This is a genomic window from Mycobacterium sp. NGS11 (assembly GCF_059813315.1).
In genome coordinates, this window is record NZ_JCALEJ010000032.1 from 1 (window position 1) to 56185 (window position 56185).

The 56185-nt window shown below is 68.5% G+C and carries 57 protein-coding genes; 22 read left to right on the forward strand and 35 right to left on the reverse strand.

What is annotated here, in order from left to right:
- From AC5Y4T_RS23560 to AC5Y4T_RS23590, 7 genes are all read left to right on the forward strand, one after another.
- On the forward strand, positions 1-362 hold a 362-nt coding region (locus AC5Y4T_RS23560; RefSeq protein ID WP_499955714.1), incomplete at its 5' end, for a metal ABC transporter solute-binding protein, Zn/Mn family.
- On the forward strand, positions 359-1180 hold the full coding sequence (locus tag AC5Y4T_RS23565; RefSeq protein WP_499955715.1) for a metal ABC transporter ATP-binding protein: 822 nt from the start codon (positions 359-361) through the stop codon (positions 1178-1180). The genes AC5Y4T_RS23560 and AC5Y4T_RS23565, both read left to right, overlap by 4 nt.
- Entirely contained in the window at positions 1180-2040 is an 861-nt protein-coding gene (locus AC5Y4T_RS23570; protein ID WP_499955716.1) for a metal ABC transporter permease, read from the forward strand. Before AC5Y4T_RS23565 ends, AC5Y4T_RS23570 begins: the two co-directional genes overlap by 1 nt.
- Positions 2041-2070: 30 nt before the next feature.
- Positions 2071-2778 (forward strand): sensor domain-containing protein, encoded by a 708-nt coding sequence (locus AC5Y4T_RS23575; protein ID WP_499955717.1) that lies wholly within the window; start codon positions 2071-2073, stop codon positions 2776-2778.
- A gap of 59 nt (positions 2779-2837) precedes the next feature.
- Complete coding sequence (locus AC5Y4T_RS23580; protein WP_499955719.1) at positions 2838-3596, forward strand: LamB/YcsF family protein; 759 nt, start codon at positions 2838-2840, stop codon at positions 3594-3596.
- Positions 3596-4513: an MBL fold metallo-hydrolase gene (locus tag AC5Y4T_RS23585; protein ID WP_499955721.1), complete on the forward strand. Its 918-nt coding sequence runs from the start codon at positions 3596-3598 to the stop codon at positions 4511-4513. The genes AC5Y4T_RS23580 and AC5Y4T_RS23585 overlap by 1 nt, the downstream gene beginning before the upstream one ends.
- Positions 4514-4526: 13 nt before the next feature.
- Entirely contained in the window at positions 4527-5768 is a 1242-nt protein-coding gene (locus AC5Y4T_RS23590; RefSeq protein ID WP_499955723.1) for an SLC13 family permease, read from the forward strand.
- On the opposite strand, the gene AC5Y4T_RS23595 is transcribed toward AC5Y4T_RS23590, so the two are convergent.
- The gene (locus tag AC5Y4T_RS23595) at positions 5765-8407 is read right to left on the reverse strand and encodes a LuxR C-terminal-related transcriptional regulator (protein ID WP_499955725.1); all 2643 of its coding nucleotides are present in this window, start codon (positions 8405-8407) and stop codon (positions 5765-5767) included. The two genes, AC5Y4T_RS23590 and AC5Y4T_RS23595, sit on opposite strands and share 4 nt — an antisense overlap.
- A 170-nt stretch (positions 8408-8577) precedes the next feature.
- On the opposite strand from AC5Y4T_RS23595, the gene AC5Y4T_RS23600 reads away from it, so the two are divergent.
- Positions 8578-10005, forward strand: coding sequence for an FAD-dependent oxidoreductase (locus AC5Y4T_RS23600; protein ID WP_499955727.1), 1428 nt, complete (start codon positions 8578-8580; stop codon positions 10003-10005).
- Here AC5Y4T_RS23600 and AC5Y4T_RS23605 read toward each other — a convergent pair.
- Genes AC5Y4T_RS23605 through carD form a run of 6 tightly spaced genes read right to left on the reverse strand, consistent with a single transcriptional unit; the run spans position 9986 to position 15038 of the window.
- A complete protein-coding gene (locus AC5Y4T_RS23605) occupies positions 9986-10891 on the reverse strand; it encodes a glycerophosphodiester phosphodiesterase (RefSeq protein ID WP_499955761.1) in 906 nt (301 codons plus the stop codon). The genes AC5Y4T_RS23600 and AC5Y4T_RS23605 overlap by 20 nt on opposite strands.
- Before the next feature lie 33 nt (positions 10892-10924).
- Positions 10925-11857: a 23S rRNA (guanosine(2251)-2'-O)-methyltransferase RlmB gene (gene rlmB / locus AC5Y4T_RS23610; RefSeq protein ID WP_499947434.1), complete on the reverse strand. Its 933-nt coding sequence runs from the start codon at positions 11855-11857 to the stop codon at positions 10925-10927.
- Positions 11858-13276: a cysteine--tRNA ligase gene (gene cysS / locus AC5Y4T_RS23615; RefSeq protein ID WP_499947433.1), complete on the reverse strand. Its 1419-nt coding sequence runs from the start codon at positions 13274-13276 to the stop codon at positions 11858-11860. It abuts the gene before it with no gap.
- A gap of 49 nt (positions 13277-13325) precedes the next feature.
- On the reverse strand, positions 13326-13814 hold the full coding sequence (ispF, locus tag AC5Y4T_RS23620; RefSeq protein WP_499917021.1) for a 2-C-methyl-D-erythritol 2,4-cyclodiphosphate synthase: 489 nt from the start codon (positions 13812-13814) through the stop codon (positions 13326-13328).
- Entirely contained in the window at positions 13811-14515 is a 705-nt protein-coding gene (gene ispD, locus AC5Y4T_RS23625) for a 2-C-methyl-D-erythritol 4-phosphate cytidylyltransferase (protein ID WP_499947587.1), read from the reverse strand. The genes ispF and ispD overlap by 4 nt, the downstream gene beginning before the upstream one ends.
- A gap of 34 nt (positions 14516-14549) precedes the next feature.
- On the reverse strand, positions 14550-15038 hold the full coding sequence (carD, locus tag AC5Y4T_RS23630; protein ID WP_007166539.1) for an RNA polymerase-binding transcription factor CarD: 489 nt from the start codon (positions 15036-15038) through the stop codon (positions 14550-14552).
- A 289-nt stretch (positions 15039-15327) separates the two neighbouring features.
- Between carD and AC5Y4T_RS23635 the strand changes: the two genes are divergently transcribed.
- Genes AC5Y4T_RS23635 through disA form a run of 3 tightly spaced genes read left to right on the forward strand, consistent with a single transcriptional unit; the run spans position 15328 to position 18454 of the window.
- Entirely contained in the window at positions 15328-15888 is a 561-nt protein-coding gene (locus tag AC5Y4T_RS23635) for a copper chaperone PCu(A)C domain-containing protein (RefSeq protein ID WP_499947432.1), read from the forward strand.
- A 49-nt stretch (positions 15889-15937) separates the two neighbouring features.
- Positions 15938-17374, forward strand: a complete 1437-nt coding sequence (gene radA / locus AC5Y4T_RS23640) for a DNA repair protein RadA (protein WP_499947431.1) — start codon at positions 15938-15940, stop codon at positions 17372-17374.
- Between the two features lie 6 nt (positions 17375-17380).
- Positions 17381-18454, forward strand: coding sequence for a DNA integrity scanning diadenylate cyclase DisA (disA, locus tag AC5Y4T_RS23645; RefSeq protein WP_499955729.1), 1074 nt, complete (start codon positions 17381-17383; stop codon positions 18452-18454).
- 13 nt (positions 18455-18467) lie between these two features.
- Here the strand turns inward: disA and AC5Y4T_RS23650 are convergent, their stop codons facing one another.
- The gene (locus tag AC5Y4T_RS23650; RefSeq protein WP_499917028.1) at positions 18468-19277 is read right to left on the reverse strand and encodes a hypothetical protein; all 810 of its coding nucleotides are present in this window, start codon (positions 19275-19277) and stop codon (positions 18468-18470) included.
- A 116-nt stretch (positions 19278-19393) separates the two neighbouring features.
- Entirely contained in the window at positions 19394-20011 is a 618-nt protein-coding gene (locus AC5Y4T_RS23655; protein WP_499917030.1) for a carbonic anhydrase, read from the reverse strand.
- Between AC5Y4T_RS23655 and AC5Y4T_RS23660 the strand changes: the two genes are divergently transcribed.
- Entirely contained in the window at positions 20010-20930 is a 921-nt protein-coding gene (locus tag AC5Y4T_RS23660) for an iron-sulfur binding domain-containing protein (RefSeq protein ID WP_499917031.1), read from the forward strand. The genes AC5Y4T_RS23655 and AC5Y4T_RS23660 overlap by 2 nt on opposite strands.
- Here the strand turns inward: AC5Y4T_RS23660 and AC5Y4T_RS23665 are convergent.
- Entirely contained in the window at positions 20913-21668 is a 756-nt protein-coding gene (locus AC5Y4T_RS23665; RefSeq protein WP_499917032.1) for an alpha/beta fold hydrolase, read from the reverse strand. The two genes, AC5Y4T_RS23660 and AC5Y4T_RS23665, sit on opposite strands and share 18 nt — an antisense overlap.
- 64 nt (positions 21669-21732) lie before the next feature.
- On the opposite strand from AC5Y4T_RS23665, the gene mhuD reads away from it, so the two are divergent.
- Both mhuD and AC5Y4T_RS23675 read left to right on the forward strand, forming a co-directional pair.
- A complete protein-coding gene (gene mhuD / locus AC5Y4T_RS23670; RefSeq protein ID WP_007772332.1) occupies positions 21733-22053 on the forward strand; it encodes a mycobilin-forming heme oxygenase MhuD in 321 nt (106 codons plus the stop codon).
- Positions 22028-23392, forward strand: a complete 1365-nt coding sequence (locus tag AC5Y4T_RS23675) for a serine hydrolase (RefSeq protein WP_499917035.1) — start codon at positions 22028-22030, stop codon at positions 23390-23392. Before mhuD ends, AC5Y4T_RS23675 begins: the two co-directional genes overlap by 26 nt.
- A gap of 3 nt (positions 23393-23395) precedes the next feature.
- Here the strand turns inward: AC5Y4T_RS23675 and AC5Y4T_RS23680 are convergent, their stop codons facing one another.
- From AC5Y4T_RS23680 to AC5Y4T_RS23765, 18 genes are all read right to left on the reverse strand, one after another.
- Positions 23396-23938, reverse strand: coding sequence for a histidine phosphatase family protein (locus AC5Y4T_RS23680; protein WP_499955731.1), 543 nt, complete (start codon positions 23936-23938; stop codon positions 23396-23398).
- Positions 23935-24720, reverse strand: coding sequence for a CbtA family protein (locus tag AC5Y4T_RS23685; RefSeq protein WP_499955733.1), 786 nt, complete (start codon positions 24718-24720; stop codon positions 23935-23937). The genes AC5Y4T_RS23680 and AC5Y4T_RS23685 overlap by 4 nt, the downstream gene beginning before the upstream one ends.
- A gap of 9 nt (positions 24721-24729) precedes the next feature.
- Complete coding sequence (locus AC5Y4T_RS23690) at positions 24730-24945, reverse strand: CbtB domain-containing protein (RefSeq protein WP_499955735.1); 216 nt, start codon at positions 24943-24945, stop codon at positions 24730-24732.
- A 190-nt stretch (positions 24946-25135) separates the two neighbouring features.
- Positions 25136-27682, reverse strand: a complete 2547-nt coding sequence (gene clpC1, locus AC5Y4T_RS23695) for an ATP-dependent protease ATP-binding subunit ClpC (RefSeq protein ID WP_499917043.1) — start codon at positions 27680-27682, stop codon at positions 25136-25138.
- 347 nt (positions 27683-28029) lie between these two features.
- The gene (gene lsr2 / locus AC5Y4T_RS23700) at positions 28030-28368 is read right to left on the reverse strand and encodes a histone-like nucleoid-structuring protein Lsr2 (protein WP_066955505.1); all 339 of its coding nucleotides are present in this window, start codon (positions 28366-28368) and stop codon (positions 28030-28032) included.
- A gap of 127 nt (positions 28369-28495) precedes the next feature.
- Positions 28496-29992: a lysine--tRNA ligase gene (lysS, locus tag AC5Y4T_RS23705; RefSeq protein ID WP_499955737.1), complete on the reverse strand. Its 1497-nt coding sequence runs from the start codon at positions 29990-29992 to the stop codon at positions 28496-28498.
- A gap of 69 nt (positions 29993-30061) precedes the next feature.
- Positions 30062-30877, reverse strand: coding sequence for a type III pantothenate kinase (locus AC5Y4T_RS23710; RefSeq protein ID WP_499947422.1), 816 nt, complete (start codon positions 30875-30877; stop codon positions 30062-30064).
- 2 nt (positions 30878-30879) lie between these two features.
- On the reverse strand, positions 30880-31299 hold the full coding sequence (gene panD, locus AC5Y4T_RS23715) for an aspartate 1-decarboxylase (RefSeq protein ID WP_499955739.1): 420 nt from the start codon (positions 31297-31299) through the stop codon (positions 30880-30882).
- Positions 31299-32237, reverse strand: a complete 939-nt coding sequence (panC, locus tag AC5Y4T_RS23720) for a pantoate--beta-alanine ligase (protein WP_499955741.1) — start codon at positions 32235-32237, stop codon at positions 31299-31301. Before panC ends, panD begins: the two co-directional genes overlap by 1 nt.
- Positions 32234-33145, reverse strand: coding sequence for a Rossmann-like and DUF2520 domain-containing protein (locus AC5Y4T_RS23725; RefSeq protein WP_499955743.1), 912 nt, complete (start codon positions 33143-33145; stop codon positions 32234-32236). The genes panC and AC5Y4T_RS23725 overlap by 4 nt, the downstream gene beginning before the upstream one ends.
- 118 nt (positions 33146-33263) lie before the next feature.
- Positions 33264-34706 carry a DUF6779 domain-containing protein gene (locus tag AC5Y4T_RS23730; protein WP_499955745.1) on the reverse strand — a complete coding sequence of 481 codons (1443 nt, stop codon included), beginning with the start codon at positions 34704-34706 and terminating at the stop codon, positions 33264-33266.
- A 123-nt stretch (positions 34707-34829) separates the two neighbouring features.
- A complete protein-coding gene (locus AC5Y4T_RS23735) occupies positions 34830-35306 on the reverse strand; it encodes a DUF3180 domain-containing protein (protein WP_499917057.1) in 477 nt (158 codons plus the stop codon).
- Positions 35306-35854 (reverse strand): 2-amino-4-hydroxy-6-hydroxymethyldihydropteridine diphosphokinase, encoded by a 549-nt coding sequence (gene folK, locus AC5Y4T_RS23740; protein ID WP_499917058.1) that lies wholly within the window; start codon positions 35852-35854, stop codon positions 35306-35308. The genes AC5Y4T_RS23735 and folK overlap by 1 nt, the downstream gene beginning before the upstream one ends.
- The gene (gene folB / locus AC5Y4T_RS23745; RefSeq protein ID WP_499917059.1) at positions 35851-36252 is read right to left on the reverse strand and encodes a dihydroneopterin aldolase; all 402 of its coding nucleotides are present in this window, start codon (positions 36250-36252) and stop codon (positions 35851-35853) included. The genes folK and folB overlap by 4 nt, the downstream gene beginning before the upstream one ends.
- Entirely contained in the window at positions 36245-37096 is an 852-nt protein-coding gene (gene folP / locus AC5Y4T_RS23750) for a dihydropteroate synthase (RefSeq protein ID WP_499917060.1), read from the reverse strand. The genes folB and folP overlap by 8 nt, the downstream gene beginning before the upstream one ends.
- Positions 37093-37707, reverse strand: a complete 615-nt coding sequence (gene folE / locus AC5Y4T_RS23755; protein WP_499917061.1) for a GTP cyclohydrolase I FolE — start codon at positions 37705-37707, stop codon at positions 37093-37095. The genes folP and folE overlap by 4 nt, the downstream gene beginning before the upstream one ends.
- Positions 37708-37723: 16 nt before the next feature.
- On the reverse strand, positions 37724-40147 hold the full coding sequence (gene ftsH, locus AC5Y4T_RS23760; RefSeq protein ID WP_499955747.1) for an ATP-dependent zinc metalloprotease FtsH: 2424 nt from the start codon (positions 40145-40147) through the stop codon (positions 37724-37726).
- Between the two features lie 211 nt (positions 40148-40358).
- Positions 40359-40772, reverse strand: coding sequence for a VOC family protein (locus AC5Y4T_RS23765; protein ID WP_499917063.1), 414 nt, complete (start codon positions 40770-40772; stop codon positions 40359-40361).
- A 112-nt stretch (positions 40773-40884) separates the two neighbouring features.
- Between AC5Y4T_RS23765 and AC5Y4T_RS23770 the strand changes: the two genes are divergently transcribed.
- The 4 genes from AC5Y4T_RS23770 (at position 40885) to AC5Y4T_RS23785 (ending at position 45123) form a co-directional block, all read left to right on the forward strand.
- Positions 40885-41850: an alpha/beta fold hydrolase gene (locus AC5Y4T_RS23770; RefSeq protein WP_499955749.1), complete on the forward strand. Its 966-nt coding sequence runs from the start codon at positions 40885-40887 to the stop codon at positions 41848-41850.
- Positions 41847-43034 carry an LLM class flavin-dependent oxidoreductase gene (locus AC5Y4T_RS23775; protein WP_499917065.1) on the forward strand — a complete coding sequence of 396 codons (1188 nt, stop codon included), beginning with the start codon at positions 41847-41849 and terminating at the stop codon, positions 43032-43034. Before AC5Y4T_RS23770 ends, AC5Y4T_RS23775 begins: the two co-directional genes overlap by 4 nt.
- Positions 43034-44047, forward strand: a complete 1014-nt coding sequence (locus tag AC5Y4T_RS23780; RefSeq protein WP_499917066.1) for a zinc-binding dehydrogenase — start codon at positions 43034-43036, stop codon at positions 44045-44047. The genes AC5Y4T_RS23775 and AC5Y4T_RS23780 overlap by 1 nt, the downstream gene beginning before the upstream one ends.
- A 140-nt stretch (positions 44048-44187) precedes the next feature.
- Positions 44188-45123, forward strand: a complete 936-nt coding sequence (locus tag AC5Y4T_RS23785; RefSeq protein WP_499955751.1) for a hypothetical protein — start codon at positions 44188-44190, stop codon at positions 45121-45123.
- Between the two features lie 70 nt (positions 45124-45193).
- Here the strand turns inward: AC5Y4T_RS23785 and AC5Y4T_RS23790 are convergent, their stop codons facing one another.
- Positions 45194-46426 (reverse strand): PPE family protein, encoded by a 1233-nt coding sequence (locus AC5Y4T_RS23790; protein WP_499917068.1) that lies wholly within the window; start codon positions 46424-46426, stop codon positions 45194-45196.
- A gap of 11 nt (positions 46427-46437) precedes the next feature.
- The gene (locus AC5Y4T_RS23795; protein WP_499917069.1) at positions 46438-46737 is read right to left on the reverse strand and encodes a PE family protein; all 300 of its coding nucleotides are present in this window, start codon (positions 46735-46737) and stop codon (positions 46438-46440) included.
- A gap of 653 nt (positions 46738-47390) precedes the next feature.
- Between AC5Y4T_RS23795 and AC5Y4T_RS23800 the strand changes: the two genes are divergently transcribed.
- On the forward strand, positions 47391-48371 hold the full coding sequence (locus AC5Y4T_RS23800; protein ID WP_499917070.1) for a hypothetical protein: 981 nt from the start codon (positions 47391-47393) through the stop codon (positions 48369-48371).
- Positions 48372-48493: 122 nt separating this feature from the next.
- On the forward strand, positions 48494-49228 hold the full coding sequence (locus AC5Y4T_RS23805) for an SIMPL domain-containing protein (protein ID WP_499955753.1): 735 nt from the start codon (positions 48494-48496) through the stop codon (positions 49226-49228).
- Positions 49229-49248: 20 nt separating this feature from the next.
- On the opposite strand, the gene hpt is transcribed toward AC5Y4T_RS23805, so the two are convergent.
- Genes hpt through dacB form a run of 4 tightly spaced genes read right to left on the reverse strand, consistent with a single transcriptional unit; the run spans position 49249 to position 53307 of the window.
- Positions 49249-49860, reverse strand: coding sequence for a hypoxanthine phosphoribosyltransferase (hpt, locus tag AC5Y4T_RS23810; RefSeq protein WP_067133494.1), 612 nt, complete (start codon positions 49858-49860; stop codon positions 49249-49251).
- A 50-nt stretch (positions 49861-49910) separates the two neighbouring features.
- Entirely contained in the window at positions 49911-50885 is a 975-nt protein-coding gene (gene tilS / locus AC5Y4T_RS23815; RefSeq protein WP_499955755.1) for a tRNA lysidine(34) synthetase TilS, read from the reverse strand.
- Complete coding sequence (locus AC5Y4T_RS23820) at positions 50864-51925, reverse strand: zinc-dependent metalloprotease (RefSeq protein ID WP_499955763.1); 1062 nt, start codon at positions 51923-51925, stop codon at positions 50864-50866. Before AC5Y4T_RS23820 ends, tilS begins: the two co-directional genes overlap by 22 nt.
- Positions 51922-53307, reverse strand: coding sequence for a D-alanyl-D-alanine carboxypeptidase/D-alanyl-D-alanine endopeptidase (gene dacB / locus AC5Y4T_RS23825; protein ID WP_499947403.1), 1386 nt, complete (start codon positions 53305-53307; stop codon positions 51922-51924). The genes AC5Y4T_RS23820 and dacB overlap by 4 nt, the downstream gene beginning before the upstream one ends.
- Before the next feature lie 107 nt (positions 53308-53414).
- Here dacB and AC5Y4T_RS23830 point away from each other — a divergent pair, with 107 nt between their 5' ends.
- Positions 53415-53903 (forward strand): inorganic diphosphatase, encoded by a 489-nt coding sequence (locus AC5Y4T_RS23830; protein WP_499917075.1) that lies wholly within the window; start codon positions 53415-53417, stop codon positions 53901-53903.
- A 16-nt stretch (positions 53904-53919) separates the two neighbouring features.
- Here the strand turns inward: AC5Y4T_RS23830 and AC5Y4T_RS23835 are convergent, their stop codons facing one another.
- A complete protein-coding gene (locus AC5Y4T_RS23835) occupies positions 53920-54993 on the reverse strand; it encodes a DUF475 domain-containing protein (RefSeq protein WP_499955757.1) in 1074 nt (357 codons plus the stop codon).
- A gap of 127 nt (positions 54994-55120) precedes the next feature.
- Here AC5Y4T_RS23835 and AC5Y4T_RS23840 point away from each other — a divergent pair.
- Positions 55121-56185, forward strand: a 1065-nt coding sequence (locus AC5Y4T_RS23840; RefSeq protein WP_499955759.1) for a hypothetical protein, incomplete at its 3' end; no start/stop codon positions are given.

Below are 56185 nucleotides of genomic sequence, written 5' to 3' on the forward strand. Positions count from 1 at the left end.
CCAACACACCGGTGCTCGCGACCGAACCGGTCGCGTTCTACCTGCTGAAGGCTACGGGGTTGGTGAACCGGACACCGCCCGCGTTCGAGGCGGCCATCGAGAACGAGACCGATCCCGCGCCGGCCGACATGGCGGTGGTTCTCGACCTGGTCGGCCGGCGTCAGGTGTCGGCCGTGTTGATCAATCCGCAGACCTCCACGACGGCGATCAACGGCCTGCGCGATGCCGCCCGGCGGGCGGGCGTCCCGGTCACCGATGTGGCCGAAACGTTGAGCGAAGGCGCGGATTACCTCACCTGGCAACGCAATACGGTCAGCCAGTTACAATCCGCGCTGCAGTCGAGCCGACCCGTGCGGTCATGAGCCTCGAACCCTTCGCGGAAGTCGAAGACTCCGCCGAGACAGTGTCGCTGCGCGGGGCTCGGCTGGCGTTCGGCGACCGGGTGCTGTGGGACCACTTGGACCTGTCCGTGGGCCGCGGCGAGTTCATCGCGGTGCTCGGCCCGAACGGCAGCGGCAAGACGTCGCTGCTCAAGGTGCTGCTTGGGCAGCTGGCACTGAGCGCCGGTGCCGGGTGGGTGGACGGAAAGCCGATCACCTCGGGCAGCGGGCGCATCGGCTATGTGCCCCAACATCATCCGATGGACGCCGACGTAATGCTGCGCGGGCGCGACCTGGTTCAGCTGGGCATCGACGGGCCATGCTGGGGTGCCTTTCCGCTGCGGTCCGCCGATCGGGCCCGCCGGCGCGCGGCGGTGCGGCAGGCGCTGCGCCAGGTCAACGGCGAACACCTGGCGGACGTCCGGGTCGGAACGATGTCGGGTGGGGAGTTGCAGCGGGTGCGCATCGCCCAAGCGTTGGTCAGCGACCCGCTGCTGTTGCTGTGCGACGAGCCGCTGCTGACGCTGGACCCGGCCAACGCCAAGCTGGTGTCGGCGCTGATCGAGCGGCGCCGGCAGGACACCGCGACCACGGTCATCGTGGTCACCCATGAGATCAACCCGATCCTGCCGTACGTGGACCGGTTGCTGTATCTGGTCGACGGCCGGTTCGAGATCGGCACCGTCGAGCAGGTGATGACCAGCCAGACACTCTCGGCGCTGTACCAATCGGACATCCAGGTGGTGAAGGTCAAGGACGGCTACGTGGTGGCCGGCGCGCGGGACGACGGGTATCGCTGATGGGGCATCGGCTCGTCGGCTTGCTGGACAATCTGCTCTCCTTCGACATCACCGCGCACCTGCTCGGTCATGACTTCGTGCAGCAGGCGCTGGTGGCGGCCGCGCTGCTGGGCTTGGTGGCCGGACTGATCGGGCCGTTCATCGTCATGCGTCAGATGTCGTTCGCCGTGCACGGTTCCAGCGAATTGTCGCTGACCGGAGCCGCTTTCGCGCTCCTGGCCGGCTTTGGCGTGGGAGTCGGCGCGCTGATCGGCAGCGCCCTGGCAGCGGCGCTGTTCGGCGTGCTGGGGCGGCGCGATCGGGAGCGCGATTCGGTGATCGGCGTGGTGCTGGCCTTCGGGTTGGGCCTGGCGGTGTTGTTCATCCACCTGTACCCGGGCCGCACCTCGACCAGCTTCGCCCTGCTGACCGGCCAGATCGTCGGGGTCGGCTATACGGGGCTGACCATGCTGGCGCTGGTGTGCCTGCTCGTCATCGCGGTGCTCGCGACGTGTTACCGCCCGCTGCTGTTCGCCACCGTCGATCCCGACGTCGCCGCGGCGCGCGGCGTGCCGGTCTACCGGCTGGGTATCGTGTTCGCCGCGCTGGTCGGCGTGGTGGCGGCCCAGGCGGTGCAAATCGTCGGGGCGCTGTTGGTGATGTCGTTGTTGATCACTCCCGCCGCGGCGGCGGCCCGGGTGGTCTCCTCGCCCGCGGCAGCGATGGTGACCTCCGTGGTGTTCGCCGAGGTGTCCGCCGTGGGCGGCATAGTGCTGTCGCTGGCGCCCGGGGTGCCGGTGTCGGTCTTCGTCGCCGGCATCTCGTTCCTGATCTACCTGGTCTGCTGGTCGATCGGACGCCGACGATCCGCTGCCGCCTAAGCTGGGCGCATAGCTCGACCAACGAAGGCAATGGTGCGCCGGCGAATCGCATTGATGCAGGCGGCGATGTCCGCCCTGGCGACCGGCTGCACCACGATCGTCGGCGGGACCGCGTCGCCCGCGGACACCTCCGGTCCGCTGCCCCAGACCCCGGTGGCCGCCGCGTCCCTGGATGCGGTGCTGCTCGGCGTGGACCAGATCAACTCGTCGCTCAGGTCGGGCATGCGGCTGCGATACGGCGCGCAGACGATGTGGGACTGGAGCTCGACTTTCAGCGACAAGACCTGCCTGGCGATGGACGGCCCCGCCCAGGAGGCCGTCTACGCGGACACCGGCTGGACCGCGATGCGCGGCCAGCGGCTGGATGACAACTTCGACGACCCGGCGGTCCGCAACAACTCCGCCATCCAGGCCGTGATCGCCTATCCTTCCGCGCGGAAGGCCGATACGTTCTACGACGCCTCGGTGCGACGATGGTTCGGCTGCGCCAACCGCACGTTTGCCGAACATCCCACGGACAAGCCCGAAATCGTGTGGAAGGTGGGCGAGGCCCACAACGTGGGCGGCACGCTGAGCACGTCCGAAGTCCAGGAAGACAGCAACGGCTGGACGTGCCAGCGGGCGCTGACCGCGCGCAACAACGTCGTCATCGACGTCGCCACCTGCGGCTCCTTCCTGCCCGGCGGATCGGCGGTCGACCTCGCCGAGCAGATCGCCGCCAAGGTCGCCAGGCAGTAGCTTGGCGCCCGCACCGCGTCCTCGCCTACGCCGGCGCCCGGGCGCCATAAGCTGGGCGGGTGGCCGCAATCGACCTCAACGCCGACTTGGGCGAGGGCTTCGGCGTCTGGCGCCTGGGTGACGACGAGGCCATGCTCGGCATCGTCACGAGCGCCAACGTCGCGTGCGGTTTTCACGCGGGCGACCCTGCAGGCCTGTTGCGGGTATGCCGGTCGGCCGCCCAACGCGGGGTCCGGATCGGAGCGCAGGTGAGCTACCGCGACCTGGCCGGGTTCGGCAGGCGCTTCATCGACGTCGCCGCCGGGGACCTGATCGCCGACGTGGTCTATCAGATCGGCGCGTTGCGGGCGATAGCGCACGCGGCCGGTTCCGCGGTGTCCTACGTCAAACCGCATGGCGCGCTGTACAACACGATCGTGACCCATGCCGAACAGGCGGCCGCCGTGGCCGAGGCGGTGCGCCTGGTGGATGCCGGGCTGCCGGTGCTTGGCATGGCGGGCTCGGCGTTTTTCGACGAGGCCGCCCGCCGCGGATTGCACACGGTCGCAGAGGCTTTCGCCGACCGGGCGTACCGGCCGGATGGCCGGCTGGTGTCCCGTCGTGAGCACGGCGCGGTGCTGCACGACCCGGCGGCGGTCGCCGACCGGGTGGTGACCATGGTGGAGTCCGGGCAGGTCACCGCGATCGACGGCACCCAAGTCACGCTGAAGGTGGAATCTGTTTGCGTGCATGGTGATTCGCCGGGAGCGGTGCAGATCGCCACCGCCGTTCGCGAGAGCCTCGTGGCTGGCGGCACCGAGATCAGGGCCTTCTGCTGATGCGACTCAAACTCGGCCGCCCCGACATCGCCCGGTTCGCGGACCGGTTCGACGCCCCCGCCGCCGGACCCGACGCGCTCTCGGTGACCTGGATGGGGGTGGCGACGCTACTGATAGACGACGGGTCGTCGGCGTTGATGACCGACGGCTACTTCTCCCGGCCGAGCCTGGCGAAGGTCGCGGCCGGCAAGGTGGCACCCTCGCCCGCACGCGTCGACGGATGCCTCGCGCGGGCGAAGGTCTCGCGGCTGGCGGCGGTGATACCGGTGCACACCCACATCGACCACGTTCTGGATTCCGCGCTGGTCGCCGACCGCACCGGCGCGCAGCTGGTCGGCGGGCAGTCCGCCGCCAATGTCGGGCGCGGTTACGGGTTGCCCGGGAGCCGGATCGTCGTCGCCGTCGACGGCGAACCGATGCGGTTGGGCGCCTACGACGTCACCCTGATCGAATCGCACCACTGCCCGCCCGACCGGTTTCCCGGCGTCATCGACGAACCGCTGATCCCACCCGTGAAGGCGTCGGCGTATCGCTGCGGAGAGTCCTGGTCGACGCTGGTGCACCACCGTCCGACCGGCCGGCGGCTGCTGATCCAGGGCAGTGCCGGCTTCGTCAAGGGCGCCCTGGCCGGCCACCGCGCGGACGCCGTGTACCTGTCCGTGGGGCAGCTGGGGCCGCAGCCGCGGTCATACCTCGTCGACTACTGGACCGAGACAGTGCGCGAGGTGGGGGCTCGCCGGGTGATCCTCATTCATTGGGACGACTTCTTCCGCCCGCTGACAAAACCGTTGCGCGCCCTGCCCTATGCCGGCGACGACTTGGAAGTCTCCGTCGGCATCCTCGACGAGCTGGCGGCGCAGGACGGCGTCGCGATGCACCTGCCCACGGTGTGGCGGCGCGAAGACCCTTGGAAGTAAAGCGGTTTAAACGTTGGCCCTGACGCTTGCGCTGTTACTGCTTGCTGTGGTCCTGGCGTTCGCCGTCGCGCGCCCCGGGGGCTGGCCCGAGGCGCTGGCGGCGGTCCCGGCGGCCCTGATCCTGATCGCCGTCGGCGCGATCTCGACACATCAGGCGGCAAAACAGATCGCCGACCTGTCCGGGGTGGTGGCGTTCCTCGGGGCGGTGCTCGTGCTGGCCAAGCTGTGCGACGACGAGGGCCTGTTCGAAGCCGCGGGCGCGGCGATGACGCGGGGGCGGGTGGGATCGGCCGGCCTGCTGCGCCGCGTGTTCGTCATCGCCTCGGTGATCACCGCGGTGCTGAGCCTGGACGCGGCCGTGGTGTTGCTGACCCCGGTTGTGCTGGCCGCCGTTCGGCGAGAGCGCACCCGGGTGCGGCCGTACGCGTACGCCACCGCGCACCTGGCGAATGGCGCATCGCTCTTGCTTCCGGTGTCGAACCTGACCAACCTGCTGGCCTTCCACACCGCCCACATCTCGTTCACGAGATTCACGTTGGTGATGGCGGCGCCGTGGGTCGGCGCGGTGGCTGTCCTCTACGTGATCTTCCGGTGGTTCTTTGCCAAAGACCTGCGGGTGCAGCCGGACCCGGAGCAGATGGGCGCGCCACCGCGCCCACCGGTGTTCGTGTTGGTCGTCGTCGCTCTCACACTCGCCGGTTTCGCGGTCGCCCAGTCCGTGGGGATCGCCCCGGCCTGGGTGGCGCTGTGCGGGGCCGCGGCGCTGGCGGTGCGCAGCCTGCGGCACCGGCACACCTCGGTATCCGACATCGTGCGCTCGGCGAACGTGTCGTTTCTGGTCTTCGTGCTGGCGCTGGGCGTCGTGGTGCAGGCGGTCATGCTCAACGGGATGGACAGGGCGATGTCAGCGGTGCTGCCGTCGGGTTCGGGCCTGCCCGCATTGCTCGCCATCGCCGCTATCGCCGCCGTGCTGGCCAACGTCGTCAACAATCTGCCCGCCACGCTGGTGCTGCTGCCGTTGGTTGCGCCGAGTGGGCCGGTGGCAGTTTTGGCGGTGCTGATCGGGGTGAACATCGGGCCGAACCTGACTTACGTCGGTTCGCTGTCGAACCTGTTGTGGCGGCGCGTGTTACGCCAGCACGATGTCGACGCCGGGGTAGGCGAATACACCCGCCTGGGCGTGTGCACCGTGCCCGCCTCGCTGGCGGTGGCGGTGCTCGCGCTGTGGGCGTCGGCGCGCCTGCTGGGTCTCTAGGGCGCGGGCGGCCCGCAGGGGCCCGATCGGATTATCGATGCCAACTCCTCGCGCGACTGCGCCCCCACCCGCTGACAGGCCCGGTACACGTGGCCCTCCACGGTGCGCACCGACATCACCAGCGCCTCGGCGATCTCGCGGTTGGACAGGCCGGCCACGACGAGTTCGACGACATCGCGCTGTCGGCCGGATAACTTCAGGCCGATCGGAGTGTGCAGCGCCGGCGTGTGCAGGCCACCGCAATCGTCGGCCAATTCCCTGGCCAGTGCCGCGGCGTACAGGCCGCGGCGACGCTGTTGGTGTTCGTCGAACACCACCGAGGCCTGCGCCGCGGCATCGGCGGCCGCGACCCGATCGCCGATCCCCCGGTACGCCACCGAGGCCGCCAGCAGGCCCTCGCCGTCCTTGGCCGATAACGCCTCCACATGCGACGCGACGGCGGCGGCCAACGGCAGCGACAACACGTCGGCCAGCTCCCGTGCCCGGACCGCCTGCGAGGCGTCACCCCATTGCGCCGCCGCCTGGATGCAGGCCACCTCGTGCGTGGGCTGGCCGCGATCGCGGGCAAGCCGCGCAGCCTCCTTCACGCCCGCCACAGCCTCCGGCAGCCGGCCCCCCGCCGCCAGGGCCCACCCTTCGGCCAGCGACAGGCCGGTATGCATGAACAAGAAGTCGGCCGGCACGCAGGACCGTGCCGCGGTGACCGCCTCGTTCGCATCGTCGGCCTGCCCGAGTTTGGCGTGCGCCTCGGCCAGCGCGAAGTAGCTCGCCGGGCGCAAACCCGTTGTCACATAGTGTATTTGAACTCCGGCCACCGCCTCGTGCACGAGCCGGGCCGCCTCGGCGACCGCGCCACGGGCCAGCTCGGCGTTGCCCGACAGGAGGGCGAGGTTCGCATACGCCAGGCCCGGAATGTCACGGGACGAATCGGCCAGTTGCCGCGCCGTGCTGACGAATTCGTCGATTCGGCCGGTCAGCCGGCAGGCCCGCCCGTAGACGGCGCCGAACCAGAACCGCATATGCGAGGCCTGAAACGAGGTCGTCGCCCGCCGCAGCGTCTGCTCGGCCACGTCGGCAAGCTCATCGACCTGACCCAGCGCCCCCATGGCCATGATCAGCGCGAGCGACGCCATCATCGCGTGGAAGCCGGGCAGGTCGGGGAAAGCCAGGGCGGCGCGGGCATTTGCTGCCGCGGCCGCACAGCGTGCCGCCACCGCATCCAGGCACGCCTGCACCGCCAACCGCTCCGCCCGCTGGGCCGGCGTCTCGGAATCGAGCGCCGCGAGACCGTCGAGGATATCGGCCGCGTCCTTGGGCTTGAAGAGATGCCAGATCAGGTTGGCCGCGCGCACCGTCGCCCAGTGATGGCCGTCGGGCAGGTCACAGTTGGCCATCTCACGCAGCGCCGCCTCAGCCTGCTCACCGCGCCCGAGCAGCGCCAGGTTCATGGCTCGCACGCCCGCCGCCCCGGGCGCACCGGCTTCGGCGGCGGCGGTGGCGAACCGGTCGGCCAGATCGAGATCCAGCAGGGTCATGGCATGCCGTGCCGATTCCAGGTAGAGCGCGGGGTCGGGATCGAGGTCGGACTCGAGACGAAGCAGCGCGCGGCGCACGGTGGCCTGCATGTCCGCGTCGCCGTCTTTGCCCAGCCGCGCCGCCAACCTGCCACGGATCTCCGACAGGTACAGCTCCCCGGCGCCCGCGCGGCGCAGCTCACCGAACAGCGGATGGGCGAGCCTGGCCGTCAACCCCCCGCCGGTGCGTTCGATGTTCACCAGCCCCATCCGCTCGGCTGCGGCCAGGTCGCTGCGCCGGGCCAGATCGCACAGCACCTCCACGGCCAGCGGCTCACACTGCGACAACGTGTCGATCACCATCGCCATCTCCGGACTGAGGCGGCCCATCTGACGGCTCACTGTTTCGGACAGGCTCGACGAGACCGCGACATCGCCGTCCCACATCCACACCCCGGCCGTTTTACGCATCCGCCCGGCGGTCACCTGATCCGCCACCAGCTGCCGCAGGAACAACGCGTTGCCACCGGTCAACTTCTGGAACCGGTTTGCGCTGCGCGCATCGACCGGACCGTCCAGCTTGCTTTCGATGACTTCGCGCGTCTGGGCAGCCGAAAAAGGTTTGAGGTCAAGTCTTTCCAGCAGTCCGTCTTTCCACAGTGCTGTCACCGCATCGGGCTCGTCGCTGCCGCTGCGTACGGTGACCACCAGCCGGACCCCGCCGGACTGCGCCAGCTGGTGGACGACGAGCGCCGACAGTCCGTCCAGCAGGTGCGCGTCATCTATCCCCACCACCACGCGACGCTGACGCTGTTGCGCGACAAACGAATTGATCACCCGTCGCACATCGGTCAGCGGGTCCGACCGAGCCTCGTTCATCGCCTCGGTCATCACACCGATGAATGCCCCGAGGGGCAGCGCCTGCGCCGAGTCGGTGCCGACGATCCACCTGGTCCGCTCGCCGGACGCCTCGGCGCGCCGCAGCACTTCGTGGGCCAGCCAGGTCTTACCCACTCCGGCGGCGCCGACGATCACCACGCCCGCGTGGGCACCGCCCGGACCCAGGGCGCGGCGAATGATGCCCCATTCGCTGTCACGCCCGGTCAGCGGCTCGGCGCCGATCACTCGGCGACTATAACGGCGCGCAAGCGCCGAATGGGAGGCTTTGACGGTGTTTCGGGGACCTCACGTGTAGCCGCCCCGCAGCAATGACGTAGTCGACTACGCTGTCGGCCCCGTTTTCCGACCATGAGCATGGCTTTTGTCAGATAGGCGCTCAGCACAGGTGGTGGGGTATGGCAAAGGTCGGCAATCGCGCATTGGTACTGGGAGCGAGCATGGCGGGTCTGGTCGCCGCGCGGACGCTCAGCGAGTTCTTCCACACGGTCACGGTGGTGGAGCGCGATTCGCTGCCCGACATCCCTCCCGATACCGCCGCCGCTCGCCGGGGCGTGCCACAGGGTCGCCACCTTCATGGTTTGCTGCCCCGCGGCGCTCAGGTACTCGAGCAATTGTTCCCCGGCGTCCTCGATGAGATGGTCATGGACGGCGCACATCATCTGGACGGCCGGGACCTGTCCCGGCTCTACTACCACCTGGGCGGGCACCTCATGGTACGCACCGGCGGCGCCCCCTCGTTCGCCGCGTATCTCGCCACCCGCCCCTTCCTCGAGGAACACGTCCGCGCGCGGCTGCGCCGCATCGCCAACGTCACTCTGCTCGATGAGCACGACATAGTGGACTTGACCACGACGCCGGATCGTCGGCGCGTCACCGGCGCCCGAATCGTCAACCGCCGGACCCGCGAGGACGTCACGTTGAGCGCGGACCTGGTGCTCGATGCCACCGGGCGCGGCGCCCGCACCCCGGCATGGTTGACCGCCCTGGGCTACGAGCGTCCGCCCGAGGTCCACGTGCCCGTGCATCTGACCTATGCGAGCCAATGCCTGCGCATGGCACCGGACGCGCTGCACGAATTCGGTTTCATCGTTGGGCCGGTGCCGGGCCGGCCGCGTGGACTGGGCCTGCTGCGCGCGGAGAACGACACCTGGATGTTCACCGTTTTCGGCGTCGCGGGCAACGCGCCGTCGACAGACCTGATATCGATGTGCGAGTTCGTCTGGGACTGCGCACCGCCCCACCTGCTGGCCGCGGTCCTGGCCGCCGAACCCGTCGGGGAGCCCACCCGGCACGGTCAGCCGTCCAGTCAATGGCGGCGCTACGACAAGATGCGTCGATTCCCCGAAGGCCTGCTGGTCATGGGCGACGCGATCTGCAGCTTCAACCCGATTTACGGTCAGGGCATGACGGTCGCCGCGCTCGAGGCAGTGGCGCTGCGCGACTGCTTGTCCGGCGGCACGGAGCAGCTGGCGCGGCGATTCTTCCGGGCCGCCGCGGTGCCGATCCGCCAGGCGTGGGAGCTGTCGGCCAACCCGGACCTGTGCCTACCCGAAATCGAGGGCACGCCACCGCTGCTCACCCGACTGCTCAACGGGTACATCGATCGCATACTCACCGCGACCGAATACGACCCCGTCGCGGTCGATCGCTTCGTCAAGGTCACCGCGCTCATCGACCCCGCTACCCGGCTGTTGCGCCCGAATATGGTGTGGCGGGCCGCCCTGGCCAACCGCCGCAAACCGCGCCCGGGCGACGAGCGGCCGGCTCGTGCGGACGGCGACCTGGCCGGAAGCGCGGCCCCCGCTAGCCGCGCCGGTAGCTAGGGGGCAACGGCATCGCCAGTTCGGCCAGCACGCTGCGCAACACCGTCGGGTAGTCGGTGATGATGCCGTCGACGCCAAAGCCGATCTGCTGACGCATGGCGGCGGCGTCGTTCACGGTCCAGGGAATGACCTTGAGCCCCAACGCATGTGCGCGCTCGACGTACGGCTTGCCGGGGACCAGCTGGTAGTCCGGTGAGACGATGTCGGCGCCCACCGTCCGCGCGCCGATCAGGGGATCGCCGATGCCCGGCGCCCAGGTGTGATCGTCGTACAGGGCCACCAGCGGAATCGACGGCTCGGCCCGCCGCACCATGGGCAGGGTGCGCCAGTCGAAGCTCTGGATTTCCACGCGGTCGACCTTGCCCGCGGATCGGACCGCGGCCAGTATCACGTCGACGAACTCCTGCGGTTCGGCGGACGCGCTGGGCCGATCGGCCTCCACCTTGGTTTCGATGTTGTACCGGATCGCGTCGGCGCCGTAGGAGTCGGCGAGTGCGAACACCTGCGGCAGCGTCGCTATCCTGTTGCCCCGCACCACTTCGGCCCGAGGGTAGTCGCCGAGCAGGTGCCCACAGTCCAAGGTATCGACCTGCGCCAGGGTGAGGTCGTGCACGAGCTTGCCGACGTACGGATACTGCGGGTCATTCTGGTATGCGGGAGCGGTGTCGGCGCACTTCTCGGGCTGAATCATCGGGTCATGCCACACCAGCGGTTGCGCGTCCTTGGTGATGACGATGTCCAATTCCAATGTGCTGACGCCCAATTCGATCGCCTTGGCGAAGGCCCGTAGCGACTCCTCAGTCGTCTCGCCGCGCCCGCCACGATGGGCCTGCAGGTCGAATTCCGGGGGTTTCGCGGTGGCCGGCCCGGCGAGCAACACCGCCATCGCCAGCAGCGCGGCGGCGAGCCGGGCGATCACTCAATGCCTTCGCTGGCGTGTGATTTCGGCGAGCACCACCCCGGCGGCGACGGACGCGTTCAGCGACTCGGTGTTTCCGGCCATTGGGATGGACACGACCTCGTCGCAGTTCTGCCGAACCAGGCGCGACAGACCCTTGCCTTCCGAGCCTACGACGACCACCAGCGGATCGGTGCCGTCGATGTCGTCGAGTGTGGTGTCACCACCGGCATCCAGTCCGACCACCCGCAACCCGCGCGCGGCCCAATCCGTCAGTGTCCGAGTCAGATTCGTGGCCCGCGCCACCGGGATGCGGGCCGCGGCCCCTGCGCTGGTACGCCATGCCACCGCCGTCACCGAGGCCGACCGTCGCTGTGGGATCAGCACCCCGTGGCCGCCGAACGCCGCCACCGAACGCACGATGGCGCCTAGGTTGCGCGGGTCGGAGATGTTGTCCAGCGCGACCAGCAACGCCGGCGGCGAGGCGATCGCGGCGGCAACCAGATCGTCGGGGTGGGCGTAGTCGTAGGGCGGCACCTGCAACGCGATTCCCTGATGCAGGTGGTTGCTGGTCATGCGGTCCAGATCGGTGCGCGGCACCTCGAGGATGGAGATTCCCAAATCCGCTGCGCGGGTGACGGATTCGGTCAGCCGCTCGTCGGCTTCGGTGCCCAGCGCCACGTAGAGGGCGGTGGCCGGCACCCCGGCCCGCAAGCACTCCAGCACCGGGTTGCGGCCGAGCACCGTCTCGGATTCGTCGGTGCGGCCCCGCGCCGGCCGACGGGCCTGGGCCTTGGCGCGCTTGGCAGCCGGATGGTTGGGGCGCAGGTGCGCGGGAGGGGTGGGGCCGCGTCCCTCCAGGCCGCGGCGCCGCTGGCCCCCCGAACCCACGGTGGCGCCCTTCTTGGTGCCCTCCTTGCGGATCGCGCCACGGCGACGCGAGTTGCCGGCCATCTACTTGTCGCGTTTTTCTTCGTGGGCCAAAAGCTCCCACTGCGGGCCGTCGGCGGTGTCGGTGACCTCGATGCCGGCGTACTTGAGCCGGTCGCGGATCTCGTCGGCGAGCGCCCAGTTGCGTTCCTCGCGCGCCTTCTGCCGATTCTCCAGCTCCGCCTGGACCAGCACGTCGACGGCGGCCAGCGCCGCCGACGTCTCGTCGCGGGTCTCCCAGCGTTCGTCGAGCGGGTCGCAACCCAGGATGCCCATCATCGCGCGGATCGCGCCCGCATGTCGCAGCGCGCCTTCGTGATCGCCGGAGTCCAGGGCCCGGTTGCCCTCCGCGCGGGAAGCGTGCACTTCGGCCAGCGCGGCCGGCACGGCCAGGTCGTCGTTGAGCGCCTCGGCGAACTTTGGCGTCCACTGCCCGGGCTCGACGCCGCCCACCCGCACCCGAACGCGATGCAGGAAGTCCTCAACGCCCACATAGGCTTTCACCGCGTCCTGCAGGGCGACCTCGGAGAATTCCAGCATCGACCGGTAGTGGGCGCTGCCCAGGTAGTAGCGCAGTTCGGCGGCGCGCACGCGCTGCAGTAACGCCGGTATGGCCAGCACATTGCCCAGCGATTTGCTCATCTTCTCGCCGCCCATCGTCACCCAGCCGTTGTGCAGCCAGTAGCGCGCGAATCCGTCGCCGGCGGCGCGGCTCTGGGCGATCTCGTTCTCGTGATGCGGAAAGACCAAATCCATTCCACCGCAATGGATGTCGAATTCCGGCCCGAGATAGGTGCGGGCCATCGCGGAGCATTCCAGGTGCCAGCCCGGGCGCCCCCGCCCCCACGGCGACGGCCATGACGGCTCGCCGGGCTTTTCGCCCTTCCACAGCGTGAAGTCGCGCTGGTCACGCTTGCAGGTGGCGACCCCCTCGCCCTGATGGACGTCATCGATCTTGTGGCCGGACAGCTGCCCGTATTCGGGATAGCTGAGCACGTTGAAGTAGACGTCGCCCCCGGCGGCGTAGGCGTGATCGGTTTCGATCAGCCGTTCCATCAGTTCGACCATCTGGGTGATGTGCCCGGTGGCTCGCGGCTCGGCCGACGGCGGCAGCACGTCCAGCGCGTCGTAGGCGGCGCTGAAGGCGCGTTCGTAGGTGGCAGCCCACTCCCACCACGGCCGACCCGCGGCGGCCGCCTTGGCCAAGATCTTGTCCTCGATGTCGGTGACGTTGCGGATGAACGCGACGTCGCAGCCGCGGGCGATCAGCCATCGACGCAGGATGTCGAAGGCCACCCCGCTGCGGACATGGCCGATGTGCGGCAGGCCCTGGACGGTGGCGCCGCACAGGTAGATGGAGACGTGACCCTCGCGCAGCGGAACGAAGTCACGCACGGCACCGGCCGCCGTGTCGTGTAGCCGCAAGCGGGCGCGATCGGTCACGACGTGCCAGCTTACCGGGTGCTTCCCCGGCGCCCGGCGCTACGCGGGCTTACCCGGTGGCGATCACCAGCGCGGTGGCGATCGCGGCCAGGCCCTCGCCACGTCCGGTCAGCCCCAACCCGTCGGTCGTCGTCGCCGACACCGAGACCGGCGCGCCCAGCAATTCCGACAGCACCCGCTGCGCCTCGTCGCGGCGTGGACCGACCTTCGGCCGGTTCCCGACGACCTGCACCGCCGCGTTGCCGATCCGGAAACCGTGGTGCGCGGTCAGCTCCGCGACGTGGCGCAGCATGTCGGCGCCACTGACGCCCTGCCAGCGCGGATCGTCGACCCCGAACACCGCGCCCACGTCGCCCATCCCGGCCGCCGACAACACCGCGTCGCACAGCGCGTGCGCCGCGACGTCGCCGTCGGAATGTCCGGCACAGCCGTCGGCGTCGGCGAAAAGCAGACCCAGCAGCCAGCACGGGCGGCCGGATTCGATCGGGTGTACGTCGACGCCGAGCCCCACCCTGGGAAAGGGATCCGGCCCGTTCACCCGCGCACCACGGTCTCGGCCAGCAAGAGATCGAGCTGCGTGGTGATCTTGAATGCCAGCGGATCGCCCTCGACGACCTGGACCTGGCCGCCGACATGCTCGACCAGCGACGCGTCATCGGTGAAACCAGGCATCCCGGCCCCGGCGCGGTAGGCACGCGACAGCAGGTCGGCCGCAAAGCCCTGCGGAGTCTGCACGGCGCGCAGCCCGGCGCGCTCCGGCGTCCCCAGGACCACCCCGTTGGCGTCCACGGCCTTGATGGTGTCATGCAGACGCAACGCGGGCACCACGGCGTCGTGACCGGCCCGCAGCGCCGCCACCACGCGGGTGATCAGCGTCGGGGGCGTCAGCGCCCGCGCGGCGTCGTGCACCAGCACGAACTCAGACGCCGCGGGCAGGGCCGCCAGGGCCAGGCTGACGGATTCGGTGCGGTCGGGGCCGCCCGCGACGGCGGTGACCCGTCCAGCGCCGACGTGATCACCCAGGAGCCGCCTGGCCTCGTCGATCCGGTCGGCGGGGACGGCCACCACGACGTGATCGACGACGCCGGATTCCAGCAAGCCGGCGACGGCGCGCTGTAGCAGCGTGCGCCCGTCGACCAGACAGAATGCCTTGGGAATTCCGGCGGCCAGCCGTTCACCCGACCCTGCGGCGGGAACGACAGCGACTACTTTGCCCGAGGTGCCCGTCTCCGGGGCCAACCCCGTCTCCGGGACCAACGAAGTGTCAGGACCTTCAGGAAGCGGCGGCCAGAACCTCGTCGAGGATGGTCTCCGCCTTGGCGTCGTCGGTGCTCTCGGCCAGCGCCAATTCACCGACCAGAATCTGGCGGGCCTTGGCCAGCATCCGCTTCTCGCCGGCCGACAGACCACGCTCCTGGTCGCGACGCCACAGGTCGCGGACTACCTCGGCGACCTTGTTGACATCGCCGGAAGCAAGCTTTTCGAGGTTGGCCTTGTAGCGGCGTGACCAGTTCGTCGGCTCTTCGGTGTGCGGGGCGCGCAGCACCTGGAAGACCTTGTCGAGGCCCTCCTGTCCGACGACGTCGCGAACACCGACGTACTCGGCGTTGTCAGCGGGAACTCGAACGGTCAGGTCACCCTGCGCCACCTTCAAGACGAGATACTCTTTTTGCTCCCCTTTGATGGTGCGGGTTTCGATCGCCTCGACTAACGCAGCACCGTGATGCGGGTAAACAACGGTGTCGCCGACCTTGAAGATCATCTGATTCGAGCCCCTTTCGTTACTTCATCCTAACACGGCCACCTAACTACGCGCGAAGCAACGATGCAGGTCAGGGGCACAACACGCGAAGATTAGGGGTTGACATGGGGATCAAGTCGTGCAGTGCAGCACATTACCAACGCCCCCGGGGCAGCCCCGCGGCGGGCTTGAAATCAGCTCCTGCGGCGCTCCTGCGCAGGTCTGGCGCCCCGCGCTATCGCGCGCGAGACCTTGCTACTACTGTGCATAGTTGCATTAGTCGAACCGGCTCAGCAGGAGGCTTGAGAGAGTGAACCGCTTCAAGATCCGCCTCGGCCTCCCCGCGCTCGCCGTCGCCGGCGCGATGGCCGTTCTGGCCGCTCTGCTCAGCGGTTGCGGAGCCGGTCAGGTCTCGCAGATGGCGGTCCAGGAGCCGGCCATCAACGGCAACAAGGTCACATTCAACAACGTGGCGCTGCGCGACATCCGGATCCAGGCCAGCCAAACCGGCGACTACCTGCAGCCGGGCCGGACCGTGGACCTGGTGCTGGTGGCCGTCAACCAGTCGGCCACTACCGCCGACAGGCTGGTCGGCATCACCAGCGACATCGGCACGGTGACGGTCAGCGGCGACGCTCGACTGCCCGCCGGCGGGTCGCTGTTCATCGGCACGCCGGAGGGCGAGAAGGTGGCACCCGGTCCGATCGGTTCCAACACCGCGGCGGCCAAGGCGACGGTCAACCTGGCCAAGCCCATCTCCAACGGCCTCCTCTACAACTTCACCTTCAACTTCGAGAAGGCCGGGCAGGCCACCGTGGCCGTGCCGATTTCGGCCGGGCTGAAGCCGCCGCAGCAAAACCAAGCGGGGTAACCGCCTGTCGTGACGCGGGCTTGTCGTAGCGGCTCGATACCGTCATGGCGTGGCAACAGCGCGCTCCCAATACCGGTGTTCGGAATGCCGGCATGTCACCGCGAAGTGGGTCGGCCGCTGCCTGGAGTGCGGCACCTGGGGCACCGTTGACGAGGTTCCAATTCTCAGTGCGGTCGCCGGCCGGCGCAGCGGACTGGCGACGGCATCGCCGGCGGTGCCCATCACGTCGGTCGAGCCCAACGCCAGCCGGCACCGCAGCACGGGGGTAGGCGAACTCGACCGGGTGCTCGGCGGCGGCGTGGTGCCCGGCTCGGTCACCCTGCTGGCCGGCGATCCGGGCGTGGGTAAGTCGACGCTGCTCCTCGAGGTCGCCCATCGCTGGGCGCGATCCGGCCGCCGCGCGCTGTACATCTCGGGTGAGGAGTCCGCGGGCCAGATCCGGCTGCGCGCCGACCGCATCGGCTGTGGCAGCGACGAAATTTATCTGGCCGCCGAATCGAATCTGCACGCCGTGCTCGAGCACATCGCCACGGTCAAGCCCGCGCTGGTGATCGTCGACTCGGTGCAGACCATGTCGACCACCGAGGCCGACGGCGTCGCCGGGGGCGTCACGCAGGTGCGCGCGGTGACGTCAGCGCTGACCGCCGCGGCCAAATCCAATGGGGTCGCGCTGATCCTGGTCGGGCACGTCACCAAGGACGGGGCGATCGCCGGGCCCCGTTCGTTGGAGCATCTGGTCGATGTGGTGCTGCACTTCGAGGGCGACCGCAACGGCTCGCTGCGCATGGTCCGGGGGATCAAGAACAGGTTCGGGGCCGCCGACGAGGTCGGGTGTTTCCTGTTGCACGACAACGGAATCGAGGGCGTCGCCGACCCGTCGAACCTGTTCCTCGATCAGCGCCCGGCGCCGGTTCCCGGGACCGCGATCACGGTGACCCTCGACGGGAAGCGCCCGCTCATCGGTGAGGTGCAGGCGCTGCTCGCCACGCCGGCGGGCGGCTCGCCGCGCCGCGCCGTCAGCGGCATCGACCAATCGCGGGCCGCGATGATCACCGCGGTGCTGGAAAAGCACGCCAGGTTGCCCGTCGCCGCCAACGACATCTACCTGTCCACGGTCGGCGGCATGCGGCTGACCGACCCGTCGTCGGACCTGGCGGTCGCGGTCGCGCTGGCCTCGGCGCTGGCGGACCTGCCGCTGCCCACCACGGCGGTGATGATCGGCGAAGTGGGATTGGCCGGCGACCTGCGGCGGGTCAGCGGCATGGAGCGGCGCCTGTCCGAGGCCGCGCGCCAGGGGTTTTCCATCGCGCTCATCCCGGACGGGGACGATCCGCGGCGCGAGATCGTGCCGAACGGCATGCGGGCGCTCCGCGCGCCCACCATCGTGGCGGCGCTGGAGCACATGATCGACATCGCCGGCCACCGCGGTGGCCCGCCCGCAAACTTGCGATCGCTAGACGCATGGCGCTTTCGGCCTGAAGAATGACCTTTTGTGACCCGTCCGACGCTGCGTGAGACCGTCGCCCGCCTGGCTCCGGGCACCGGGCTGCGTGACGGCCTGGAACGCATCCTGCGTGGGCGTACCGGCGCCCTGATCGTGCTCGGCAACGACGAGGCCGTCGAGGCCATCTGCGACGGCGGGTTCGCCCTGGACGTCCGCTACGCCCCCACCCGGCTGCGCGAGCTGGCGAAGATGGACGGCGCCGTGGTGCTGTCCACCGACGGCAGCCGCATCGTGCGGGCCAACGTGCAGCTGGTTCCCGACCCGTCGATCGCGACCGACGAATCGGGAACCCGGCACCGCTCCGCGGAACGGGCCGCGATCCAGACCGGCTACCCGGTGATCTCGGTGAGCCACTCGATGAACATCGTGACCGTGTACGTGGGCGGCGAGCGCCACGTGGTCGCCGACTCGGCGACCATCCTGTCGCGGGCCGACCAGGCCATCGCCACCCTCGAGCGCTACAAGATCCGGCTCGACGAGGTCAGCAGGCAGCTGTCGCGCGCCGAGATCGAGGACTTCGTCACGTTGCGTGACGTCTTGACGGTGGTGCAGCGGCTCGAGCTGGTCCGCCGCATCGGTGAGGTGATCGACAACGACGCGGTGGAACTCGGCACCGACGGGCGCCAACTGCGGCTGCAGCTCGACGAGCTGCTGGGCGGCAACGAGGATGCCCGCGAACTGATCGTGCGCGACTATCACGCCAGCCCGGAGCCGCTGTCCGAGGCGCCGGTGACGGCCACGCTCGACGAACTGGACGCGCTGTCGGACACCGAGCTGCTCGACTTCACCATCCTGGCAAAGGTTTTCGGGTACCCGTCGACCACCGAGGCGCAGGATTCGGCGGTCAGCCCGCGCGGTTATCGCGCGCTCGCCGGCATTCCCCGGCTGCAGTTCGCCCATGCCGACCTACTGGTTCGCTCGTTCGGGACGCTGCAGAACGTGCTGGCGGCCAGCGCCAACGACCTGCAATCGGTCGACGGCATCGGCGCGATGTGGGCTCGGCACGTGCGGGAGGGACTGTCGCAGCTGGCGGAGTCGACGATCACCGACTCATTGAGTTAAAGCCTGTGCGGCCTCAGCCGGCCGGCGGCGGGGCCATCGGCGGCGCCTCCGGCTGGGGCACGGCGCCCGGCTGCCCCGGCCCGGGCACCGGGCCCGGTGGTGGCGGCGGCTGGTTCATGATGAACGGAACCGGCATCGAACGCAGATTGCCCAGCTGCACGACGAGGTTGTAGGTGCCCGGCCCGATCGCCGGTCGCGGCAGCGGGCAGTGCGGCGCCGAGCCCATGCCCGTCCAGGTCACCGCGGTGGTCACCTGCTCGCCCGGCGTGAAGGTTTTGATCAGCGTCTCGTTGGACGGGGCGCAGTCCAGGTTCGACCACAGCCGCTTGTTGTCCAGCGAGTAGACGTAGGCCGCCAGCACCGCCGCGCCGACGTCGCGCTTGCAGGCCACCAGGCCGATGTTGGTGACGACCATGGTGAACTTCGGCTGGTCACCGATGAAGTACTGGGGCGCGTTGGTCAGACCCTTGACCGCCAGCGTCGAATCGGGGCAGTCGTCGCCCTCCTTCAGCACCGGCGGCGGTTGGACCGCGGCGGTGGGTGTGGGGGTTTCGGGGTTCTGACCCTGCGCGGGCGGGGCCGCCGGAGCGGGGCCCTCGGGTCCCGGCGGTGGGGGCGCTTGGGGCGCAGGCGATCCCGGCTTGTTCTGAGCGGCACTGGCTTTGTCGGCATTGGCGGGCTTGGCTCCCGCGTTATGCCCCATGAATGCGATGACGACTGCGGCCACGATCCCGATCACGACGACCGCGATACCAATGGCCAGGCCTCTGCGCCGCCAATAGATCTCGGTGGGTAGCGGGCCACGCGGTTCCAGATCGAGCACGTTCGCAGCGTAGGCCCAGGTCACATCGATTCGGCTGACCCGGCTCGGCGTGTCGCCAGGTTTGCTGGCCAACCGCCGTGTAGTGGCGGCCGAGCGCGTGGCCTATTGGTCGCCTGTCAGGCGCCTATGTCGCCGACGTGGTCGCACAACGCCGCCCGGCCGTCGGCGAGGTGGTAGGTGACACCGGCCACGCCCACCGTGCCGTCGGCGATGCGCTCGGCGATCGCCGTGGACCGCGACACGAGCTGCGCAACGGTTTCGCGGACGTGTCGTTCCACGAACTCCTCGACGCGGCTCAGGCCGTCGCGGCGGCCCATCAGGATCGACGGCGCCACCCGCTCCACCACGTCGCGCACGAACCCGCCGGGGATGGATCCCTCGTCGATGGCGCCCAGGGCGGCCTTGATCGCGCCACAGCTGTCGTGACCCAGGACGACGATGAGGGGCACGTTGAGCACGCTCACCGCGAACTCGATGGAACCCAAGACCGCGGTGTCGATGGCCTGCCCGGCGGTGCGCACCACGAACATGTCGCCCAGGCCCTGATCGAAGATGAGCTCGGCGGCGACCCGGCTGTCCGAGCAGCCGAACACGACCGCGGTCGGGCTCTGACCGGCGGCCAGGCTGGCGCGATGCTCAACACTTTGGCTGGGATGCTGCGGCTTACCGGCGACGAATCGCTCGTTACCCTCCTTGAGTGACTTCCAAGCGGTTACCGGACTGGTGTTAGGCATGGCAGAGATTGTGCCGCAAGCAGAGGTGACGGGTCTGACGGGCCCGGAATTCATATCAGCCACCAATCTTGTCGCCTGGTACGACAGCTCGCGCCGCGACCTGCCCTGGCGCGAGCCCGGGGTCAGCGCCTGGCAGATCCTGGTCAGCGAGTTCATGCTGCAGCAGACCCCGGTGTCGCGGGTGCTGCCGATCTGGTCGGATTGGGTGCGGCGCTGGCCCACCGCGTCGGCCACCGCCGCGGCCAGCGCCGCCGACGTGTTGCGCGCCTGGGGCAAGCTGGGCTACCCGCGGCGGGCCAAGCGGTTACACGAGTGCGCCATCGCGGTCGCGCGCGAGCACGACGACGTCGTGCCCGACGACGTCGACACCCTGCTGACGCTGCCCGGTGTCGGCAGCTACACCGCCCGCGCCGTCGCCTGCTTCGCCTACGGACAGCCTGTTCCGGTGGTGGACACCAACGTGCGCCGGGTGGTGGCGCGGGTGGTGCACGGCCTGGCCGACGCGGGGGCGCCGTCGGCGACCCGCGACCACGCCGACGTGTCGGCGCTGCTGCCCGAGGACGGAACGGCACCGAAGTTCTCCGTCGCGCTGATGGAACTGGGCGCGACGGTGTGTACGGCGCGCGCGCCGCGCTGCGGGCTGTGCCCGCTGGGCCGGTGCGCGTGGCGGCACGCCGGTTATCCGCCCGCGCAGGGCCCGGCGCGCCGCGTTCAGGCCTACGCCGGGACCGACCGTCAGGTCCGCGGGCGGCTGATGGATGTGTTGCGCGCCAACGACTCTCCGGTGACCCGCGCCGACCTGGACGTAGCGTGGCTGACCGACACCGCACAGCGCGACCGGGCGCTGTATTCGCTGCTGGCCGACGGCTTGGTGACGCAGACGCGCGACGGCCGGTTCGCCCTAGCCGGCGAGGAATGACTCGACCGCTTGGCGGTACAGCCCGGGCGCCTCGTCGTGAATCAGATGACCGGCTTCCGGGACCTTCAAATACGTTGTAGCTAAGCCGGTTTCGGCCATCTCCCGCATCTGCCCGGGCGGGGTTACCGAATTGCCGGCCTCGATCAGCAGCGCGGGGCAACGCACCGCGCGCCACTGCGCCCAGTAGTCCCGGGTGCCCCACTCGGCGGCGATCTCGATCCACCGCGCGGTGTGACCGTGCAGCCGCCAACCGGTTTCGGTGCGGTCGAAGGCCTCCAGGAAGTATTGGCCGGCGACCGGTCCGAATTCGGCGAAAACCCGCTCGGCGGAGCCGAATTCGACCGGAAGGGCGTGCAGCCAGGGTTCCCAGGGGCCGGTGGTGCGGCCGCGGAAGTCCGGCGCCATGTCCTCGAGCACCAGCGCGGTAACCAGCTCGGGTCGCTCGGCGGCCAGGCACCATGCGTGCAGGGCGCCCATCGAATGCCCGACCACCCGGACGGGCGCCTCCAGCGTGCTCACCGCGTCGACCAAGTCGGCCACGAACCGTTCGGTGCTGATCGGGTGCGGATCTTCGACGTCGCGGCCCCGATGCCACGGCGCGTCGTAGGTGTAGACAGTGCCCAGCCGGGTCAGCCAGGGCAGCTGCCGCGGCCAGGTGGTTCCCCGTCCCATCAGGCCGTGCACCAGCACCAGCGGGTCGCCGTCTCCCCCGTGGCAAGTCAACAGCTGGCTGGGCATAGCACCATCTTGCGTGCACCGCCCACGACCCGGGCACGGGGATGGGCGAGGTAGCCTAGCGGGCATGTCGCCAGTGGTGAAGATCAACGCAATCGAAGTACCCGCCGACGCCGGCCCGGAACTGGAGAAGCGGTTCGCCCACCGGGCGCACGCCGTCGACAACCAGCCCGGCTTCCTCGGCTTTCAGCTGCTCCGCCCGATCAAGGGCGAGAACCGCTACTTCGTGGTGACCCAGTGGGAGTCCGAAGAGGCATTCCAGGCGTGGGCGCAGGGGCCCGCCATCGAGGCGCACTCCGGCGAGCGGGCGAAGCCGGTGGCGACCGGGGCCTCGCTGCTGGAATTCGAGGTTGTGATGGACGTTGCCGGCAACAAGCAGGCTGGCTAGCGGGCTGTCGGCCAGGCGCCGCGCGTGGGTGCTGAGCGCGGCCGCCGCGTTGGTGTTGACCTCGGCGCCCGGTTGCGCCCCTAACCCGTCCCCGCAGGCGAACGCGGCGAATCCGGGACGACAGATCGACACCCGCACCCCGCCCGGCATCCGGGCCCAGCAGACGTTGGACATGCTCAACTCGGACTGGCCGATCGGCCCGGTCGGGGTCGGCACCCTTGCCGCGCCCGACAAGGTCGAGTCGGTTCAAACCACCATGGAGGCGCTGTGGTGGGACCGGCCGTTCACGCTCAACGGCGTCGACCTTGGCGCGAGCGTGGCGACCCTGCACCTGACCTCGTCCTACGGCGCCCGGCAAGACATCCGGATTCACACCGACGACGCCGGTTCGGTGGACCATTTCGACCTCGAGACCCAGGCGCCCACCATCAGCTCGTGGCACGACATCGACGCGGTGCTGAGCAAGACCGGTGCGCGCTACTCCTATCAGGTCGCCAAGGTCGACGATGGGCGTTGCGATCCGGTGGCGGGCACCAACACACACGAATCCTTGCCGCTGGCATCGATTTTCAAGCTGTACGTGTTGCACGCGCTGGCGGGCGCGATCAAGGACGGGACGGTGGCCTGGGATGACCAGCTGACGGTCACCGACAAGAGCCGGGCGGTCGGCTCGTCGGGGCTGGCTTTGCCTGCCGGAGCGCATGTTTCGGTACGCACCGCCGCCGAGAAGATGATCGCCACCAGTGACAACATGGCTACCGACCTGCTGATCGAGAAGATGGGAACGCGCGCCATCTCCGAAGCGCTGGCCACGGCCGGCCATCACGACCCGGCCAGCATGACGCCGTTCCCCACCATGTACGAGTTGTTCTCCGTCGGATGGGGTCGGCCAGACCTGCGCAGCCAATGGGAGCACGGATCGCCGCAAGTCCGCGCGCAACTGCTGAAGCAGGCGAATTCCACGCCGTATGACCCGGATCCGATGCGGGCCCATTCGCCGGCATCCTCCTACGGTGCGGAGTGGTACGGCAACGCCGAGGACATCTGTCGGGTCCATGCGGCGCTGCAGGCCGACGCGGTCGGCAAGGCCGCGCCGGTGCGTGAGATCCTCTCCGCGGTCGCGGGCATCCAGCTGGACCACAATGTGTGGCCGTACATCGGCGCGAAAGCCGGTGGCCTGCCGGGTGATCTGACGTTCAGCTGGTATGCCGTCGACAAGACGCGGCAGCCGTGGGTGGTCAGCTTCCAGCTGAACTGGCCCCGCGATCACGGGCCGACGGTGACCGGCTGGATGCTGAAGATCGCCAAGCAGGCGTTCGCGCTGATCGCCCCGCGCTGAGACCTACAACCGCAGCGTCCAACGGCCGCCGCGGAAGTGCATGACGACGCGGCCGGCCGGCTCGACGTCGATCCGCCAGAACGACGCCGGGTCGATGTTCAGCGCCGCCACGATGGCCGCCCGGATCACCGCCGGGTGTGTCACCGCGACCGTGCGTAATGGGTTGGCGGTCAACGACTCCAGCCACCGCGCGGCCCTAGAGATCAGGTCGGCGATCGACTCACCGCCGTGCGGCGCGGCGCCCGGTTGGCTCAGCCAAGCCTCGACGTCGTCCGGCGGCAGGGCCGCAAGCGCCTCGCCGCGCCACCGCCCACAGTCGAGGTCGGCCAATAGCGGCTCCGTTTCGGCTTGCAGGCCAACCAGTTTCGCGGTCTGCCGGGTGCGCCGCTCTGGTCCGGACATCCGGCGCTGGGCGGCGACGTCCTCGGTCGCCTCGACCTGCCGGCGGCCGAGAGCGTTCAGCGGTTCGTCGGCCGGAAAACGCCCGCCCGCCATGGCGTCCGTCATGCCGTGCGAGAGCAGCGTCAGCCGGACGACGGCGGTCACGCCGCGATACTCGACGCCTGCCGCGTCCGCACCGAAAGCAGCCGCCCGCTGATCGCCGCGAACAACAGGCCGATGCCCGCCCACAGCACCAGCTGCGTGGCCAGCGACAGCAACCTGAACTCGTAAAGGACGTCGGCGGGAAATCCCGGATAGACGATCGTGCCCGCGGCGTCGCGCAGCGGTTCGGGTGTCTCGTTGACGGTCGGCAGCGGCACCGCCAGCACCACGATCGCCACCAGATACGCTGCGGCCGCCAGCAGTCCGGCGTTCCAGACGCCGAACCGGGCTGCGAGCCGCCGCGCCAGCCATACCGCGCCGATCGCCAGCACCACCGACAGCACCACCATCACCAGGTACCAGCCGGTGCGCGCTCCGATCGTGTCGGCCTGCCCGACGGCCGGCGGGTTCGGCGGGTATTTCACGAACGGCACCACGTACACCGCCCCGAATGCGCCTGCCGCCAACAGCAGCGAAAGCCGCTGCGGCTGAACAACTTGCGCCCGCGGATAGACGACGCTGAACAGCACGGCGAACAGCGCGCCCATGGCGAGGCCGAAGATCAGCACACCGAATCCCAGCCCGGGGCCCGATTGCACGCCGCGGGTGAACAGCTCCGCGCTGTGCTCGTGCACGCCGTGGGCGTTCTCGGCGTCGGTGCGGCCGTCTTCAAAGGCGATTGCGCGGGCGATGACGGGCTCGGCGCACACGCGGGCGAAGACGAACGCCAGCAACGCGCCAACGGCTCCCGCAAGCAGACCGCCGCCAATTAGACGTTTCTCCACGAGACGCGGTCAGTGGCAGGGGAAGCCGAGTAGGTGCCGCGCGTCGTGCACGAATTCGTGCACGTGCGAATCGCTGCCGAAGAGCGAGACGGCTCCCTGGTCGACGCCGACGAAGTACAGCGCCAGCAATGCGAGGAAGACGGTCGCCGCCAGCCAAAGCGCGGTGCGTGCGGCGGACAGATCGACCGAGCGGGTGCGGCTGCCGGCCAGCTGCGGGTGGGACACAATCGACTCCTTCTGGGGATAACGCGTCCCCGCTGGGTATGACGGGTCTCGGGTCTGACTGTGACAGTGGCGCGACCGTTCTGGGGTTTCACCAGATTCCGTTACACGTCGATGACAAAGGTCAGTGTAGGGGGCAGCGAAAACGGGCGGTAGTCCGCCTAAGACTTAACCGCCCGTGTTCTCTTCTTCGCTACTGGACGTCCGGTCCCGGGTCCGCGGCGCTGTGCGCCCCGGCTTTCGCCAGGTCCGGCTCCGCCGGCGGCTTGCGGGTACCGATGAAGGTGAATGTGGCGTCCTCGCCGGCGCTTTCGCCGTCCCAGTTGTCCACGTCGACCGTGACGACCTGGCCCGGACCGACCTCCTCGAACAGGATCTTCTCGGAGAGCTGGTCCTCGATCTCGCGCTGGATGGTGCGCCGCAGCGGGCGAGCGCCCAGCACCGGGTCGAAGCCACGCTTGGCCAGCAACGCCTTGGCCTTGTCGGTCAGCTCGAGGGCCATGTCCTTGCTCTTGAGCTGGGTGGCCACCCGGGTGATCATCAGGTCGACCATCCGGATGATCTCGTCCTTGGTCAGCTGGTGGAAGACGATGATGTCATCGATCCGGTTGAGGAACTCCGGGCGGAAGTGCTTCTTCAGCTCGTCGTTGACCTTCTGCTTCATCCGCTCGTAGTTGTTGTCGCCGCCGCTCTGGGTGAAGCCCAGGCCGACCGGCTTCGAGATGTCCGAGGTGCCCAGGTTCGAGGTGAAAATCAGCACGGTGTTCTTGAAGTCGACCGTGCGACCCTGGCCGTCGGTGAGCCGGCCGTCCTCGAGGACCTGCAACAGGCTGTTGTAGATCTCCTGGTGGGCCTTTTCGATCTCGTCGAACAGCACCACCGAGAACGGCTTGCGCCGCACCTTCTCGGTGAGCTGGCCGCCCTCCTCGTACCCGACGTATCCGGGGGGCGCGCCGAACAGCCGCGACGCGGTGAACCGGTCGTGGAACTCGCCCATGTCGATCTGGATGAGCGCGTCGTCGTCGCCGAACAGGAAGTTGGCCAGTGCCTTGGACAGCTCGGTCTTACCGACACCGGACGGGCCGGCGAAGATGAACGAACCCGACGGGCGCTTGGGGTCTTTCAGCCCGGCCCGGGTGCGGCGGATCGCCTTGGAGACGGCCTTGACGGCGTCCTCCTGGCCGATGATCCGCTTGTGCAGCTCGTCCTCCATGCGCAGCAACCGCGTCGTCTCGGCCTCGGTGAGCTTGAACACCGGGATACCGGTCCAGTTACCCAGCACCTCGGCGATCTCGTTGTCGTCCACCTCGGCGACCACATCGAGATCCCCTGAGCGCCACTGCTTTTCGCGCTCGGCGCGCTGACCGACCAGTTGCTTCTCGCGGTCGCGCAGGCTGGCCGCCTTCTCGAAGTCCTGGGCGTCGATCGCCGATTCCTTCTCCCGGCGCGCCTCGGCGATCTTCTCGTCGAACTCGCGCAGGTCTGGCGGCGCGGTCATCCGCCGAATTCGCATCCGGGCGCCCGCCTCGTCGATCAGGTCGATCGCCTTGTCGGGCAGGAACCGGTCGTTGATGTACCGGTCGGCCAGGGTGGCCGCGGCCACCATCGCGCCGTCGGTGATCGACACCCGGTGGTGCGCCTCGTAACGGTCGCGCAGACCCTTGAGGATCTCGATGGTGTGCTCCACGGTCGGCTCGCCGACCTGCACCGGCTGGAACCGGCGCTCCAGCGCCGCGTCCTTCTCGATGTATTTGCGGTACTCGTCGAGCGTGGTGGCACCGATGGTCTGCAGCTCGCCGCGGGCCAGCTTGGGCTTCAGGATGCTCGCGGCGTCGATCGCGCCCTCGGCGGCGCCGGCACCGACCAGGGTGTGCAGCTCGTCGATGAACAGGATGATGTCGCCGCGGGTGTTGATCTCCTTGAGCACCTTCTTCAGGCGTTCCTCGAAGTCACCGCGGTAGCGGCTGCCCGCCACCAAAGATCCCAGGTCCAGCGTGTAGAGCTGCTTGTCTTTCAGCGTCTCGGGGACCTGGCCGTGCACGATGGCCTGCGCCAGGCCCTCGACGACGGCGGTCTTGCCGACGCCGGGCTCGCCGATCAGCACCGGGTTGTTCTTGGTGCGCCGGCTCAGCACCTGCATCACCCGCTCGATTTCCTTCTCGCGGCCGATGACCGGGTCGAGCTTGCCTTCCATGGCGGCGGCCGTCAGGTTGCGGCCGAACTGGTCGAGCACCAGCGACGTCGACGGGCTGCCGGACTCGCCGCCGCGGCCACCGGTCCCGGCCTCCGCGGACTCCTTGCCCTGGTAGCCGCTGAGCAGCTGGATGACCTGCTGGCGCACGCGCGTCAACTCGGCGCCCAGCTTCACCAGCACCTGGGCGGCCACGCCCTCACCCTCGCGGATCAGGCCCAGCAGAATGTGCTCGGTGCCGATGTAGTTGTGACCGAGTTGCAGCGCCTCGCGCAGGCTCAGCTCGAGAACCTTCTTGGCGCGGGGCGTGAACGGAATGTGTCCCGACGGGGCCTGCTGGCCCTGGCCGATGATCTCCTCGACCTGGCTGCGAACGCCCTCGAGCGAGATGCCCAGCGACTCCAGCGACTTCGCCGCGACACCCTCGCCCTCGTGGATCAAACCCAGCAGGATGTGCTCTGTTCCGATGTAGTTGTGGTTGAGCATCCGGGCCTCTTCTTGCGCCAGGACGACGACCCGCCGTGCTCGGTCGGTAAATCTTTCAAACATCGGGTTACCTGCTCTCCCTCAACATCGGTACAAACTAGTTAACGGCCCTTCGAGCAATCCTGCCGGACCCCTGTGGCCGGAATCGCGTACCTGTCTCCACTGTAGTGGTCGGCTTGCCGGCGGGCCTAACCTTGCCGTGCGTTCTGCGCTGCGGACCCGCCCGGTCTTTCCTGGGCCGATCCAAGGCCGATCTCACCTGCGAGTGCCTGCGGCGTTGCCCGCCATAACTGAGGAAACGTTGCGGTGTTCGAATTCGTTTCCCCGGACCGCCCGGCGATTGTTTCGCGCCCAGCGAAACGACGAACCGGCGCCCGGGCCCACAAGCCCCGGCGCCGGTTTAAGAACTGCTAGGTCGCTGCGTGGAACGCGTCGATCACGTCGGCCGGGATGCGGCCCCGCGTCGACACGTTGTGCCCGTTCCGGCGGGCCCATTCGCGGATGGCCGCGCTCTGCTCACGGTCGATCGCGCCCCGGCCGCGTCCCGAGCCGGAACGGCCACGGCGACGGCCCCCGACGCGGCGACCGGCCTCCACCCATTGCTTCAGATCGCTGCGCAGTTTCGCGGCATTCTTGGACGAAAGATCAATCTCGTAGGTCACGCCGTCAAGTCCGAATTCCACCGTTTCGTCGGCTGCGCCGGCACCGTCGAAATCATCGACCAGGGTGACGGTCACTTTTTTGGCCATTGGCTTATCCTCGCATTTCGTCCTGAACAGTTACTAGCAGATCGGATCAAACCTCCCCGGGTCACCAATGTGCCATAACAGGGAAGCATACTCAATCTGTACGGAAGCCGCACATTGATAGTTTCAACTACGACTGGGGCCGAACAATCGGGAACAAAACTGTCTCTCGAATTGACAGACCAGTCAAAGTCATCAACAACCTGTCGACGCCCATTCCCGTTCCGGTACACGGCGGCATCGCATACTCGAGCGCGGCGAGAAAATCTTCGTCGAGCACCATGGCCTCATCGTCGCCCGCGGCGGCCGCGCGCGCCTGCGCGGCGAACCTTTCACGCTGCACGACGGGATCGTTCAATTCGGAATATCCGGTGGCCAATTCGACTCCACGCAGATAGAGATCCCACTTCTCGGTGACGCCCGCGATGCTGCGGTGCTGGCGCGTCAAAGGCGTTGTCTCGACCGGGAAATCCCGCACAAAGGTCGGAGCGACGAGTGCGTTGCCCACGGTGTGCTCCCACAGTTCCTCGACGATCTTTCCGTGTCCGTAGCCGCGGTCGGCGGGAATCTCGACGCCGAGCCGATCGGCGATTCCGAGCAACTGTTCGACCGGCGTCGCAGGCGTGATCTCCTCGCCGAGTGCCGCAGACAATGACGGGTACATTTGTATGGAAGCCCATTCTCCGTCTATGTCGTAGACGCTGCCGTCGGGAAGCGGGAGTTGTCGGGTTCCGATGGCCTCATCGGCGACCTCTTGAATAAGCTCGCGCGTCACTACTGCCGAATCGTCATAGGTTCCGTACGCCTGGTAGGTCTCCAGCATGGAGAATTCCGGAGAATGCGTGGAATCCGCACCTTCGTTTCGAAACACTCGATTTAGTTCGAAAACCCGGTCGAAACCACCGACGACGCAGCGCTTCAGGAACAGTTCGGGCGCGATCCTCAAGTAGAGATCGATGTCCAGTGCATTGGAATGCGTGATGAACGGCCGCGCCGCCGCCCCACCGGCCAGCGTCTGCAACATCGGGGTTTCGACTTCGAGAAACCCGCGGCGCTCCAAAGCGTTGCGTATCGCGCGGATGACGGCGATCCGCTGCCGCGCCACCGTGCGCGCCTGTGGGCGCACGATCAGGTCGACGTAGCGCTGCCGGACGCGCGCCTCCTCGCTCATGTCCTTGTGCGCGACCGGCAGCGGACGCAGCGACTTGGACGCCATCTGCCAGGAGTCGGCCAGCACCGACAGTTCGCCGCGCCGTGAGCTGATCACGTTGCCGTGCACGTAGACGATGTCACCGAGGTCGACGTCGGCCTTCCAGGCGTCGAGGGATTGCCGGCCGACCTTGTCGAGGCTGATCATCACCTGCAGGCTGGTGCCGTCGCCCTCTTGCAGCGTGGCGAAGCAGAGTTTGCCGGAGTTGCGGGCGAAGATCACCCGGCCGGCCACGCCCACGACGTCATCGGTCGCGGTGTCGACCGGCAGGTCGGGGTGGGCGGCGCGGACCTGAGCCAGCGTGTGGGTGCGTTCGACGGCGACCGGGTAGGGGTCGTGCCCCTCGGCGAGCAGCCGAGCGCGCTTATCGCGGCGAATTCGGTACTGCTCGGGAATGTCTAGGTCGTCGGCACTCACGACGTGCCAGCTTAAAGGACCGCGCTTTGCGGGTGCGCCGACGGCTTTGCGGGGCCCAGGGCGCGTGGGTCAGCGTGCCGTCTTCAGCCGGCCGCGCTGGGCGTCGCGGTTGCGCTCGAAGATCAGCCGCAGGCCGTGCAGGGTCAAGTGCTGGTCGTAGTGGGCGACGGTCTGCAATTCGGGCAGGAGCAGCGGCGCGGTGTGGCCGGTGGCGACGATCGCGACGTCGTCGCCGGCAAAGCCGTCCACGTCCTCGCGGATGCGCCCCACCAAGCCGTCGACCAGACCGGCGAAACCGAAGACGGCCCCCGCCTGCATGCACTCGACGGTGTTCTTGCCCACCACCGAGCGGGGTCGGGTCAACTCCACCCGGCGCAGGGCCGCCGAGCGGGCCGCGGCGGCGTCGGAGGACACCTGCAATCCCGGCGCGATCGCGCCGCCGAGGAATTCGCCTTTGGCCGACACGACGTCCACACAGATCGAGGATCCGAAGTCTATGACGATCGCGGGCGCGTTGAACCGGTGAAAAGCGGCCAGGCAGTTGACGATTCGGTCGGCGCCCACTTCCTTGGGATTGTCGACGAGCAGCGGGATGCCGGTGCGCACCCCGGGCTCGATGAGCACGTGCGGCACCGACGGCCAGTACTGGTCGAGCATCAGCCGCACCTCGTGCAGCACCGAGGGGACGGTCGAGAGCGCCGCGGCGCCGGTGAGCCGCTCGGAGTCGTCGCCGATGAGACCGTCGATGGTCAGCGCCAATTCGTCGGCGGTGATCTCCGCTTCGGTGCGGATCCGCCACTGCTGCACGACGTTTGCGTGCTCTTTGGAGCCCGAGATCAGCCCGACGACGGTGTGGGTGTTACGGACGTCGATCGCCAGCAGCACGGCTACCGCGCAACGATCCGGGGATTGAGTAGCTCGGCCGCGTCGTCGGGCACGAACGCCGGATCGCTGCCCAGGTCGATCTGCTTGTTGCCGGCGTCGACGAAGACGATGCGCGGCCGGTAGGAACGCGCCTCGGCGTCCTCCATCGTCCCGTAGGCGATCAGGATAACCAGGTCGCCCGGGTGGACGAGATGCGCTGCGGCACCATTGATTCCGATCACACCGGTGCCGCGCTCTCCGGTGATAGCGTAGGTGACCAGACGGGCGCCGTTGTCGATGTCGACGATGGTGACCTGTTCGCCCTCGAGCAGGTCCGCGGCGTCCATCAGATCGGCGTCGATGGTCACCGAGCCGACGTAGTGCAGGTCGGCCTGCGTGACGGTGGCCCGGTGGATCTTCGACTTGAGCATCGTCCGTAGCATCAGTTCCTCCAAGGTGATTGGGCGTATTCGTGGTGTCCGTCCGGCCCAGCGGTGCCGGCGGGTGTTTCGATCTGCATCTCGATGTTGTCCAACAGCCTGGTGGTGCCCAGCCGGGCCGCGACCAGCAGCCGGGCCGAACCGTGGGCGGGCGCCGGGCCCAGGCCGGCGTCGCGCAGTTCGAGGTAGTCCACGGTGAGGTCCGGTACGGCGTCCAGCACCGCGCGCGCCGCGGCCAGCGCGGCCGCCCCGCCGTCGTGCGCGGCGTGCGCACCGGCCGTCAGCGCGGCCGAAAGCGTCACGGCCAGTTCGCGTTGCGTGCGGTCCAGGTAGCGGTTGCGCGACGACATCGCCAGGCCGTCGGATTCCCGGACCGTCGGCACGCCGATCACTTGCGCGTCGATGTTGAGGTCGGCGACCATCTGACGGACCATCACCAGCTGCTGATAATCCTTCTCCCCGAAGAAGATTCGGTCCGGCCGCACGATCTGCAACAGCTTGCACACGACGGTGAGCATTCCCGCGAAATGGGTCGGCCGGACAGCGCCCTCCAGCTCGGCGGCCAGCGGCCCGGGCTGCACGGTGGTGCGCAGACCGTCGGGATACATCGCGGCGGCAGTCGGGGTGAACACGATTTCGACGCCCTCGGCCCGCAGCAGCGCGACGTCGTCGTCCAGGGTCCGCGGGTAGGCGTCGAGGTCCTCGCCGGCGCCGAATTGCAGCGGGTTGACGAAGATCGACACCACCACCACCGCGCCGGGCACCCGCTTGGCCGCGCGCACCAACGCCAGGTGTCCGTCGTGCAGCGCGCCCATGGTGGGCACCAACATCACCCGGCGGCCGGTGTGGCGCAGGGCGCGGCTGACGTCGGCGACATCGCGCGGCGCGGCATAGACGTTGAGTTCGCCCGCCGTGAAGGCCGGAGGCCTGCCGGGACTCATGGCGCCAGCACCTCCACGACGTCTTTGGGGGCGTCCGCGCGCTGGGCGGTCCGCAGGGCGTTCACCCGGTACGCCTGCGCGAGCTCGGGCCCGACCTCCCCCAGCACGGAAAGATGCGCCGCGACGGCGGCAGCGTCACCGCGAGCGACCGGACCGGTGAGGGCCGCCTGTCCGCGTCGCAGGGTGTTCTCCAGCGCCGCCCTGGCCAGCGGTCCGATGACGCGTTCGGCGAAGCCGCCCGGTTGATCGTCGACGGTCTGTTGGCCGAGCAGTTCGCTGCCGCGCAGTGCCGCGCGCAGCGCGTCGAGCGCGTCGGCGAGCACGGTCACGATGTGGTTGCCTGCGTGGGCGAGGGCCGCGTGGTACAGGACGCGGGCCTCGTCGGCGACGCAGAACGGTTCGCCGCCCATCTCCAGCACCAGCGATTGCCCGATCGCATATCCGATCTCGTCGGCCGCGGTGACGCCGAAGCAGGAATCGGCCAGCCGGCTGATGTCTTCATCCGAGCCGGTGAAGGTCATCGCCGGGTGGATCGCGAGCGGGATGCAGCCGTGCTGCGCAAGCGGCTCGAGAATGCCGATCCCGTTGGCGCCGGACGTGTGGACCACGATGGTTCCGGGCCGTACCGCCGACGTAGCGGCCAACCCCGATATCAGACCGGCGAGTTCGCTGTCCGGGACCGCGAGCAGCAACAGCTCGGCACCGGCGGCCACCTCGGGCGGTGGTGCCACCGGCGTATCGGGCAGCCGGCGTTGTGCGCGTTGCCGCGACGCATGGGAGATGGCGCTACACGCCACCACGACGTGGTCCGCGCGCTCCAGCGCGACACCGAGAGCGGTGCCCACGCGGCCGGCCGAGATGATTCCCACCTTGAGCCGAGCCGGGCGCAAACCGTCGAGCTGCACCATCGCAGACGACCTCACAGATATCTTGTTCGTTCCGGTCCCACCTGGTGGGTACCGTTCGGTCACTACGACTGTAGTCGATTACCAGGCATTACCCAATGTGAGGAAGCTCCCAGGTCGGCTAATCACGTCTGCGTCGCCGGCCGCCTTGGGAGGGCTGCACCTGCAGGCGGGCCAGCAGATCGGCCACCGATTGGCCCCCGGTGGGGCTGCCATCTCCCGCGCCGTTGGGGTCCTCTTGCTGCGGGTCACCGCCGTGCCTGGGCGCCTGCTCCGGTGCCGGCGGCGGCGCCAGCCGCGGCGGCGGTGGCGCGCCCGCGGATGGACCGGGGTGCATCGGGGGGGCCGGCGGCGGGGGTGGCGCCGCGGGGGGCGGCGCGGCGGAAGCTCCGGGCGACGGTTCGTTGTTCGGCGAGAAGTTGTTCACCCCGTAGTCGCGGTACTCCGCCGAGTGGCGAGACCGTGCGCGGCGGCCGGAGTCGCCGTACTGCGATGCCGGCACGGGCTCGACGGGCGGGCCATCCCAGGCTTCGTCGACGCCCGAATGCCGGGCGCGCCGCCGCCCACCGGACGATTCCGCGCGGGAATCCGCGCCGGCCCAATTGCTCCCCGGGGCGCCGGGAGGCAACCACTGGCCTTCCGCGGCGACCGGCTGCCAGCCCTGCCCCGGCCACTGCGCCTGGGGCTGTGGTTGCGGTTCCGGCGCTCGTTCTGGTTGGCGCTGCGGTTGGGGCTCCGGCGGCGGCTCCGGTGCGAACTGCGCCGCAGCCGCGGCTGGCGGCGGTTGGGGGCGCGGCTCGAATCGCGGCTCCGCCGGTCCCGCATAGGGGGTGCCTTCGGCGTAGGCCGGGTCCTGGGCGTACGCGGGATCCGGCGCCGGCTCGTACTGGTTTGGCACCCGCTCCCGGCGGTGCGGCGACGGCTGCTGCCGCGGGGGGACCAGCGGTTCCTCGGGGACGTCGATGATGGCGTCATCGGTGCGGCTGTCCTGCGGCACCGACGTCACGCGGTCGCTGGACACCCAATCGACCGGAGTGTCGCGGGGATTCTCGCCGTTGCGATCCCACTCGCTGTACGCGCGCTCCGGTTGCGGCTCCGCGTCCGGCGTGCCGCCGAGGGCCGGGCGGTGCGCCAGGTCGGTGTCGAACAGGATTTCCAGGCTGGTCCGCAGGGCGGAAAGCTCCGCGCGCAACTCGGCCAGATCGTCGGCGGCCTGAGCGCGCAGCTCGGAGGCCAGCTCGCGGCGCAGCTGCGACTCGACGGTCAGCTCGTATTCACGCCGGGCCGAGATCTCCCGGTCCAGCTGCAGGTCGTAAACCAGCTTGAGGTCGCGGACCCGAGACTGATCGGCGTCGCTTTGGCGGCGATAAAGCACGGAAACGAAGGCGCCGGCGACTGCGGCCCACAGCGCCAGGATTACAGCGAGCTTGAGAAGTTCCACCCGATTGGTGAAAACCAATGCGGAGCTGGCCCCCATCGCGAGGACCAGCAACGCCGTCAAGAGCACCCACCCCGGCCTGCGGCCGCCGCGCCGGACCCGGGCGCCGCGGGACAGAACGGTCATGGCCTGAGAGTACCTGTGCGAGGTCAATCCGCGTGTCGCGCGCCTTCGGCGATTCTCGCGCGGGTTATCCGCGGGGTCGCGGGGGTTAACCGCCCGCCCACCGCGGGCAATCCGTGGCGGGGCCTAGCTTTCCGCACCCTCGCCGTGTTCCGTCTGATCCGGCGGCGACTTGCAGCAGTGTTGCAGCCACAGCGCGGCGATCAGCAGCGCCAGCGCGCTGACGGCCGCCACCACGGTCCCCGAGGTGTCCTCGGCGGCGGCCCGCAACCAGGATTTGCGGGGCAGGAAGTACACCAGGATGCCGACCCACCAGCCCAGCATCAACGCGCCGACCCAAGCAGAGGCCTTGGCGACGATCAGGCTGCGCGCCACCGCAAGCGGGTGCAGCCAGCCCGGACCCGACCCGATTTCGCCCTCGCTGATCCTGGCCCGCACATAGCGCGCCCACAGCGCCTCGACGACGGCCACCGCCAGCAGCGACAGGCCGGTCCACACCGTGATCGGGGGGAACCACCGGTAGAGGCCGTTGACCAGCAAATACCCCACGACGGCGGCGGCGACCACCGCGGCGGTCAGGTCGCGCTTGCGGGTAGGGCCCATCAGCTCGCCGGCCCCCGGCCGGCCGGCGGGTTCCCGTTCGGCCGCAACGTCAGTCCGGTCGGCCGCACCCCATCCCGATCGGCGGCCTCCAGCTGGGCGAGCAGGCCGGCAACCGGCTGCGGCCCGTCGGCCAGCGTCAGCCGAGCGTCCGGGTCGACATCCAGCCATGGGATGAGCACGAACGCCCGCAGGTGGGCCAGCGGATGCGGCAGCGTCAGGTTGTTCTCCCGAGAGATCACCTCGGTTGGGCCGTAGCAGGCGATCAGGTCGACGTCGAGGGTGCGCGGGCCCCATCGCTCGCCGCGCACCCGGCCCGCCGCGCGCTCGAACTCCTGCCCCCGCCGCAGCCAGCCCTGCCCGTCGCAGTCCGGGTCGTCGGCGATCAGCACCGCGTTGAGGAACGGGGCCTGATCCACCCGCCCCCAGGGGTCGGTCTCGTACACCCGCGACACGGCAAGCACCGCATCGGCCAGCCCGTCGACCACCGATTGCAGCCGCGCCAGGCGGTCGCCCAGATTGGAGCCGATGGACAGCACAACGCGGGTCATGGCGCCCCGCCCGCCGGGATCACCGAACCGCGGCCACCGCGGCGCGACCGCCGCACCACCACCGAGACGTCGGCGAACTGCTGCGGGATCGGGGCCTGCGGCTTGTGCACCGCCACCTCGGCGGCGTGCACGCGTTCGTCGACCATCACCCGGTCGGCGATCTGGGCTGCGACGGTTTCGATCAGATTGCGCGCGGGGCCGGCGACCACGTCGGCGGCCAATTGGGCCAGCGCGGCGTAGTCGTAGGTGTCGGCCAGTTCGTCGCTGGCCGCGGCGTCGACGAGGTCGATCCACACCGTGATGTCGACGACGAAGTCCTGACCGTTGGCACGCTCGTGGTCGAAAACCCCGTGTTGTCCGCGAATCTGCAAGCCGCGCAACTCGATTCGATCAGCCATTGTCGCCAGCCGGTTCCGGGTGCGACCCGTCGGTCCAGGCCGCCACGACCTTGAGGGCATCGACCGTGGCGCGTACGTCGTGCACGCGCACCCCCCAAGCGCCATGCAGGGCGGCCAGCGCCGAAACCACCGCGGTGGCCGTCTCACGCCCATCGGGCGGTCGCGGCGAACCGTCGGACCCGGCCAGCAACGCACCGAGGAATCGTTTGCGCGATGCACCCAGGAGCACCGGGATGCCGGTGGCGACCAGTTGCGGCAGGGCATGCAGCAGCGCCCAATTGTGTTGTGCCGTCTTGGCAAAGCCCAGCCCTGGATCGATCATCAGCCGCCCGGGGTCGACACCGGCGGTCACCGCGGCGTCGACGCTGGCCAGCAGCTCGTCGCGCACCTCGGCGACCACGTCCCGGTAGTGCGGCACCGCGTGCGGCCGCTCGGCCGACACCGATCGCCAATGCATCAGCACCCAGGGCACTTTCGCCTCGGCCAGCAGCGGCGCCATGGCGGGATCGGCGCGGCCGCCGGACACGTCGTTGACGATCCGCGCTCCGGCGCACAGCGCCGCCCGCGCGACGTCGGCGTGCATGGTATCGATGCTGACCGTGATGCCTTGTGCCGCAAGATCTTTCACAACGGGCAAGACGCGGGACGTCTCGACGTGCGGATCGATCCGCGCGGCGCCGGGACGGGTCGACTCTCCCCCGACGTCGACGATGTGGGCGCCGTCGGCGATCAGGGCCAAGGCCTGCGAGACGGCCTTGTCGGGGTCGAGATAGCGGCCGCCGTCGGAGAACGAATCGTCAGTGACGTTCAGGACTCCCATTACCTGCACAGGCGCCAGACTCACTTACGCAGTATCAGGTCGAGCGCTTCGGCTCGAGAAGCGGCGTTGGTCTTGAACAGTCCGCGCACCGCCGAGGTGGTGGTGATCGCTCCGGGCTTGCGTACCCCGCGCATCGCCATGCACAGGTGCTCGGCCTCCACCACGACGATCACGCCGCGCGGATTGAGCTTTTTCACCAGCGCGTCGGCGATCTGGCTGGTGAGTCGCTCCTGCACCTGGGGCCGCTTGGAGTACAGATCGACCAGCCGGGCGATCTTCGACAGGCCGGTGACCCGGCCGTCGTTGCCCGGGATGTAGCCCACGTGAGCCACCCCGTGGAACGACACCAAATGGTGCTCACACGTTGAGTACAGCGGGATCTCCTTGACCAGCACCAGCTCGTCGTGATCCTCGTCGAACATCGTGTTCAACACGCTGTCCGGGTCGGTGTAGAGCCCGGCGAACATCTCGCGATAGGCGCGGGCGACCCGGGCCGGCGTTTCCCGCAAACCATCCCGGTCGGGGTCTTCACCTATCGCGTGCAGCAACTCGCGGACCGCGGCCTCGGCGCGCTCCTGATCGAACAGCCGTGTCGTGTGCATCGCGGTATCCGGCCCCAAACCACGTAAGGCCATCGAATCCTCCGTTTGCTCAGCCGTGAGCCGGCGGGTTGGACCGGCTTACGTCGTCATCCTGCCGGTCGGGCGAGCCGCCCCGCGGGGCGGGTTGGCCGGGCGGCGGATACGGCGGATAGGCGGGATGTGGCTGACCCGGGTGACCCGCGCCGCCCTGCTGACCGGGATAACTTTGCTGACCACCCGGGCCGCCCTGCTGTCCGGGATACCCCTGCGGTGCGGCGTAGCCGCGTGCCGGTTGCTGCCAGTGCGGCTGCTGGCCGGGTTGCGCGGGCGGATGCCAGTAATTGGGCGGTTGTTGCGGCGGCGGCCAGCCCGGCGCGCGCCAGCCGGCCGGGGCGCCGTAGTCGGGTTGCGTGGGCCCCTGCGGCTCGCCCTGGCGGTTACCGCCTGGAGCACCATGAGAACCATTGCCGCCGTTGGCGTTTCGCTCGGCCTCGGCCTGCGCGGCCGCGGCGGCCTCACTGGCCCGCGCGATGGCCGCCTTGAAGGCGGGCTCTTGAACCGGCGGGGGCCAAGGCTCGCCGCGCTCGATGGCCAGCTCGCCGGGCGTCTTGATCGGCGGTTTGTCCGACGGGATGCGGCCGCCGAAATCGTCGAACATGGTGAGCCGCGGGCGTTTTTCGACGCCGGAGAAGATGCCCTCCAGCTCGGCCCGGTGCAGGGTTTCCTTTTCCAGCAGCTGGCCGGCCAACGTGTCGAGGATGTCGCGATATTCGGTGAGGATCTCCCACGCCTCCGTGTGGGCGGCCTCGATCAGTTTGCGGATCTCGTCGTCGATGTCGCGGGCGACCTCGTGCGAGTAGTCGGCCTGGGTCCCCATGGTGCGACCCAGGAACGGGTCGCCGTGCTCCGAACCGTATTTGACCGCACCGAGTTTGGAGCTCATGCCGAATTCGGTGACCATCGCGCGCGCGATCTTGGTCGCCTGCTCGATGTCGGACACCGCGCCCGTCGTCGGCTCCCGGAAGACCAGCTCCTCGGCGGCGCGCCCACCCATGGCGAATACCAGCTGCGCGATCATCTCCGAGCGGGTCCGCAGGCCCTTGTCTTCCTCCGGCACCGCCACCGCGTGCCCGCCGGTGCGCCCCCGCGCCAAAATCGTGACCTTATAGATCGGCTCGATATCGGGCATCGCCCAGGCGGCCAGCGTGTGCCCGCCCTCGTGGTAGGCGGTGATCTTCTTTTCCTGCTCGCTGATGATCCGGCCTTTGCGCCGCGGCCCACCGATCACCCGGTCCACCGCTTCCTCCAGGGCGGCGCTGGTGATGACGGTGCCGTTCTCGCGTGCGGTGAGCAGCGCCGCCTCGTTGATGACGTTGGCCAGGTCGGCACCGGTCATGCCGACGGTGCGTTTGGCCAGCCCGGCGAGGTCGGCGTCGGGGCCGATCGGCTTGCCCTTGGAGTGCACTTCGAGCACCGCTTTGCGACCCGCCAGGTCAGGATTGGACACCGGGATCTGCCGGTCGAAGCGGCCGGGACGCAGCAGCGCGGGGTCCAGGATATCCGGTCGGTTGGTGGCCGCGATCAGGATGACGCCGGCCCGGGGGTCGAACCCGTCCATCTCGACCAGCAACTGGTTGAGTGTCTGCTCGCGCTCGTCGTGACCGCCACCGAGGCCCGCGCCGCGCTGGCGGCCCACCGCGTCGATCTCGTCGACGAAAATGATGCACGGGTTGTTCTGCTTGGCCTGATCGAACAGGTCGCGCACCCGGGACGCACCGACGCCGACGAACATCTCGACGAAGTCGGAGCCCGAGATCGTGAAGAACGGAACCCCGGCCTCCCCGGCGACCGCGCGGGCCAGCAGCGTCTTACCGGTTCCCGGCGGCCCGTACAAGAGCACGCCCTTGGGGATCTTGGCGCCCAGCGCCTGATAGCGGCCGGGGTTCTGCAGGAAGTCCTTGATCTCGTAGAGCTCCTCGACCGCCTCGTCGACGCCGGCGACGTCGGCGAACGTGGTCTTGGGCATGTCCTTGGAGAGCTGTTTGGCGCGCGACTTGCCGAAGCCGAAACCCATCCGGGCGCCGCCCTGCATGCGGGAGAACATCACGAACAGCCCGACCAGCAGCAGCAGCGGCAGGACGTAGACCAACAGTTCACCCAGGATGCTGCCCTGGTTGACGACGGTGCTGACCTTCGCGTTCTCGGCGGTCAGCGCGTTGAACAGGTCGACGGCGTAGCCGCTGGGGAATTTGGTGATGACCTTGTTCGAATTGTCGGTGTCACCGTTGCCCTTCTTCAGGGTCAATCGAAGTTGCTGTTCGCGGTCGTCGATCTGTGCGCTTTTGACGTTGTCGCCGTTGATCTGGGCCATCGCCACCGACGTGTCGACGGGCTTGTAGCCGCGGGTGTCGTCGCTGAAATAGAAGAACGACCAGCCGAGCAGCACCACGACAGCAATCGCCGTGATGGTGCGAATCACGTTTTTCCGGTTCATCAATCATCGGCCTTGCCGGCCAGGTCCTTCCCCGATGTGCACGCAGCTGGAAAAGTCCAGGCTACCGCTAGTGGCGATCGCCAGCTCCGGCAGAGCCGGGGCGCAGCGGGTCGACACCATACCGCCAGTGGCGATCGCCAGCTCCGGCAGAGCCGGGGCGCATGCGCCAGGCCGCCGCCGTCCTGCTCAGTTAACGACCGGCAGTTCCCGGCTACTCGTAATACCGCGCCTCGACCACGTTGCCGTCCGGATCGGGGAAGTAGTACCCCTGCGGCGCCCACCCCCGCGCGCCGAAGCTGCGGTTCAGCCGTGCGCTGGTGTCCACGCCTTCGGCCTGCAGCCGCCGGTCCAGCGCATCGTATTCGGCCTTCGACAGCGCCAGGCAGACGTGGTTGACCGGGTGGCCGGCGCTGCCCTCGATGCGGGTCAACGCTTCGGTCGCCGTAACGCCGTCGGCGGGCATCAAGTCGATGATGGAGTCCGCGCAGACCCGCACGCTCGGAAACGGCGCGTCTCCAGCTTCGAATTCGGCGAAGCGGACCGGTTCCAGCCCGACGACGCGGGTGTAGAAGTCCATCGACACCCGCGGATTTTCGGTCCACAGCACCACATGGTCCAGTCGCATCGAATCGAGTATTCCCGGCTGCCGCCTTTTTGATCGTCAACCGAGCGCCGTCCGGCGAGCCAACACCGTTCGGGGCCTTCTCAGCCAGCAACCGTTGTGCTTTGGTGAGACGGTGCCCCCAACCGAACGGTTAGTAGAGACCAATGGTGTGCGGCTGCGAGTGACCGAAGCGGGCGACAGAGGCGCACCCGTGGTGCTCCTGGCGCACGGCTTTCCCGAACTCGCCTACTCCTGGCGTCACCAGATACCCGTCCTCGCCGACGCCGGCTACCACGTGCTGGCACCCGATCAGCGCGGCTACGGCGGTTCGGATCGTCCGGATGCCGTCGACGCCTACGACATTCATCAGCTGACCGCCGACCTGGTCGGTCTGCTCGACGACGTCGGCGCACAGCGCGCCGTGTGGGTCGGGCACGACTGGGGTGCCGCCGTGGTGTGGAACGCCCCGCTGCTGCACCCGGACCGGGCCGCGGCCGTCGCCGCGATGAGCGTGCCGGTGACGCCGCGCCCGCGGGTGGCGCCGACGACGGCGTGGCGCAAGACGTTCGGCGAGAACTTCTTCTACATCCTGTACTTCCAGGAGCCCGGCGTCGCCGACGCCGAATTGAACGCCGATCCCGCTCGGGTGATGCGCCGCATGATGGGCAGCCTGGGGACATCCGGCGACAAGGCCGCGGCGTTACGGATGGTGGCCCCCGGGCCGGAAGGTTTCATCGAGCGGCTGCCCGAGCCCGACGCGTTGCCGGACTGGATAACCCAGGACGAGCTCGACCACTACATCGCCGAGTTCACCGGTACCGGTTTCACCGGCGGACTGAACTGGTATCGCAATTTCGACCGCAACTGGGAGACCACCGCCGAACTCGACGGTGCGAAGATCCCGGTCCCCTGTCTGTTCATCGGCGGGACGGCCGATCCCGTCCTGGCTTTCACCCGCACCGATCGCGCTGCGGATGCCATCTCGGGCCCGTACCGACAGGTGATGATCGAGGACGCCGGGCATTGGCTGCAGCAGGAGCGCCCCGACGAGGTGAATGCGGCCTTACTGGAATTCCTCAACGGATTGGAGCTGCAATGAGCGCGCCCCTGCGTTTCGGTGTCTTCATCACCCCGTTTCATCCCATCGGCCAATCCCCAACCGTGGCACTGGAATACGACATGGAACGCGTCGTCGCCCTGGACCGGCTGGGATTCGACGAGGCGTGGTTCGGCGAGCACCACTCCGGTGGCTACGAACTGATCGCCTGCCCGGAGGTGTTCATCGCGGCGGCGGCCGAGCGCACCAAACACATCCGGCTGGGCACCGGCGTCGTGTCGCTGCCCTACCACCATCCGCTCATGGTCGCCGACCGCTGGGTGCTGCTGGATCACCTGACCCGCGGGCGGGTGATGTTCGGCACCGGCCCCGGCGCGTTGCCCTCGGACGCTTACATGATGGGCATCGACCCGATCGAGCAGCGTCGAATGATGCAGGAGTCTCTCGAGGCGATCCTGGCGCTGTTCCGCGCCGCACCCACCGAACGCATAGACCGTCACTCCGATTGGTTCACCCTGCGAGACGCGCAGTTGCATATCCGGCCCTACACCTGGCCGTATCCCGAGATCTCCACGGCGGCAATGATTTCGCCGTCGGGCCCGCGGCTGGCGGGTGCACTGGGCACCTCGCTGCTGTCGTTGTCGATGTCGGTACCGGGCGGCTACGCGGCGCTGGAAACCACCTGGGACGTGGTCCGCGAACAGGCCGCGAAGGTGGGCCGGGAGGAGCCGGACCGGGCCGGCTGGCGCGTCCTGAGCATCATGCACATCGCCGACAGCCGTGAGCAAGCCATTGACGACTGCACCTACGGACTGCAGGATTTCGCGAATTACTTTGGCGCCGCCGGGTTTGTGCCGCTGGCCAACAGCGTGGAAGGCACCCAGACGCCGCACGAGTTCGTCGCCGACTACGCGGCGAAGGGAAACTGCTGCATCGGCACTCCGGAGGACGCCATCGCCCACATCGAGGATCTGCTCGACCGCTCCGGCGGCTTCGGCACCCTGCTGATGCTCGGCCACGACTGGGCGTCGCCGCAGGCGACGTACCACAGCTATGACCTGATGGCGCGCAAGGTGATTCCGCACTTCAAACGACAGCTCGAAGCGTCCCGCTCCTCGCACGACTGGGCGAAGGGCAAACGCGACCAATTGATCGGCCGGGCCGGCGAAGCGGTGGTGAAGGCCATCACCGAACACGTCGACGAGCAGAAAGACGCGGTGCACTGATGCGCGCGGCGGTGCTGCGGGACGGCCGCATGGTCTACCGGGACGACGTGCCCGACCCGATACCGGAGGCCGGTCAGGTGCTGGTGGGCGTGCGGGCGTGCGGAATCTGCGGCTCCGACTTGCATTTCGCCGCCCACGGCGCGCAGGTGCTGGAGATGAGCGACCGGGTGGCCGGCGGCACGGGCGGCATGCACGTCGACCTGAGGCACGACATCTTCATGGGTCACGAGTTCAGCGTCGAGATCCTCGAAGCCGGGCCGGACACCGAGACCCATCCGCCGGGCACTCTCGTGACGTCGTTACCGGTGCTGTTGTCCGCCAAGGGCGTCGAGCCGATCGTCTACAGCAACAGCACCATCGGCGGCTACGCCGAACGGATGCTGCTCTCGGCGCCGCTGCTGCTGCCGATCCCCAACGGCCTGGACCTCAAGCACGCCGCGCTCACCGAGCCGATGGCCGTGGGGCTGCATGCGGTCAACAAGTCCAGTATCGCGCCCGGCGAGACGGCCCTGGTGCTCGGCTGTGGCCCGATCGGGATCGCCATCATCGCCGCGCTGCGTGCGAAAGGCGTCGAAGCCATTGTGGCATCGGATTTTTCGCCCAAACGCCGTGAGCTGGCCACGGCGATGGGAGCCCACCAGACACTGGACGCGGCGCAGGGTTCGCCCTTCGACACCGTCAAGCCCGCGGTGGTGTTCGAGGCGGTCGGCGTGCCCGGCATCATCGATGACGTTCTCCTTCGGGCGCGGAGCGGCACGCGACTGGTGGTCGCAGGTGTGTGCATGCAACCCGATACGGTGCATCCGTTCTTTGCGATCGCCAAAGAAATCAACGTCCAATTCGTACTCGCCTACACGCCCGAGGAGTTCGGCGACTCGCTACGCGCCCTGGCCGAGGGCGACATCGACGTCAGCCCGCTGATCACCGGCGAAGTCGGCCTCGACGCGGTCGGTACGGCTTTCGACGATCTCGCCGACCCCGAGCGGCACTGCAAGATCCTCGTCACGCCCTAGGGATATCAAAAACCGCGTAGCTGCACATCGCTAGACCAATATCCCTAAAATCTGCAGCAGCCAAATCAACTTCGTCCACAAACAGGTCGCGATATGACTGAAGCGAACCAAAAGGGCGAAAGCGCCCGTCATCGAGAAGTGTGGGCCGCGTGAGCCAGCCAAGCGGCGCGGGCGGCCAAGGCCCGCTCCGCACTCCCATGACGCTTGCCATATACCGCGACTTACGCGTCGCCATGGTCGTACTCATGGTGATGGTCGTTGCGGGGGTGCTCATCGAAAAGAGGTCCGCGCCCTGCTGGCAATCGGCCCTCAGCACGTACTATTACACCTCGGCGCACAGCATCGTCATCGCCGCGCTCCTGGCGCTCGGCACGCTCTTCATCATCTATCGGGGCAGCACCGACACCGAGGATGTCTTGTTGACTCTGGCCGGTGTCAGTGCATTGACCGCGGCGATAGTGCCGCAGTCTCGACCCGACGACCTGTGCCCCGGGCCAGCAAATCTGCCGCTCGACTTCGACGACACTGCCAAAGCCTCCATCCTGCCCAATGTTTGGGCGGCGGCCATCGCATTGGGTCTGGGCTATCTGGTGATCTGGTCGGTGATGCTCTACCAATGGAAGCGCGGCCGCCCTCCGCGGAAACGAAGGCTGGGCGCAATAGTGGCGCTGTGCGTTTTCTGGCTGATCATGGCGCTCGGCCTCATCGCGCTGCTTTTCTTTCCGGGCACGTTCAAGAAGTGTGCACACGGCGCCGCCGCGATACTGATGCTCTCGGCCTTCATCGCCACCACGTTCTGCACCGCGTACGTCGTCGGGCGCGAGGACCCGTCGAAGTCCGCGCATCAGCGCGGCTATAAGCGGATCTACTGGGCAATAGCCTGGCTGATGTTGGCGACGTTGATTGCGGTTCTCTGGGTTAATTTCTCGAGAGGGTTGGGGGGCCATTGGGGCCTGCTGGCCGAGGTGGCGCTGATCCTCGAGTTCGCCGCGTACTGGGTGGTTCAAACGATCGACCTGTGGCGAACACCTGACCGGATTATGCGCTTCACCAAAGGTTCTCCGCCGTGTCTGTAGTGCGGGCCGGTCGCGGACGCGACGCCCGCCCCGCTGATTCGTCTGAGCGATTGCCGGTCCGGTCATCGGATCAGCCCCCCGCCGGGGGCTGGGCGATGACGGTGGGCTTGAAACCGTATCGAGGCGCCACAAAGGCGCCGGCGCCGCGCCCCGCCCCGCCGGCGGGCATCATCGGCAGCCCACCAACCGCATTCGTGGCACGGTCTGCCGCCCCCGCCGCGGCGGCGCCGTTGAGGGCCACGGCCACCGAAGGCGCGGTCGGCGCCGCGCCCGCCCAAGCCGCCGGCACCGACAATCCACCGACGGATGCCGCCTTGCCGACAGCTCCGCCAATCGCGCCGACGGAACCCAGGCCCGCACCCGAAACAGCCGTGGGCACAACCGCTTCCGCTGCCTTGGCCGCGCCCTCGGCCGCGGACTTCGCGGCGGGCATGAACCCCTGCGCAAGGCTCTGGATGTCTTTGAACGAGGTGGTGAAAAGCCGCGTCGGAGAAATCAACCGGATGAAGGCGTCGAAAGGCGTGCTGGCATCCAATGTTTGCGACCCGGTCAGGCCCTCCAACAAATCACCCAGCGGGCCACCCACCACCAGCCCATCGCCTTCGGGGTTCAGGCTGATTCCTCCCAGGAAGGGCGCGGGGTTGCCGGTCGAAGTGGGATTATTCGTCGATCCGGCCAGCGCGGACAGCGTTTGGGGCACCACGTCCTGCGCGCTCTCGCCTCCGCGGCCGGCCGCTTGAGCCACCGCGGCGGCCTGACGAGCCGCGCCGGCCGGGTCGGTAGCAGGCTCGGCCGGCTCGAATGGCGGCAGCATCGACGCCGCGGCCGACCCACCGGCATATCCGTACATCGCGCCGGCGTCTTGAGCCCACATCTCGCCGTATTGGGCCTCGGTAGCCGCAATGGTCGCGATGTTCTGGCCGAGAACGTTCGTCGCCAGCAATTCGGCCAGCAACGCCCGGTTCGCCGCAATCACCGGCGGTGGCACCGTTTCGGCGAACGCCAATTCGTAGGCAGTCGCCGCCGCCACCGCCTGGGCGGCGACGTGTTCGGCCTTGCCGCCCGTGCCGGACAACCAAGCCACCTGCGGGACAACCGCAGTGAGCATGGCGGAGGCGGCCGGCCCCTGCCATGGTCCGTCGGTAAGGCTCGAGATCACCGCCCCGTAGGCGGACGCCGCGGATCGCAAGTCGGTGGCCAGGCCGTCCCAGGCCGCGGCTGCGGCCAGCAGCGGGCCTGAGCCGGGTCCTGAATAGATCAGCGCGGAGTTGATCTCCGGCGGCAACTGCGCGAAGTCGAGCATGGTGTCCCCGCCTAACCGACCGCGGCAGTGTTGGCGATTTCCGTGGCGGCGTACGAACCGGCACTGGCGCCAAGCATTGTCGCCAAGTGCTCGCGGACCAGGGCGGCCTGTGCGCTGATCTCCTGGAAGAGCGCACCGTGCCGGGAGAATTGTTGCGCGGTCAAAATCGATACCGCGTCGGCCGCGGCGGGCACGACGCTGGTCGTCGGCATTGCCACCGCCGAAGTCCCCTCCCGCACGGACGCGTTGATCCCGTGCAACTCGCGGGAAGCGGCATCCAGCATTTCCGGCTGCGCCAGCAAGAACGACATGTCTTCTCAAAACCCTTTCAAATCAATAGCTCTCGACACCAATGGAAGTGCCTAGTCGGACGCCTGGACACGTTAGGCCAGTCGTGTCCAGAGATGACAGCCCGAGAGCGGCTAATTCATGACCAGGACGAAAACTGTTCATTTAGCTGATCTGAAATGCTGCATCATTTGGAGTTGATATGAAAAATGTTGAGAACAAATATTATTGGAGACATATATGAACCTATATGAGGCTACTGACGTGGCCACCGGGCTTTGCCGGCGCTGTATTGGACGCGGTTATCGGCCGGGCCGATCGCGGCTCTTCGTCGAAGGGCGTGCCCCGCCCGGGTGCCGGTTGAGCCCGGTGCGCGGGAAACGGACGCGATGATTCTGCGCAGTGGGCGGCTGAGCAACACAGTGGCAAAGCAACGCCGTGATGCCCGAGCTGGCCGACCTTTTCGGCCCGGCCGGCCTGAACTCGGTTGCCAGCGGTGATGAGGCATCGATCCCAAATGGACTGTCGCGTCTGATCTTATCGACTGCGCCGCGATCCGCCCAGCGATCGGCCGCGCATGCCGGGCCACTGCGCACAATTTGCAAATTCGCTGCGGCCAGCCATGTCACCGGCTATCGTCCCGGCATAGACACCGGACAGGTCCGAAGTAGGCAGCATGAGCAACCAGAAACCAACGCCCATCACACTTGCCATATACCGTGACCTACGCGTCGGCATGGTCATCGTAACGCTGATGGTATTCGTGGCCATCGTCATCCGGCAATTGTCGGCGACCTGCTGGCAATTCGCCCTCAGTGCTTACTATTACACCTCCGCGCACAGCATCCTGATCGCCGCGCTGCTGGCGCTCGGCACGCTTTTCATCATGTACAAGGGCAGCAACGACACCGAGGATGCGCTGTTGACTCTGGCGGGGGTCTCCGCATTGATGATCGCGATGGTGCCACAGGGTCCGCTTACGCCCGAGCAACGGTGTGGGCGATACGATCTTCCGCCCGAATTCGTGCCCGCAATTCAGCCCAACGTGTGGGCGGTCGTCGTCGCACTGATTGTGGGGTGGTCGGCGATGGCCTTGCTGCACTGGCGCAACCACACTCGGCATAAGAGAAGTCCGTTGGGCACGGTCGCACAGTGGGTTTTCTGGGTGATGATGGCGCTTGGCTTTTTCGCCCTTGTGTTCTTCCCGAACCAGTTCTACGCGCATATTCACGGCATCTCCGGTGTGTTGATGCTCTTGTCCTTCATCATCACCGTGTTCTGCGCCGCATACGTCGTGGGGCAGGAGGACACGAAGAAGTCACCGCACAAGGACCGCTATAAGTGGTTCTACCGGGTCATTGCCCTAGTGATGGTGGTGACGTTAATCGCAGTCATTGCAGTGCATCTCAGGCGCCCCGGGTGGGAGCCATGGGTCATCTGGCTGGAATCGGCGGTGATCCTCGAGTTCGCGGTGTACTGGGCGGTTCAGACCTGGGAACTGTGGAATTCGCCCGACCGCATTGGACGCCTCCCCGACGACGTCCAGAGGCGACTCGAGGATAAAAGGACGAAGGACGGCGGATTCCGTGGATTCAAGTCCGACCTGAGCGGGCCACCCGACGAGGGTCCGGGCGGAAGGATGCTGCCGCTTCTGTAGCGCGGGCCCATCGTGTCAGGTAAGTGCACCAATCATCCACTCGCGCAAGGCTAACCGTGATCGTCACTGCATTGTGATGCCCGCAACGCAGGCCGAAGCGCGGTAGCCGCTAGTGTCCACTCATGCCGAAACCCAGCACTGAAACCCTTGTCCGCCGATCGACGGCCGTGGTCACGGCCGGGTTGACGATCGCAGTGATCTCGGCGTGCGACAAGCACAACCCGCCGCCCGGCGCCAACCCTCGTCAGGTCACGGTTGTGGGCACCGGTCAGGTGCAAGGCGTCCCGGACACCCTGACCGCCGACGTCGGCATCGAATTCACCGCCCCCGACGTCACCACGGCGATGAACCAAACCAACGACCGTCAACAGGCCGTCATCAACGCACTGACCGGCGCCGGCATCGATCGCAAGGACATCAGCACCACCGAGGTGACGCTGTCGCCCGAATACAACAACCCCGGGCCCAGCGGTACCGCCGCCATCACCGCGTACCGCGCGACCAACGCCATCGCAGTCAAAATCCACCCGGCGGATGCCGCGTCGCGCTTGCTCGCGCTGATCGTCGGCACGGGCGGCGACGCCACCCGGATCAAGTCCGTCCGCTATTCCATCGCCGACGATTCGCAGCTGGTCAAGGACGCCCGCTCGCGGGCGTTCAACGACGCCAAGAGCCGCGCCGAGCAGTACTCCCAGCTGTCCGGCCTTCGGCTGGGCCGGGTGCTGTCCATTTCGGAGGCCACCGGCAACGCCCCGCCGCCGACCGGGGCGCCACGGGCCATGCCGTCGATGGTTCCGCTGGAACCCGGCCAGCAGACCGTGAACTTCTCGGTGACCGCCGTCTGGGAGTTGGAATAGCGGGCCAACCGGGGCGGGGCCTACTGCTGGTAGACCCTGGGATCCAGGGTTCCGATGTAGGACAGGTCACGGTAGCGCTCGTCGTAATCGAGGCCGTAGCCCACGACGAAGTCGTTGGGGATGTCGAAGCCCACGTAGGCGATGTCGACGTGGGCGCCCTGCGCGTCGGGCTTGCGCAGCAGGGTGCACACCCGCAGCGAACGTGGGTGGCGCGTTTTGAGGTTGCGTAGCAGCCACGACAGGGTGAGGCCCGAGTCGACGACGTCCTCGACGATCAGCACGTCGCGGCCCTCGATATCGCGGTCCAGATCCTTGAGGATCCTCACCACGCCCGACGAGGACGTCGAAGACCCGTAGGAGCTGACGGCCATGAACTCGAACTGCGTGGGCAGCGGGATCGCGCGGGCCAGGTCGGTGACAAAGATCACAGCTCCCTTGAGCACGGTGATCAGCAGCAGGTCCTGTCCGGTCTCGATCGCGGCGTCACGGTAGTTCTCGCCGATCTCGGTGCCGAGTTCGGCGATTCGGGCCTGAATTTGCGCCGACGTCAGCAGGACAGACTTGATATCCCCGGGGTACAGCTCCGCGGGTTGGGCGGGGGTGATCGCCGAGGAGATCTGGGCCACGCCCACAGAGTGCCACGAGGACGGGCGAATAACCAATGGCAGCCCCGATATTGCGGCTATCGGACCGGTTTGCCGACCGGCTCGCTCCACAGCCTCAGCACCCCGTCGCGGCGGCCCGCGAACAGTCGTTCCTCGGGCAGCGACGAGCCCACCGCCACCCCGCCCTGCCCATGCCAGCCGGTGACCAGGGCGTCCACCCCGCGAATCTGCTTGTCGGTCAGGTTCGTTGCGCGGCCGGTCAGCAGCCAGGTCCGGATCACCCGCCGCCGCACGGGGGCGTCCAGCCCCGCCAGCGCCTGCACCAGCAGGCCGGAGTCCGCCTTGGTCTCGGGCAGCGCGCGGGCGGCCAGGGTGTCGATCAAATCGGAATCCTCGCGCAGCGAGGTCGCGGTGCGGGCCAGCGCCTCGGCCACGCCACCGCCGAGGACGTCCTCCAGCAGGGGCAGCACCTCGGCGCGCAGCCGGGTGCGGGTGAAGCGGCGGTCGGTGTTGTGCGGATCCTGCCAGGGGGTCAGCCCAAGCTCTTCGCACGCGCCGTGCGTGACGGCTCGACGCACCTCCAGCAGCGGCCGGCACCACGGCGGATCGTACGGACGCATCCCGGCGATCGAACGCACCCCGGACCCGCGGCCCAGCCCCAGCAGCACCGTCTCGGCCTGGTCGTCCAGCGTGTGGCCCAGCAGCACCGGGCCGGTGTGGAATGCGCTCAACGCGGCGTAGCGGGCAGCGCGCGCCGCCGCCTCGGGACCGCCCCGGTTGCCCACCTGCACCCGAACCACTTGGGCCCCAACGCATCCCAATGAAATGGCCTGAGCGCGGGCGGTCTCGGCCACTGCCGCCGAGTCGGTTTGCAGGCCGTGGTCGACGACGACCGCGGTGGTGGGTCGTAGCTTGGCCGCGACCGCGGTGAGCGCCAGCGAATCCGGACCGCCGGACAGCGCCACGCACCACTGTTCGACGGTGGCGAGGTGGGCCTTGTTGAACGCCTCGACAGCAGCGCGCAGCTGGCCTACAGCACTCGGTCGATCCATCGCCGGGGCTCTTCGATCTCGGTGGGCAGCGGCAGCGTGTCGGGACCCGTCCAGATGGCGTTGAACCGCTCCATCCCCACCTGGCCGACCACGTGATCGACGAAGGCCTTGCCGCGGGTGTACTGGCTGAGCTTGGCGTCGAGACCCAGCAGTGCGCGCAACAACCGCTGCAACGGCGGCTGCTTGCGGTGGCGGCGCTCGTCGAACCGGCGCCGGATGGTGGCCACCGACGGGACCGCCATCGGCCCGACGGCATCCATGACGTGATCCGCGTGGCCCTCCAGCAGGGTGCCCAGCACCAGCAGCTGGTCCAGCGCCTGCCGCTGCGGTTCGGACTGCACCGCGCGCACCAGCCCGAGAATTCCCGAGGAGTTGGCGTCGGATTCCGACGCGTTGTCGGCGCGGCCGCGCGCGTAGTCGGCGAGCCGGCTGATCACCTGCCCGATGTCCTCGCCGGCGTCGCGGGTGAGCAGGCCCAGCGCCTGCGACATGTAGTCGGGCAGCCACGGGTTGGCGGTGAACTGCACTCGGTGGGTGACCTCGTGCAGGCACACCCATAGCCGGAAATCGGCCGGTTCGATTCGGAGTTGCCGCTCGACGGCGATGACGTTGGGATACACCAGCAGGAGGCAGCCCGTTTTGGTCCCGTCAGTAGTGGCGAACGGGTCGTATTGGCCGAGGATGCCCGAGGACACGTACGCCAGGACGGCGCCGGTCTGCGCGCCGGTGACGCGACCGGTCAGAAAGCCGCGCGGCTTCTCGGTGCCGTGCATCATCACCCGCATCGATTCGGTGGCCGCGGCGATCCAGTCGGAACGGTCGACGATGCGCGCGGCCGGCACCGCGCCGTTGGTGACCAGGCCGGTGACGTCACGCACCAACGGTTCGGCTTTGGTGGACGCGGTGGCGAGTTCGTCGATCACCTGGCGGCGGGTGTACTCGCTGGACGGCGGACCCGGGCGGGCCAGCCGCCGACCGACCGACGCCGCGAACTTCCAGTCGACCGCGGTGCCCAGCGTCAAGTCCGGCGCCGGTGTCATGAGCACCCGCAGGACCACAGCCGGGTCGCCAGCGCGTCCATCACGTTGCGGCCGTTCGGGCCGGCGTCGTTGGAGATGAACGCGAAGGTGAGCACCCGGCCGCTGCGGTCGGTGAGCACGCCGGCCAGCGCGTTGATGCCGGTCAGCGAGCCGGTTTTGGCCCGCAGCCAGCCCGCGGGGCCCTGCGCGGTGGAGGCGTCGGTGAAGCGATCGGCCAGCGTCCCGCTGCCGGCGGCGATCGGGAGCAGATCCAGCAGCGCCCGCAGCGACGGCTGGTCGGGCCCCGCCGCGGCCTGCAGCACGCCGTCGAGCGTCTTGGCCGTCAGCCGATCGTCGACCGAGAGTCCACTGGAATCCAGCAGCGTCGCGCCCGCGGTGTCGACGTGAGCGGTGGTCAGCCGGTTGGTCACCGCGTCGACGGCGCCGGCGAAGCTGCGCGGCCGGTTGATCGCGGCCGCCACCTCGCGAGCGATGCATTCGGCCAGCACGTTGTCCGAGTGATCCATCATCTCGGACAGCCGCTGGACCAGCGGCGCCGATTGCACGACCGCCAGCTGCCGCGCCCCCGACGGCGCGGCGGCGGTCGTGACCGCGTTCGGGTCCAGTCCCAGCGCCTTGGCCAGCTCCCGCCCGGCATCCAGCGCCGGGGTCCGGGACCGCCGCGAGTTGACCGTCGAAGGCTGGATGCGGCCGGCGTCGATCATCACCGACTCGATCGGCGCGATGTCGCCGTTGTCGACGTCAGCCAGGTCCCAACCCTGCGCCATCGTGGGACCGCTGAACGCCGAGGTGTCCACCTGTACGGCGGTCGGCGTCACGCCGCTGCGGCGGATCTGTTCCACAAGGTCGCTGATCCGGGCCGACCCCCGGTACCACGTCGCCACACCGGGCGGCGCGGCCGACAGCGCCGGATCGCCCGCACCCACCAGCACGACGGGTCCCTGGGCGTTTTGGCTGCCGGCCACCACCCGAGTGCTGATCCGGGCCTGATGGTCCAGCGTGAGCAAGGCCGCGGCCGCCGTGAGCACCTTGTTGGTCGACGCCGGCACCAACGGCATGTCGGCCGCCACCTGCCAGAGCTCCTTTCCGGTGATGGCGTCCGTGATCCGTCCGCCTAGCCGGCCCAGGTTGGGGTCGCTCGCCACGGGCGCCAGCATCGCGCTGACGCCGGGCCCGCTGGGTAGCTCGGCGGTGTCGCTCACCGGCGTCATGCCGGGCTTCACCGCCGGGGCGTGCGGGGGCGGTATCGGGGCATGCGCGCTATTGGCGCCGTGTCCGGTCGTGGTGAAAAACACCGCCGCCACCACGACGGCGGCGACGAACACCAGCACACCCAACCCGATGAGCACTGGGGTGGATTTTTGCCAGCGAGTACGGGCCATCACTCTCCTGACTGTCTCCAAGCCATTCTGCCGAATCGGCGCCGATGCGCTCGACTAGGGTGTAGCAGAGCAAAATCGGTCCGCCTACCAGACAAGGAGCCGACGCGGTGGAATTCGACGTGACCATCGAGATCCAAAAGGGCCAGCGGAACAAGTACGAGGTCGACCACGAGACTGGACGGCTACGTCTGGACCGCTACCTGTACACCGCGATGGCCTATCCGACCGACTACGGCTTCATCGAGGACACCCTGGGCGAGGACGGCGACCCGCTGGACGCGATGGTGCTGTTGCCGCAGTCGGTGTTTCCCGGCGTGATCGTCGAGGCCCGCCCGGTGGGCATGTTCCGGATGACCGACGAAAAGGGCGGCGACGACAAGGTCCTGTGCGTGCCGGCCGGTGACCACCGCTGGGACCACGTTCAGGACATCGGGGACGTGCCGGAATTCGAGCTGGACGTGATCAAGCACTTCTTCGTGCACTACAAGGACCTGGAACCGGGCAAGTTCGTCAAGGCCGCGGACTGGGTTGGCCGCGAAGAAGCCGAAGCAGAGATCCAGCGCTCGATCGAGCGGTTCAAGACCGAAGGGCACTGAACCACACCGGCGGGCGCTAGCCCCCGGCGCGGGCGTCGCGGCGATTGCGCAGGATGCTCCAGCCCAGCGCCGCCGCAATGAAGACCACGCCGATCGAAGCGGTGAACGCCTCGGGGACCTCGAACCTGGGCTCGATGGAGACCAGCATGATGACCGCGAGCGCACCTATGGCCCAGTGCGCGCCATGTTCCAGGTACGCGTACCGGCCCAACGTCTCCTGGCTGACCAGGTAGATGGTGATCGACCGGACGAACATCGAGCCCACCAGTCCCAGCCCCAGCGCGATGACGACGGGGTCGGAGGTGATGGCGAACGCGCCGGTGACGCCGTCGAATGAGAAGGAGGCATCGAGCACTTCGAGGTAGAGGAACAGCGTCAGGCCGGCCCGGCCCGTCGCCGCGCCGGCCTCGCCGGCTTCGGCGTCGGATGGTTGAAACGCCCGGCTCAACCCGTTGACCACCAGATAGGTCACCATGCCCAAAAGCCCCGCGGTCAGCACCGTCGCCGCCTCGTCACCCGAGTGCGTCAATTGCGTGCCAACCCCGACCAGCACCAGGCCGGTGACCACCAGCGACACCTGCCCCAGCCGGCCCAGGCGCGCGAACGGGATCTCAATCCACTTGAGCCACTTGATTTCTCGGTCATAGAAAATGAAATCCAGGAACAGCATCAACAGGAAGATTCCACCGAACGCGGCGATCTGGGGGTGCGCCGCCATCACGAGTTTGTGGTAGCTGGGCGAGCCGTCCGGAAACTCCAGCGCGCCGTGCGCGGGCGGATGCAGGGCCAGCTCCATCGCGCGCACCGGGCCGAGCCCCGCCGTCGCCCACACGATGAGCAGCGGGAAGAGCAGTCGCATGCCGAACACGGCGATGAGGATCCCGATGGTCAGGAACATCCGCTGCCAGAAGCGGCTCATCCGTTTCAGGATCGAAGCGTTGATGATGGCGTTGTCGAACGACAACGACACCTCGAGGACGGCCAGCACCACCAGCAGATAGAGACCTTTGAGGCCGCCGTAGGCATATCCGACGCCCAGGGCCGCCGCGGTGACCGCAAGCGAGATCCCGAAGGTACGCAAAGCGGACATGGATCCTTTCCGGCCGCCGACCACACTAGCGAACCGCATCGCGCGAAGGGGGATCGCTTCGGGCCGCATAGAATTTTCAAATTGTGACGAAACATCGGGACGACCGGCCGAAAGCGCCGCTGCCCCGATGACCGAGATCAGCGCCTCACAGGGGCCGGTGGCGCGCGGCAGCATGGCCCGGGTCGGCACCGCCACGGCCGTGACGGCGCTGTGCGGCTACGCGGTGATCTACCTGGCCGCCCGTGACCTGGCGCCGAGCGGCTTTTCGATCTTCGGCGTGTTCTGGGGCGCCTTCGGGCTGGTGACGGGCGCGGCCAACGGCCTGCTGCAGGAGACCACCCGGGAAGTTCGCTCGACTCCCTACGTCAGCGACCTGGCCGCCCTGCCGGCGCCCGGCGAACCGCGTACCCACCCGATGCGGGTCGCGGTGCTGGTCGGGATGGCCGCGGCCGTAGTGATCGCCGGCAGCTCGCCGTTGTGGAGCGGAAGGGTGTTCGTCGAGGCGCGGCTGCTATCGGTGGCTCTGCTGTCCGCCGGGCTGGCCGGGTTCTGTGCGCACGCCACCTTGCTGGGCATGCTGGCCGGCACCAACCAGTGGACCCGCTACGGCGCGCTGATGGTGACCGACGCCGTCATCCGCGTGATGGTGGCCGCGGCCGCGGTGGCGCTCGGGTGGCGTCTGGTCGGTTTCTTGTGGGCGACGGTGGCGGGCGCGGTCGCCTGGCTGATCCTGCTGATGGCCTCGCCGGCGGCCAGGGCCACCGCGCGCTTGTTGACCCCCGGCGGTACCGCGACCTTTCTCCGGGGGGCGGCGCATTCGATCACCGCGGCCGGGGCCAGCGCCATCCTGGTGATGGGATTTCCGGTGCTGCTGAAACTGACCAGCGCCGAGCTCGGCGCGCAGGGCGGGGTGATCATCCTGGCGGTCACTCTGACCCGTGCGCCACTGCTGGTGCCGCTGACGGCCATGCAGGGCAACCTGATTGCCCATTTCGTCGACGAGCGCAGCAACCGGATTCGTGCCCTGCTCGCGCCGGCGGCGATCGTCGGAGCAATCGGCGCGGTCGGGGTGGCGGCCGCGGCCGTGGTGGGTCCGTGGCTGTTGCGGGTCGCCTTCGGGCCGCAGTACCAGGCCAGCAGCGCGCTGCTGGCCTGGCTGACCGCGGCGGCGGTGGCGATCGCCATGCTGACG

Bases quoted from the DNA above. Each gene is read 5' to 3' on its own strand.
- AC5Y4T_RS23565 (WP_499955715.1), top strand. From the start codon at position 359: ATGAGCCTCGAACCCTTCGCGGAAGTCGAAGACTCCGCCGAGACAGTG.
- AC5Y4T_RS23570 (WP_499955716.1), top strand. From the start codon at position 1,180: ATGGGGCATCGGCTCGTCGGCTTGCTGGACAATCTGCTCTCCTTCGAC.
- AC5Y4T_RS23575 (WP_499955717.1), top strand. From the start codon at position 2,071: ATGGTGCGCCGGCGAATCGCATTGATGCAGGCGGCGATGTCCGCCCTG.
- AC5Y4T_RS23585 (WP_499955721.1), top strand. From the start codon at position 3,596: ATGCGACTCAAACTCGGCCGCCCCGACATCGCCCGGTTCGCGGACCGG.
- AC5Y4T_RS23600 (WP_499955727.1), top strand. From the start codon at position 8,578: ATGGCAAAGGTCGGCAATCGCGCATTGGTACTGGGAGCGAGCATGGCG.
- AC5Y4T_RS23605 (WP_499955761.1), bottom strand. From the start codon at position 10,891: ATGGCGGTGTTGCTCGCCGGGCCGGCCACCGCGAAACCCCCGGAATTC.
- rlmB (WP_499947434.1), bottom strand. From the start codon at position 11,857: ATGGCCGGCAACTCGCGTCGCCGTGGCGCGATCCGCAAGGAGGGCACC.
- carD (WP_007166539.1), bottom strand. From the start codon at position 15,038: ATGATCTTCAAGGTCGGCGACACCGTTGTTTACCCGCATCACGGTGCT.
- AC5Y4T_RS23660 (WP_499917031.1), top strand. From the start codon at position 20,010: ATGGCAGAGATTGTGCCGCAAGCAGAGGTGACGGGTCTGACGGGCCCG.
- AC5Y4T_RS23655 (WP_499917030.1), bottom strand. From the start codon at position 20,011: ATGCCTAACACCAGTCCGGTAACCGCTTGGAAGTCACTCAAGGAGGGT.
- AC5Y4T_RS23665 (WP_499917032.1), bottom strand. From the start codon at position 21,668: ATGCCCAGCCAGCTGTTGACTTGCCACGGGGGAGACGGCGACCCGCTG.
- mhuD (WP_007772332.1), top strand. From the start codon at position 21,733: ATGTCGCCAGTGGTGAAGATCAACGCAATCGAAGTACCCGCCGACGCC.
- clpC1 (WP_499917043.1), bottom strand. From the start codon at position 27,682: ATGTTTGAAAGATTTACCGACCGAGCACGGCGGGTCGTCGTCCTGGCG.
- lsr2 (WP_066955505.1), bottom strand. From the start codon at position 28,368: ATGGCCAAAAAAGTGACCGTCACCCTGGTCGATGATTTCGACGGTGCC.
- panD (WP_499955739.1), bottom strand. From the start codon at position 31,299: ATGCTACGGACGATGCTCAAGTCGAAGATCCACCGGGCCACCGTCACG.
- panC (WP_499955741.1), bottom strand. From the start codon at position 32,237: ATGAGTCCCGGCAGGCCTCCGGCCTTCACGGCGGGCGAACTCAACGTC.
- AC5Y4T_RS23725 (WP_499955743.1), bottom strand. From the start codon at position 33,145: ATGGTGCAGCTCGACGGTTTGCGCCCGGCTCGGCTCAAGGTGGGAATC.
- AC5Y4T_RS23730 (WP_499955745.1), bottom strand. From the start codon at position 34,706: ATGACCGTTCTGTCCCGCGGCGCCCGGGTCCGGCGCGGCGGCCGCAGG.
- AC5Y4T_RS23735 (WP_499917057.1), bottom strand. From the start codon at position 35,306: ATGGGCCCTACCCGCAAGCGCGACCTGACCGCCGCGGTGGTCGCCGCC.
- folK (WP_499917058.1), bottom strand. From the start codon at position 35,854: ATGACCCGCGTTGTGCTGTCCATCGGCTCCAATCTGGGCGACCGCCTG.
- folB (WP_499917059.1), bottom strand. From the start codon at position 36,252: ATGGCTGATCGAATCGAGTTGCGCGGCTTGCAGATTCGCGGACAACAC.
- folE (WP_499917061.1), bottom strand. From the start codon at position 37,707: ATGGCCTTACGTGGTTTGGGGCCGGATACCGCGATGCACACGACACGG.
- ftsH (WP_499955747.1), bottom strand. From the start codon at position 40,147: ATGAACCGGAAAAACGTGATTCGCACCATCACGGCGATTGCTGTCGTG.
- AC5Y4T_RS23765 (WP_499917063.1), bottom strand. From the start codon at position 40,772: ATGCGACTGGACCATGTGGTGCTGTGGACCGAAAATCCGCGGGTGTCG.
- AC5Y4T_RS23775 (WP_499917065.1), top strand. From the start codon at position 41,847: ATGAGCGCGCCCCTGCGTTTCGGTGTCTTCATCACCCCGTTTCATCCC.
- AC5Y4T_RS23780 (WP_499917066.1), top strand. From the start codon at position 43,034: ATGCGCGCGGCGGTGCTGCGGGACGGCCGCATGGTCTACCGGGACGAC.
- AC5Y4T_RS23790 (WP_499917068.1), bottom strand. From the start codon at position 46,426: ATGCTCGACTTCGCGCAGTTGCCGCCGGAGATCAACTCCGCGCTGATC.
- AC5Y4T_RS23795 (WP_499917069.1), bottom strand. From the start codon at position 46,737: ATGTCGTTCTTGCTGGCGCAGCCGGAAATGCTGGATGCCGCTTCCCGC.
- AC5Y4T_RS23800 (WP_499917070.1), top strand. From the start codon at position 47,391: ATGAGCAACCAGAAACCAACGCCCATCACACTTGCCATATACCGTGAC.
- AC5Y4T_RS23805 (WP_499955753.1), top strand. From the start codon at position 48,494: ATGCCGAAACCCAGCACTGAAACCCTTGTCCGCCGATCGACGGCCGTG.
- tilS (WP_499955755.1), bottom strand. From the start codon at position 50,885: ATGGATCGACCGAGTGCTGTAGGCCAGCTGCGCGCTGCTGTCGAGGCG.
- AC5Y4T_RS23820 (WP_499955763.1), bottom strand. From the start codon at position 51,925: ATGACACCGGCGCCGGACTTGACGCTGGGCACCGCGGTCGACTGGAAG.
- dacB (WP_499947403.1), bottom strand. From the start codon at position 53,307: ATGGCCCGTACTCGCTGGCAAAAATCCACCCCAGTGCTCATCGGGTTG.
- AC5Y4T_RS23835 (WP_499955757.1), bottom strand. From the start codon at position 54,993: ATGTCCGCTTTGCGTACCTTCGGGATCTCGCTTGCGGTCACCGCGGCG.